This is a genomic window from Pantoea sp. R102, from assembly GCF_004916815.1.
Classification (GTDB): Bacteria; Pseudomonadota; Gammaproteobacteria; order Enterobacterales; family Enterobacteriaceae; genus Pantoea; species Pantoea dispersa.
The window spans coordinates 1-54,696 of the sequence record NZ_SDFT01000049.1; the positions used below are offsets into that span (position 1 = coordinate 1).

A 54,696-nucleotide genomic window follows, 5' to 3' on the forward strand; every position below is an offset into this window, starting at 1 on the left:
CTGCCGCTGCTGATGCTGCTGGCACCGGCTGCCCATGCGCAGCTGCCGGGTTTGATCAGCCAGCCGCTGGCCAATGGCGGCCAGAGCTGGTCGCTGCCGGTGCAAACGCTGGTCTTCATTACCTCGCTGACCTTTATTCCGGCGGTGTTGCTGATGATGACCAGTTTCACCCGCATCATTATTGTGTTTGGTCTGCTGCGTAACGCCCTGGGCACGCCATCCGCGCCGCCGAATCAGGTGATGCTGGGTCTCGCGCTGTTCCTGACCTTCTTTATCATGGCGCCGACCTTCGACAAGATTTACACCGATGCCTATCTGCCGTTCAGCCAGGACAAAATCAGCATGGACGTGGCGATCGACAAAGGTGCCCAGCCGCTGCGTGAGTTCATGCTGCGCCAGACGCGCGAAGCCGACCTGGCCCTGTTCGCCCGTCTCGCCAACAGCGCGCCGATTCAGGGTCCGGAAGCGGTGCCGATGCGCATTCTGCTGCCCGCCTATGTCACCAGTGAGCTGAAAACCGCTTTCCAGATTGGTTTCACCGTCTTTATTCCGTTTCTGATCATCGACCTGGTGGTCGCCAGCGTACTGATGGCGCTGGGAATGATGATGGTGCCGCCGGCCACAATTTCGCTGCCGTTTAAGCTGATGCTGTTCGTGCTGGTGGATGGCTGGCAGCTGCTGGTGGGATCGCTGGCGCAAAGTTTTTACTCCTGAGTGGCTTGCCGCCCTCACCTTTCTCTCGACAGGAGCGCAACATGACACCGGAATCGGTAATGGTAATGGGCCAGGAAGCGATGCGTATCGCCCTGATGATGGCCGCTCCGCTGCTGCTGGTGGCGATGGTGAGCGGTTTGCTGATCAGTATTCTGCAGGCGGCAACGCAGATTAACGAACAGACACTGTCGTTTATCCCGAAAATTCTTGCCGTTGCGGCCACCGCCGTGGTGGCCGGACCGTGGATGCTCAACCTGATGCTGGACTACATCCGTACCCTGTTCAGCAACCTGCCTTATATCATCGGCTAATGGTCACCCTCGACAGCAGCCAGCTGGTGCACTGGGTGGCGCAATTCTTCTGGCCGATGGTGCGTTTGCTGGCGCTGTTTGCCAGCGCGCCGCTGCTGAATGAACGTTCGATTCCAAAACGGGTCAAAATTGGACTGGCGGTAGTCACCACCTGGATTCTGATGCCGCTGCTGCCGCCGGTCGAAGTGACGCTGTTTACTCCGGCGGGCTTCTGGATGCTGGTGCAGCAGTTGCTGATTGGCGTGGGGATTGGTCTGACCATGCAGCTGGCTTTTTCTGCCGTGCGGCTGGCCGGTGAGATGATTGGTCTGCAGATGGGTCTCTCTTTTGCCACCCTGCTCGACCCGAACAGCCGGATCAACATGCCGCTGCTGGCCCGTTTTCTCGACATGCTGGCGATGCTGCTGTTCCTGACCTTCAACGGTCACCTGTGGTTGATCTCGTTACTGGTGGACAGTTTTCACACGTTGCCGATTAACGATCAGCCACTCAACGCCAACGCCTTCATGGCGCTGACCAAAGCCGCCAGCTTAATTTTCCTTAATGGCATGATGTTAGCGCTACCCTTAATAATTCTGCTCCTCACGCTAAACCTGGCACTAGGTTTGTTAAACCGCGTTTCACCTCAGCTGTCGGTTTTCGCCATCGGCTTCCCAATCACCTTAACGGTAGGGATCCTGAGTCTGGGTATGATGATGCCGTTGCTTGCACCTTTCTGTGAACATCTGTTCGGTGAAGTCTTTGATTTACTCGCGCAGTTTGTATCAGAACTTTCCCCTGCCCGTTGATTAACGATACTGTTAACCTTCTTATACGATAGTTAAGTAATCAAAAACATTCTGTGCATTTTTCGAACCATATTTTTCAGAAATCAACTGAGGATATTCTGATAAATGCGCATTTATGGTGAAAATTATTCTTATTAAACGGCGCTTCGCGTATTTTAGTCAGACGATTCCTAAGCCGGTTAAGCCGGTGAATCGGTTGATAAAATGCTCAAAGGGCTGTTTTTAAACAAAAAAAATATTACAGCGATTTTTCTTGTCTAAATCCCTTTTTTCCGGCATTGTCAACACTCGCTGAAACGTCACACTTTCGCGATTCAAATGTTTTTAAGAATTGTCCTATCAGATTTGTCTGTGACTTGCGCGATAGTGACAGGGCTCTCAAAACAGAGCGAAAGAAACACATAAACCAAATTCCCGGCGATTCCCACTATCGCGGGGACAAGAGTGACGTGGAAGTAACACAATAAACTTCGCAGAACGGGTCAGGGACGAGTCAAGATGGCGCAGGAATGCATTACGCCAGTCTGCCGAGCAGAATAAAAAAGTGTCTTTGGAAATCTCTCTCGTACCGCAAACGCGTATTCATCGTTGATTTAAACGGATAACAAATTGGTGAGGGTCGCTATAATGCCAACGATTATTATGGATTCATGTAACTACACACGCCTGGGTTTGTCAGACTATATGTCGGCAAAAGGAGTCAAAAAGAAAAATATTACTTCCGTGTCTGACATCGAACAATTGCAACAACGGTGTGAGCAATTAAAACCGGGCGTAGTATTTATTAACGAAGAATGCTTTATTCACGAATCCGATTCCAGCGATCGCATTCGTTCTATTATCATGCAGCATCCGGATACGCTATTCTTTATTTTTATGGCGATCTCGAATATCCATTTTGAGGAATACCTCTACGTTCGTAAGAACCTGATTATTACGTCAAAATCGATAAAAACATCGACACTGGACTCCCTGCTGGGCACCTACCTGCAAAAGAAACTCAATGCCTCACCGCGCATTTCTGCCGGGCTGGATATTCATCCACTGACATTGAGCCAGACTGAATCGAATATGCTGAAAATGTGGATGTCAGGTCATGACACCATTCAGATTTCGGATAAGATGCAAATCAAAGCGAAAACTGTTTCGTCACATAAAGGCAATATTAAACGCAAAATTAAAACGCACAATAAACAGGTTATTTATCATGTGGTGCGCCTGACAGATAATGTTACCTCGGGCATTTATGTCAACGTGCGATAATTTCACCCACCGATAATACGCTTTGTGGTCAAGGCCAGTCCCCGCGACTGGCCTTGATTATTTTTGAGCGTTTTGCGAGCGCGATCCCACTTCCCCGCTAAGCCTTTATCCCCTGCTGCCGATGCTTGTTTTCAGAACCCCTTACCACTATGAGAGCAAGGAAATGAAAACAGCATCGATAGATGAGCAACATAAGCTCAGCATCTGGCAAAACCTACGCCTGATGCCTCTGTTCAGCATGATCTTTGGTGGCATTCTGCTGCTTTTTGCCCTGTGCATTGGACTCGCCAGCTACTTTCTGATTCAGAGCAATAATTCCCTCAATGACGCCACCGATGAGATTCAGGTGCGCATGGGCATTTCTAACAGCTCAAACCATCTGCGAACCGCACGCCTTAATGTGCTGCAGTCGGGCGCTGCGGCGCGCATCGGTGAAATGGATGGCTATCGTGCCGATCTGGCGCGCACCGAAACGCGCATTAAGCAGGCGCGCGAGGGCTTCAAAATTTATATGGATCGCAAAATGAAGACGCCGGCTGACCTGGCGCTCGACGGTCCGCTCACCACCAGCTTCAATGCCTATATTGATAAAGGCCTGAAGCCGATGATCGAGTCGGCGAAACAGGGCAGCTTTGAAGGGATTGTCGCGCAGGAGACCGATGTCACGCGCAAGCTGGATGATGCCTATAATGCCGTGCTGCTGAAGGCGATTAAGATCCGCACCGAGCGCGCCGAAGCGATTAACGCCGAAGCGGCGCATCAGTCGCGCGTCGGTTTTATCGCGATGGCTGCGGCTTTTGCCGCCGCGCTGCTGCTGGTGCTGCTCACCTTCGTGTTCCTGCGCCGCGTGGTGATCAATCCGCTGCGCCTGTCGGTGGGTCGCATTGAGCGCATCGCGCAGGGCGATCTCACCGCCCCCGAGCAGGCCTATGGTCGCAACGAAATTGGCAGCCTGCTGCACAACCTGCAGCTGATGCAGGCGTCGCTGGTGCGCACCGTTGGCACTGTCCGTGAAGGCGCGGTGGCGATTTATCAGCGCTCCAGTGAGATCTCCGCAGGTAACACCGATCTGTCATCACGCACCGAGCAGCAGGCTTCCGCGCTGGAGCAGACTGCCGCCAGCATGGAGCAGCTCACCGCCACGGTGAAGCAGAACGCCGAAAACGCCCATCACGCCAGCCAGCTGGCCGCCGATGCTTCTGGCAAAGCGCGCAGCGGTGGTGAACTGGTGAGCGGTGTGGTGAAAACCATGAATAACATCTCCGGCAGCTCGAAGAAAATTGCCGAGATTACCAATGTTATTAACAGTATCGCCTTCCAGACCAATATCCTGGCGCTGAACGCCGCGGTAGAAGCCGCGCGCGCCGGGGAACAGGGCCGTGGCTTCGCCGTGGTCGCCAGTGAAGTGCGCAATCTGGCGCAGCGCAGTGCGCAGGCAGCGAAAGAGATTGAGTCGCTGATTGCCGAGTCGGTGGATTTGATCAGTAACGGCTCGCATCAGGTCGGCGAAGCCGGCAGCACCATGGGCGAGATTGTCGAAGCGGTGCGCCGCGTTACCGACATTATGGCCGAGATTGCGGCAGCGTCTGATGAGCAGAGCCGTGGCATTCAGCAGGTCAGCCTGGCGGTGACCGAGATGGATAACGTGACGCAGCAGAACGCCTCGCTGGTGGAGGAAGCCTCTTCAGCCGCGGCTTCGCTGGAAGATCAGGCCGGTAAACTGACGCAGGCGGTGGCGGTGTTCCGCCTGAATGATACGCCGGCTTCGCTGGTGGCTGCTGCGCCGCAGTCGGCGCTGAAAGCGCCAGCGCTCGCTCCACGTCCGACGCTGGCTGCAGCGGGCAATGATAACTGGGAGACGTTTTAAGAGGATTGAGGTGGGGTGCGGTATTTTTCCCTCACCCCAGCCCTCTCCCGCTTGCGGGAGAGGGGGCTGTCCGCGCGGCTGTTGAGTAGGTTTTCACACAACGCTTCAGGAACAACTTATTACTAAGCATCGGCGCTGAACGGTTCCCTCTCCCGCGAGCAGGAGCACTGAACGGTTCCCTCTCCCGCGTGCGGGAGAGGGTTAGGGTGAGGGTAATCTAATCGCAAAACCACACTACCCTTCCCCCGCATAAGGCTCGACAAACACGCCTTCGGCGTGATCGCTCTCATTAAAGAACCAGATCCCCAGCGGGTAATCCTCCAGCGCCACCAGATACATGGTGCCCTCATTAAAGCCTTCCACAGCCAGCACAGTACCGACGCGACGTGGGCCGCCGTCGGTTTTTACCGTTACCCGGTCATTGACCTTCATTGATTTCTCTCCAGAAACAGTCCTGCGCATAGTGTAACGGAAGATAGTCAGCGCTGCCTGATCGCGATCAGCGTCGGGCGATTACCCACACCGCATGCACGATGCCGGGGATGTAACCACACAGCGTCAGCAGAATGTTGAGCCAGAAGGCGCCGCCAAAGCCGACCTGTAAAAACACGCCCAGCGGTGGCAACAGAATGGCAATAATGATCCGAATTAAATCCATACTAACTCCCTGATAACCATAATAATCAACCAGCTGTAAGCATAGCTGTTTTACGCCAGAATGGGGAATAGAGCGGGTAAAGAAGTGTCAAAGCCGGGCTTTTCACTTTCTTAACGTTTCCCGGAAAGACTTTTGACGCGGCACCCTCGTACACTTGTCAGCACTGCACCAACCCCAAAGGGGCAGTCAACCTAAAAGTAACAAGGATTTTTGCCCGCGCAGCGCGGGCTTTTTTTTGCCCGTTTCCCGTCCACGTCCCTCGCCCGCTGTCACCGACTATACTTGTCAGGAATCCGTTTGCCTCCAGGAGGCTGTCATGGCTACAGCAAAAGAGTACAGCGATAACGTGCAGCGCGAAGTGAACATCGACGTGGACGCGCTGCTGGAAGCGATTCAGAAAAAAACGTCAGGCGAAGTGCAGGAGTTTATGCAGGCTGAAGATGCGCACCGTGTGAAGGTGAATGGCGAAGCGTTTGACTCCTACACCGAACTGGCCGAGGCGTTTGAACTCGATATTCGTGATTTCACCATTACCGAAGTGAACCGCTGAAATCGATTTCAAAAAAAGACCCGGCACGCTGGCCGGGTTGAAAAAAGAATAAATTCGTTACACCAGGAAAATCTTAACACCGCTTCAGAGTACGCCTTAGCTGAAGTAAGACAAGTCTCAATTCTGCACGCAATTCGAACAAATCTGCATAATCATGCACTGCTGTTACCGAAAACATCGCGCTACGGCTGACATTCTGCATGCACAAAACGTGCAGCCGCTTCGGTATCTGGCTTATGTTTTAAGAATTATCCTGGATAGTGGCCGCGCCGGCGGCAAGGAAAAGTGTGATTGTGATTACGCTATTATACTGATTACACGTCGCTTTACGGATGCCTTTGGGCGTAAGGAGTGTATTGATGATCCCGTTAGATTCCTCCCTGCTGATCGTGACCGATCTCGATGGTTCGCTGCTCGATCATCATGACTATAACTGGCAGGCCGCCAGCGAGTGGCTGGCGCGGCTTAAGCAGCAACAGATTCCGCTGGTGATTTGTTCGAGTAAAACCGCGGCCGAAATTATTCCGCTGCAGAAGCGGCTGGGCATCGCCGGTGCGCCCTTTATTGCGGAAAACGGCGCCCGCCTCGCCTTTGGCGGGGAAGCGCAGATCGCCGAAGAGCCCGGTGCCGATTATCTTGCGCTCTGCGCCACGCTCAGCACCCTGCAGGCGGATTTTCGCTTCACCGGCTTTCATGACTTTAGCGACGCAGAAGTGGCCCGTTTCACCGGCCTGACGTTGACGGAAGCCAGCCAGAGCCGACTGCGCGATGCGTCTGAAGTCATCGTATGGCGCGATGATGAAACGCGGCTCGACGCCTTCCGCGCGGCGCTGGCGCAGCATCAGCTGGCCCTGACGCAGGGCGGACGTTTCTGGCACGTGATGCCGGCGGGCAGCGGTAAAGGCGTGGCGCTGGAACAGTTATTGCAGCAGTTGCAGCAGCAGGAAGGCACGAAGCGCACCACGATTGGTCTGGGCGATGGCCCTAACGATGCGCCGATGCTGGAGCGCGTCGATTATGCCGTGGTGATTAAAGGTTTCAGTAAAAACCCGGTGGTGCTGCAACGCAGCGATCATCATAACGTTTACCACACCGCACACGTTGGCCCTGAGGGCTGGCGCGAAGGTCTGGATTACTTTCTTGCCCAACCTGAATAACGGCAGCTGACCAGAAGGATGAGACGATGAGTGATTTTTACCAGAACGGCGTAATTACCAACTTTCATAATCTCACCCACCGCAGCGTGGAGTCGCTGGAAAAAGAGATGGTGCGCTTTGCGCGCAAGCGCAAAATGGGGCTGATTCTGCCCTCGCTGTTTTCCGAGCTGGAAGGCCCGGCGCTGGATAATATCGTCAATGAACTGGCGAAAGTGCCCTATCTGGAGGAGATTGTGATTGGCCTCGATCGTGCCGATCGCGATCAGTTTCTCTTCGCGCGCGAATTTTTCTCGCGCCTGCCGCAGCGCCACCGCATTTTGTGGAACGATGGCCCGCGGCTGAAAGCGCTGGACGCCGAGCTGGATAAAGAGGGTCTGTCGCCCAGCCAGCCCGGCAAGGGTCGCAACGTGTGGTTCTGCACCGGCTACACGCTGGCCTCCGACCGCTCGCAGTGCGTGGCACTGCATGACTGCGACATCGTGACCTATGAGCGCGGCATGCTGGCACGTCTGCTCTACCCGCTGGCCAACCCGGCGTTTCAGTATGAATTCTGCAAAGGTTTCTATGCGCGCGTTGCGGACGGCAAGCTTAATGGCCGCGTCGGACGTCTGCTGGTGGGCCCGCTGCTGCGCTCGCTGCAGAAAGTCTACGGCCATTCGGAGTATCTCGACTATCTCACCAGTTTCCGCTATCCGCTGTCCGGCGAGTTTGCCATGCGCACCCACGTGCTGAACGGCATCAAAATCCCTGGCGACTGGGGGCTGGAGATTGGCGTGCTGTCAGAGATTTATCGCAATTACACCACGCGGCAGACCTGCCAGGTGGAAATCGCGGACAACTACGACCATAAGCATCAGCCGCTGGCAGAAGAGGACGGCACCGGTGGCCTGAAACGCATGAGTAACGATATCGTGCAGTCGCTACTGCGTAAGCTGGCGACAATGGGCGTGCCGCTCACCAGCGACTCGTTCCGCGTGCTGAAGGCCACCTATTATCGCAACGCGCTCGACATGATGGAGATCTACAACCACGAAGCCACCATGAACGGACTGAAGTTTGATCAGCACATTGAAGAAGCGGCGGTCGAGATGTTCACTCAGGCGATTCTCGACGCCGGCCAGTCGTTCATCGAGCGGCCAAACGAGAAACCGTTTATCCCCAGCTGGAGCCGCGTGCAGTCGGCGTTCCCCGATATCCTGCAGCGCATCTACCAGGCGGTAGAAGAGGATAACGAGGGCAAAGTCTAACCGGCCGCGCACACCCGATTGCGACCGCCGCTTTTCGCCAGATACAGGCGGCGGTCCGCTACCGCCTGCAGGCTCTCTGCATGGTAACTGCCCTGCTCAGTACTGCAGCTGACACCTGCTGACAACGTAACGCTAAAGGTGGTGCTGGCGTTGACCAGAATGGTTTTGGCCGCCAGCCGGCTGCGGATACGCTCCGCCACGCCCTGCGCCTCAGCCAGCGTGGTGTGCGGCAGCACGATACAAAACTCTTCGCCGCCGATGCGTCCGGCTACGTCGTAAGGGCGCAGCGTATGTTTGATGACGCCGGCCACGCGCATCAGCGCCTGATCGCCCGCGTGATGGCCCCAGCTATCATTGACCTTTTTGAAATGATCGATATCGAGCTGGATCACCGCCAGCGGCTGTTGATGCTGTTCGCAGCGCCGCGCCAGCGCGATAAACTGGTCGAAAAAGGCGCTGCGATTAAGCAGGCGCGTCAGGCCGTCATAATTAGCGCGCCAGGCCAGTCGCGCCGAGAGGTCTTCCAGTCGCCTCACCAGGCGGAAAATCACCTGATGCGCTAGCGCCAGTAACAGCACGAACAGCAGCCACATGCCCAACAGAAACAGCGCTACCCGCCCCAGCTCCTGCGCCAGCCCCTGGCGCAGGCTCTGCACGTTGATTAGCCAGGCATCGACGTTTTTCAGCTTCACCCAGCTGGCCAGCTGACTGCCCAGCCACAGTGTTCCGGCCGGCTGCTGGTGCATCGCCTGCATCAGCTGGCCGCGCTGCGCAGGGGTTAATGCCACATCGTGCGGCGCCGGCAGCCGGGTGATCTCGTTGAGTGCACGATCTTCGAGCACCAGCTTGCCCTGCAGCACGCTGTGACGCGACTGGTGCAGCAATGCATTAATTCGCTGCTGGGTGAAGTCCATCGATAACACGCCGTACCAGTGCTGATGGGCGATCACCGGCGCGCTCACCGTCAGCATCAACCCTTCGTTGAACTCCCCCTGATAGGCTTCAGTCCAGTGCCATCGCGTCTGCGGCGCCCGGCCCGGCTGCTGGTCGCGAAAATAGGGTCGCTGCGTCATGGTGGCGTAACTTTGCGCCAGCTCCTGCGCGTCGCGCGGCGGACGTGAGCTGATGTAATAGCCCGCGCGTGAGGTGTACCAGAAGCGTGAATGAAAGTCCTGCGCCTCATCGCTGAACTGCATGATAAAGCTGAACTCCAGCGCGGCGCGCAGTTCAGGCAGCAGATAAGCGTCATCGCGCTGCAGCAGCGCATCACGCTGCAGCCATTCATCGCTGACGCCGTTAATCGGCATACTGCGCAGGTTAGCGATCTGCAACTGCCACACCGGCTGATGGCGCAACTGCTGAAAACGCTGCAGGGCGTGCTGACCATAATCGGCGTTTAGCGGGTGCGTCAGCGCGTAGCTGAGCATCCGCTGATAGTAATTAAGCTCGTCCAGACTCTCCTGAAAGCGGCTATCGAGGCTGCGCTGGATCTCCGACAGCTGGGCGCGCTGCCGCTGCTGATAGTTATTTTTTAATTCCAGCGCTTCATGGACGGTGAGAAAAAGTGAAAAGAGAAAGACCGCCAGAAAACAGAGATGCACGCGCAGCGCAGGCGTCATGCGGCGTGATGACAGTGGCGAGATTGGCATCAGTAGCCAGGCTCCGGATAACAACGAATTGAAGAAGTGTAGTCAGGCGGGAAAACGGCGTACAGGCAGAGATCAGGAAAAACGTGAAAAGTGACAATGACATCGGGACGGCGCGCTGACCGTCCCGAGGGGCTCAGCTGGCCAGCTGGCGCGCGGCCGACAGATGCGTCAGCTCATCACTGCGGAACGCTTCGCGGCGTACACTGTAGCCATCATACCAACGACACTCTACCATTCCGCTGGCATAGCCGGTCACCACCATGGTGGGTCCGCCCTGTTTGTGCTGAACTTCGTCACTGATTGCAAAGGTCATACCGCGCCCTCCCTTCTCACCGTTGAATGAACGGATTAAGGTATAGCAGCTGTGCGCGTTTTTTGCCTATAGGATATTGCTATTACTGTGACAAATTCGGAATAAGCAGTGAAAAATGCCGTAAATAAACAAAGCCGATAAAAGTTATTATCGGCTTTGAACGATTTTCCCGGGTGGAAAATCAGATTTTGCAGCCTTCGCAGTCGGCTTCGTCGCTGATATCCGCCGGCACTTCACTGGCTTTTTCTGCCGCTTTGGCTTCCGCCTGCTCCAGCTGTGCATCGATATCAAATTCAAACATATCGTCGTTCATCATCGTTCTCCTGACCCGTGATTAGAAATTTCCTGCGCTTTATACCGATTTACCGCGCAGCTTCGCAACCAGATTTACCACTAACAGCACAATCGACCCAACGATAAAGCCCAGCACCAGATTCGCGCCGTTGCTCAGCAGCATGGAAACCACGCCCGGGAAGCCGCTGCTGTACTCTTCAATGGCATGATGCAGCGGCGCGATACCGTGCACGATAATACCGCCGCCCACCAGGAACATCGCGACGGTGCCAACCACCGACAGGATTTTCATCAGCCACGGTGCCAGCGCCAGCAGCGCGCCGCCGGTGGCCTGCGCCAGCGTGGAAGACTTCTCACGCAGCCAGTAGCCGAGATCGTCAATCTTAACGATCATCGCCACAATACCGTACACGCCGATGGTCACCAGAATGGCAATACCGGCGAGGATTAACACCTGATTGAGCAGCGGCGCATCCGAAACAATGCCCAGGGTAATCGCCACAATTTCGGCCGAAAGAATGAAGTCGGTGCGCACTGCGCCTTTCACCTTATCTTTTTCGAACTGGCGCGGGTCCTGCTGCGCCAGATTATCCAGCCGCTTTTGCCGCGCTTCCGGACTCTTCTCCGCTTTGTCGTGGTGCAGGCTGTGCAGCACTTTTTCCACTCCTTCAAAGCACAGATAAGCGCCGCCAATCATCAGCAGCGGCGTAATCAGCCAGGGCGCAAACGCGGAGATCAGCAGCGCCAGCGGCACCAGGATCAGTTTGTTGATAAACGAGCCCTTCGCCACGCCCCACACCACCGGAAGCTCACGATTGGCCTTCACGCCCGTCACCTGCTGTGCATTGAGCGACAGGTCATCGCCCAGCACGCCGGCGGTCTTTTTTGCCGCCACTTTGCCCATGACGGAGATGTCGTCGAGCAGCGTGGCAATATCATCCAGAAGAGTCAGTAAGCTGGTTCCTGCCAAAATGTCATTCCTTATTCCGGTTCGTGATCCTGACAACAGGGGCACTGCTCAATCGCCGTCACCGTCATATCGGCGATGCCCGCACAGTCCCATTCGACGCGTAACGTTTTCCCGTGCAGATCGTCGGCGTGCAGATACTTGCTCACCGGACTTTCTGTCATGCCGCTTATCTCCTCGGTGGCCACCAGCGTATCGTCCAGGTAAATGCGCGCCGTGGCATGGGCATTGACCATGCGCTCATCGCGCAGTTGATACAGGCGTCTGACCGTCAGTTTGATGCTGCTCATGGTGGTGTTCCGCGTCCCAGAGAAAACGCTGATCTAAACTGTTATGGCAGGTAAAAGCAATCACCCTGCCTTAATCCGCCCGATAGTGATGCAATCCCTGATGATCGATCTCGCTGCTGTGCGTGGCAGCCAGCAGCCACTCTTCCAGCCGCTCCACCAGCGCCTCATCTTCCAGCCGCAGTTTGCCGCGCAGCGCGCATTCCCAGACGATCAGCACCTTCCAGCCGCTTTCCTGCAGCTGCTGCACATAGCGCCGGTCACGCTCCACGTTACTGTTGATTTTGCCGCTCCAGAATTCGGTACGCGTGGCCGGCATTTTGAACAAATAACAGTGATGACGATGCCAGAAACAGCCGTGCACAAAGATAATGGCTTTGTGCTGCGGCAGCACAAAATCCGGCCGGCCCGGCAGCGCTTTGTCCTGTACACGAAAGCTAAAGCCGCGATCTTTCAGCAGCAGCGCAATACGCTGCTCAATCGCCGTATCCTGATTGCGAATGGCGCGCATATTTTTGCTGCGAATATCATGCGAGTGGACGTCTGCCATGGCGTCTCCTTTTTTGCGGGCTTCTTCAACTTTAGCGCGTTGAGGCAAAAGCGAAAGTTTGTGCGGAGCAGATTGCGAGACGCCGCGCAGCCATCGTTAATTTCCACGCCGCGCCAGGAGTGGTAGCATAGCCGCTTCACTGTTAAGGAAAAACGCATGCTTGCACTCGATCCCGCCGCGACGGCTTCGCCCTCCCCGCTCTCCGCTGATGATGACGCCACCGCGTTACTGCTGCAGGTACTGGATATCTACGCGGCCCGCGATCTGGTGGTCATCCTGAGCGAGGCCGGCGGCCGCGACTGGAGCATTACGCAGCTTAACCGTATTCGCGCGGGAAAAAGTGCCGCGCCCGCGCTGTCAGCGGCGGAGGTCGCCCGTCTGCAGGCGCTGCTGCCGTCGCGACCGGCGCATTATGACAATCCCCGCTTTCAGTTTATCGATCTGTTTGCCGGCATCGGGGGTATTCGCCGCGGCTTTGAGCAGATTGGTGGCCAGTGCGTATTCACCAGCGAGTGGAATAAAGAAGCGGTGCGCACCTATAAAGCCAATCACTACAGCGATCCCGCCCGGCATCAGTTCAACAGTGATATCCGGCTGATTACCCAGCCGGCCGGTTTGCCGGATGAGCAGGCGATTTATCAGCATATTGATAAGACGATTCCCGACCATCAGGTGCTGCTGGCCGGCTTTCCCTGTCAGCCCTTTTCGCTGGCCGGCGTCAGTAAGAAGAATGCGCTGGGTCGCGCGCACGGTTTTGAATGTGAAGCCCAGGGCACGCTGTTTTTTGATGTGGCGCGCATCCTCGCCGCCAAAAAACCGCCGTTTTTCGTGCTGGAGAATGTGAAGAACCTCAAGAGCCATGATAAAGGCCGCACCTTTGCCATTATTATGGCCACGCTGGATGAGCTGGGTTACGACGTCGCTGACGCGGCTGACGACTCATCGCCGGATGCCAAAGTTGTCGATGCGCGTCACTTCCTGCCACAGCACCGCGAGCGCATCGTGCTGGTGGGGATCCGGCGCGATACCGGCCTGAGCGAGGGTTTTTCGCTGCGCGCGCTGGCGGCGCTCTATCCGCCTGAAGTTCCGCCGCTGCACAGCCTGCTGGAGCCGCAGCCGGCGGCAAAATATACTCTGTCGCCCACGCTGTGGCACTATCTCTACCAGTATGCGAAGAAGCATAAAGCCAAAGGCAACGGTTTTGGCTTTGGCCTCAACGATCCGCGCAATCCGCACTGCTGCGTACGCACGCTGTCAGCGCGCTACTATAAAGACGGGTCGGAAATCCTGATCGATCGCGGCTGGGATCACGCGCTGGGTGAGAAGGATTTTCAGCAGGCCGCGAACATGGCGCGCCGCCCGCGCCGCCTGACGCCGCGTGAATGTGCCCGCCTGATGGGCTTTGAAGCGCCAGGCGAAGCGCGCTTCCGCATTCCGGTCTCCGACACGCAAGCCTACAAACAGTTTGGTAACTCGGTGGTGGTACCGGTGTTCGCCGCCGTAGCGAAACTGCTGCTGCCGCTGATTGAGCAGCATACGCGTCAGCGCCGCTGAAAACGCAGCCGCGCTTCACGCCCCGGTTTTCCGCCCCGCAATTTGCTTTAGTAACGCGCGATGTGCTGTTTTGCCGCACATCGCGCACACTGTCACCGGACTGTCACGCATCAAACCAATACTGCGTTTTATTTTTTGCGGAGCTGTTTGATGTCTCTAGTGTCTGTAATCTCCCTGCCGCTGCGGCTGCGACCTCATTTTACCCTGCGTCTGCCCGTCTGGCTCTCCAGCCTGCGCAGCCAGTTCATGCTGTTTATTGTGCTGTTTTGTCTGCTGCAGTTTGCCGGGGTGCTGTTGCTCAACCAGCACGTGAATCAGACGCAACACTCATTGCAGCAGGCCAGCCAGCTGCGCGAACGGCTGGCCCTGCTGGATAAAGCACGCATTGAGTTACTCACCGCCAGCGACAACAGCCATCGTGCCGGTATTTATCTGATGCAGGACCAGCAGAGCGGTTCGGTCGACAGCTGGAAAAGCCTGGCGGCGGCAGCCACTACCTCATTGCAGCAGGCGCAGCAGCTGTTTGCTGCCTATCAGGCGAAAAGCGATAGCCCGCTGGCACAGGGCTTCGTGCTGCTGGCTGGCGGGCTGCAGGAGCAGCTGAAAGGGCTGGCAGCCAATGATATCAACGCATTTTTTATGGTGCCGATGCAGGCTTTCCAGCAGCAGTTCAACGATGCCTGGTTTAGCGAAATCGAACAGGCCAATCAGCAGCTCGGCAGCGTCAACCAGCATTCGCTCAGTACGCTCAAGCAGAGCCGCAATCTGGCGCTGGCGATCGCCGCGTTATTAATGGCGCTGCTGCTGCTGGCCGCCGCGCTGCTGATGCGCGGCGTGTTGCTGCCGCTGCGTCACGCCAACGCCCAGCTGGCACAAATCGCGACGGGCGATCTGGTCGCCAGACCGGCGCCGACGCGCCGTCAGTCGCTGGAAACGCGCCAGCTGCTCCTGTCCATCGATACCATGCGTCAGGGTTTGCAGCAGATCGTCAGCGACATTACGACGGTAGCAACCCGGGTGGCGGCCGGCGCTGACGAGATGCAGCAGCATAATCAGCAGGTGATGCAGCAGCATCAGGCGCAAAATGCCAGCTTCCATCATCTGTCGCAGCGGCTGCATCGCGTGTCAGAAGAGGTGGAAAAAGGTGCACACTTCTCGCAACAGGCAACGCACGACGCGCAGTCCGCGGATGCGCTGATGCGTCACTGCGCCCACGAAGTCGACAATATGGAACACCAGATGCAGCAGATCGTCGCGGCCGCCGGCGATATCGCTGGCATCGTCGGCATGCTGGACAGCCTGTCGATGCAGACGCGTCTGCTGTCGCTTAATGCGGCGATTGAATCTGCGCATGCTGGCGCTTACGGGCGCAGTTTTTCGGTCGTCGCCAAAGAGATGGGATTGCTGTCGCAGCAGAGCGGCGCATCCACGCGGCAGATCGACGGTTTAATCCAGCACACGCAGCAGCACGTGCAGGATGGCTTTGCGAAGGTGCAGGCGCTGGAAGTGCTGTTTGCGCGGATTGGCCAGGCGGTATCCGGCGTGGTCAGCCAGCTGAATGAGCTGCAGGATAACAGTACGGCGCAGAGCCATCGCGTGAGCAAAATTGCCCGGGAAGTGGTGGAAATGAGTCTTCAGCTCCAGCAAAACGAAGCCCTGACTGATCAGCAAGTGCAGGCAGCGGCGCAGCTGAGTGAACTTTCAGCGCGACTGACGCAGCGCGCGCAGCAGTTCCGCGTTAGCTAAGGCGCAGAAAGAAAAAACCCGTCAGCGACGGGTTTTGGTGTTATTTCTTTTTCTTACTTTTCTTCAGCAGTGCACGCACCTGCTTCAGCTCGGCGGCGCTCAGTTGATCGCCCGCCTCTTCAGTATGCAGGCTGTCGACGGCCGGTGGCTCAACGGCATCTAAACTGGCCTGCAGGCGGTTAACGATCTCCTGGCTCATGGAGATTTGGTTATCAGCGGCTAACTGTTTAATGTGCTCTTTCAGCGCCGGGTCAATTTTAATGGTTAAGTTAACGGTCTCGGTCATCTTCACACTCCCTCTTGATTTACAACAACGTAGCGGAAGCAGATGAAAGTTAACAGACTGTCATAAAAATTTAATATTGTGCCGGTATGGGACTGAAATCGCGTAACACGGACTCATCAATATCGGTCAGATTCCCCTGCAGTTCGGCGCACAGCTTCGCCATATAGCGGACGAGAAAATCGGCGTTGTGTTCCGCCAGCAGACGGCCGGTTTCCGTCTGCATGGTCTGCGGCAGGCTCAGCAGTTTCTTCTGGAAATGATCCAGCGTCCACTTTACGTCATCCAGTTCACGGTCTTTACCCAGCGGATCGTCGCTGTCGAACAACGGCCGTCCCAGCGCACCTGCGGTATAGAAAACGCGCGCAAGGCCAATCGCGCCTAATGATTCGAGACGATCGGCGTCCTGAACGATCTTCGCTTCTAACGTTTTTGGCGTAATGCGGGCGCTGAAACTGTGGGCCTGCACCGCATGCGCCACGCTGTCCAGCAGCGCTGAGGGGAAGTCCGGAAAATCCTGTTGCAGAATGCGGCGCGTCTCTTCCGCCGCGTAAGTCGAAGCCAGATGGCGTTCCGGATGGTTTTTCGGCAGGTTCACCACATCGTGAAAATAGCAGGCGGTCAGCACCACCAGCGGATCGGCATTGGTGTTTTGCATAATGCGGGCCGCGCTCATCCAGACGCGGCGCAGGTGCGCGATATCATGGGCTTTATCATCGTGCAGCCAGTTCAGCTGCAGCCAGCTTTCGTAACGGTGTTGCCAATGGGTCAGTGACATCGTGCTTCTCCTGTTATTGCTATTATTTCGCACCGGGTACGGCTTGCGCCCATCATAGCGGCCCGGTGATGACACTTTCTTTACACCCTTCCCGGATGTCCCGCGCAAAAAAATGCGATCCCGATCATGTTATAGCGCTGTTAAAGCCGCTTGCCCAGTCGCGATGCGGTTTTCAGTATTTCCTTAACCTGTTTTAGTTAAGCCACTCTGTTTAATTTCGGTGATGCATTTTCCGCTGGGTGAATTTTCAGCATTGCCAAAGGTCCAGTTTAGCCTGTCGCAACCCCAGCATTAAAACGCCCCTTTGCATAGCGACATAATCTGAAAAGATTCCCATTGCGACCGTTATAACGTACTGTATAGGGGAAATTTACGGCTCTCACCTGTACCCGGAGCCTTCGTCAGCACACTGTTTGCTTATGAGCCATTTTTAATACCGGAAGCGGCAGTTATTGCCCGATAATAAGGCGACAAATTATTAAGCAAATTGATTCAAACCCATTATGCTAATGCTCTCATCCGAGGATACGGATGTTTCGTCGAAGTTCTCCGGGTACGTGATACAACATGAGGTACATAATGAAAGAACGGCCGATTCTTTTTTCCGAACAGCGGGTGCGCGCCCTGCTGGTTGGCCAGCAAACTCAGACCCGGCGCATTATGAAAACTCAGGCGTTTGGCCCGGGCCAGGATCATCATGAAGGTGTGCACGCGTTTGATGTCAGCGCTAATCATCTGCATGGCTATAAGCTGATGTCGATGGCGGACATTGGCGCCCAGTGCCCGTTTGGCCAGGTCGGCGATCGCCTGTGGGTGCGTGAAACCTGGCGGGGTCCGATTGTGCCTGAGGCGCAGCTGGCGGAATACGAGCGCGATCCGCTGCCGTTCCGCAATCCGGCATTTTGCCAGTATCGCGCCGACAGCCATGAACTTGGACAACAGGAAGAAAATCAGCAGGTCGCCGAGCAGTTTGGCTGGCAGACCGCCATCCATATGCCGCGCTGGGCCAGCCGCATCGATCTGGAAATCACGGCGGTACGCGCGGAGAAAATTCAGGACATCAGCGAAGACGACATCATGGCGGAAGGCGTGCAGACCGATTCGCACTTCCTCAATAATTTCTTCACGATGAACATGAATTCCGAATCGCCGAAAGAAGCTTACCGCAAGGCGTGGCAGAAGCAGTACGGCGCCACCAGCTGGGAGGTGAATCCCTGGGTCTGGGTCATCGCATTCCAGCGTGTGGAGCGTGAAGGCTAACCGTTTGCCCTCTTCCGCACAGAAGAGGGCGTCATCTTTTGCGCGATTCAGTGAATCATCAGCCCTTGCCCCCTCGCCGGCGGCACAGCGCGCCCCTTTCCCACCTTGCCAGTTTGCAATCCCTGTCACAGACAAATCCGCCGCTAACAGGTTGAATAAGCGGCTTTGATTCCACGCTGGCAATTTTTCGTCTGCCGCGTCAGGATATGATTTCCGCCCTGCAGAGTGAGTGACGCAATGATCAAATGGCCGTGGCGTGCACAAAAAGATGCTGCCGTGACTGCCCTGCCCTGGCAACAGGCGCTGGGGCAGCCGATCTTTTCTCTGCTGAGCAGCGACGAACAGCAGGCGCTGGTGGCGCTGGCGCAACGCTTCCTGCTGCAGAAAAAAATCACCCCGCTGCAGGGTCTGGAACTCAGCGAACTGCGCCTGACTCGCCTGTCGTTGCTGTTTTGCCTGCCGGTATTGAAGCTGGGTCTGGAATGGCTCGACGGCTTCCACGAAGTGCTGATCTACCCGGAGCCGTTCAGCGTTGACGATCGCTGGGAGGACGACAGCGGCCTGGTGCACCACGCGCCGGCCGTGCATGCCGGCCAGAGCTGGACGCAGGGACCGGTGGTGCTGAACGCGCTGGACATCCAGGACTCATACGATCTCTCTGGTTACAACCTGGTGATCCACGAAGTGGCGCACAAGCTCGACGCGCGCGGCAGCGGTTACACCAGCGGCATCCCGGCCATCGCGCTGCGCGATGTGGCCAGCTGGGAAAAAGATTTACTGCAGGCGATGGCCGAGATTGAAGCGGAAGTAGAGCTGGTGGGTGAACAGGCCGCGACCCTCGATCCCTATGCCGCCAGCGATCCGGCGGAATGTTTTGCCGTGCTGTCGGAGTACTTTTTCAGCGCTCCCGACCTGCTCGCCAGCCGTTTTCCGGCCATGTATCGCCACCTGCAGCAGTTTTACCATCAGGATCCGCTGGCGCGTCTGGCGCAGCAGGCACCGGAATCTGCTTAAATCACGATCGCTTTGCCGCTTTGCTAGCCAGTTGAATACAAATGTGTTTTTAGCGGTTGACACCCACAGGGGCTGCCATTAATATTCGCCTCGTTCCAACGATTCCTCTGTAGTTCAGTCGGTAGAACGGCGGACTGTTAATCCGTATGTCACTGGTTCGAGTCCAGTCAGAGGAGCCAGATTTAAAGAAGCCCGCTCAGGGAAACCTGAGCGGGCTTTTTGTTGTTGCGTGACGGCTAAACTTCCGTCCAGCCGCGCAGCAGGTTGTGGTACATATTCAGCAGCGACAGCAGTTCTTCGCTGTCACCGTGGCGCGCTTTCAGGCTTTGAATGTTGCGGTCCAGTTCAAACAGCATCGCGCGTTGCTTATCATCGCGCACCATCGACTGAATCCATAAAAACGAGGCGACCCGCGCGCCGCGCGTGACCGGCGTGACGCAGTGCAGGCTGCTGGAGGGATAAAGCACCAGGTCGCCCGCCGGCAGTTTTACGCGGTGCTGACCGTAAGTATCCTCGATCACCAATTCCCCGCCCTCGTAACTGTCGGGTTCACACAGAAATAGCGTGGCGGAGAGATCGGTACGCATCCAGCCGGCCGCGCCATTGTGGCGCACCGCACCGTCAACGTGAAAACCGTAGGTTTCCCCCTGCTGATACCGGTTGAACAGCGGCGCAGAAAGCGTGCGCGGCAGCGCGGCGGCAAAGAATAGCGGATGGCTATTCAGTGCCTGAAGCACTGCAGCCTGCAGCCGATCGTAAAGTGGCGTGCCGGTGTCAATCTGCTGGTTATTTTTTACGGTCGCGCCCTGGCTGCCGACCGTCGCCCGTCCGTCAACCCAGTCAGCCTGCTGCAGCTGTGCGGTAAAGTGCGCCAGCTGTTCAGCGTTAAGCACGGCAGGAATGTGATACATCATCGCGTAGTTCTCGCCATTAAGCGTGGAGCGCGAACGCCCCACGGTTGACCATCAGAAATGCACGTTAGCCGTCAACAGGAAGGTACGCGGCTCGCCCGGATGATAGCGGTAGCCACTCTTGTTGATCGATGCCACATAGTTGGTATCAAACAGGTTATACACGTTGAGCTGCAGGTCGAGGTTATTGTTGACCTTATACCCGAGCTTCGCGTCAGCCACCCAGTAGCCCTCGGTGTGATCCGGCGTGCCCACAGCCCCATCGCTGCCGCGACGCAGGCTGCCAACGTAACGTGCGCCCGCGCCCACCGACAACGCATCAGTAGCCTGATAGTTGGTCCACAACGTGAAGGCGTGCTTCGGCGTATAGGCCAGCGCGGATGAGCCATCCTGTGCCACGCTGGCGCCCTCACGCACCGACGCGTGTTGCATGGTGTAACCGGCAATGATTTCCCAGTCTGGCGTTATGTTGCCGGTTGCTGAGAGTTCATAGCCTTCCACGCGCTTCTTGCCGGTTTGCGAGTAAGTGCCGTCATCATTGGCATCGACCTCATTTTCGATGTCGGTGCGGAACAGTGCGGCGTTCAGCAGCAGCCGCTTGTCCAGCACCTGCCACTTGGTGCCCACTTCGCTGGATTTGGCCTTCTGCGGTTTAAAATCAGTACGGTTGGCGCTGTTGCCGCTGCCACCCGCCGCCAGCGCGAAGCTGCTGCCACCCGGTGGCTGCTGGGAGATGGCGTAATTCACATACAGGTTGCCCTGTTCGGTCAGACGATAGAGCGCCCCCGCTTTCCAGTTCACCAGATTGCCGGATTTCGCCGTGTCCACCGTGGTCACCGGCGTATTACGCGCCACGCCCGCCGGACAAGCCAGCGCGCCGCGTCCGGTGCCGCCACAGGCCGTCGCGCTGTCGTACTCGGTGTGATAGTTGTCGAGACGAATGCCGCCGTTCAGCTCAAAGTCAGAGGTAATCGCCAGCGTATCAAATGCATAGATGCCAAACGTGTCAGTCTGCCCGTTAGCGTTCGCACCGTTGCGGTCCAGACCGCCAATCGAAATGCTGCTGATGGGTTGGTAGATATTCACCGCAGGCGGGGTCAGCGCGTTGACGCCATAGGTGGTCTGGTTTTCACGCGTGAACTCTACCCCGGCACTCACATCATGCCCGACGGAACCGGTGGCAAATTTCGAGGTGATATTGGTCTGGTTGGTGAGAATACGGTTGCTGATATCTTTGATGTTTGCCAGGCGCGACCAGCGCCAGCTGCCAACATCGTTCGGGTTGGGTGCAGTAATGTTACTGGCTCCGCCCATCACCGCCGTCAGCAGATACTCCTGCTTCACCCGCGACCAGCGCGTGGTGTTGCGCAGCGTGGTGTTATCGCTCAAATCGTGTTCAAAGCGCAGCGTAGCACTGTCGGTGGTCGATTTATCGAAATCAGAATCGGTGCCGTAGTAGTTGCTGGTGGCGACCTTGCCGGAATTGTTCAGCGCAGCATACGCGGCAGACGGTGCCGAATAGCCTGGCAGGCCAACGGTCGGAATACCGCCGTCCGGTGTGTTGTTCTGGTGGACGTGCAAATAGTTGACGTACAGCCGCGTTGCGGTGTCCAGCCCCAGCGCCAGCGAAGGCGCGACGCCATAACGCTCGTTCTGGATGTTGTCACGCGCCGCATCATGGGTTTTCTCACCCATCAGGTTAAGGCGAAACGCCGCATTGTCGTTGATTGCCTGGTTGTAATCGAGCGTGCCGCGGCGCATCCACGCGCTGCCGGCGCTGACTGACGCGTCAAGCCCGGTATCCAGCCGCGGTTGTTTGCTGATCATATTGATCGAGCCGGATGGCGCGCTGCGACCATAGTCGGTGCCGGAAGGCCCTTTGATCACCTCCACCTGCTGCGTGTTGAAGGTGTCGCGCGTGACGCTGGCGATGTCGCGAATGCCATCCACGTAAATACTGTTGGAGGTATCGACACCGCGCATGTACACCGCATCGCCGGTAGTTGAGCTGCCGTTTTCCCCGGCATAAAACGCCCCGACGCCCGGCACGTTTTTCAGCGCGTCGGTCAGATTTGTGACGCCCTGATCTTTAATAACCTGATCCGGAATCACCGTCATGGTGCGGGTGGTATCCACCAGCGGACGGGTAAATTTGGGATCGGCCGAGGCATTTGGCGCATACAGCGAAGGCGTGCGCGCTTCAACCACCAGCGTATCATCAGATTTTTTGCCGGAGTTATCGGCACCCAGCGCCGCAACCGGCGAAATACCAATACAAAGCCCGGTGAACAGGGTCAGCGAATTGAAGCTACCAAACGGCAGCTGGCGATTTTTATCCATGTTAAAAGGTGAGTTTCTTATCGTTATTAACGCACTCATTGTCTTAACCGCACCTGCCATTCAGACATAGCACTGAATCAACACGGTTTTCCCAGACAATACTTAAATGATAACGCCAATGGTTATCATTTACCTTTATATTCTTACACGCACGCTGCCGCTTGGGAATACTTTTCTTTACGTTAAAATTACGAAATCAATACAATTGAACAAAACGGCGGGAGGTTACGGCAATTTTTTCATCAGGCGGGCAAACAGCATAAAAAAACCCGCTCGGCGTGAGCGGGTTTTAGTCTGGCGTGCACAGTTCATTCCAGTAGCAATAGCGCATGCGCTGGTGGCGGCGGTTATCGTTCATAGTAGCGATACACGGAAGGATGAAACTCCACGCCGTACAGCTGGCTGATCGGGATCAGCAGATCGATATGCTCACCGGGGTCGAATTCGCGCCCGTCAGGGGTGGCGGCTTTGCTGGCTGCCAGACGCGCCAGCCACTGCTGCAGGATCTTCTTCATTGTCAGCTTCTCCATAAAAGGTTAACGCTGACAGTAAACCCCAGCCCGAACGCGGAACCAAACGACAAGTTATGCGTTGGATTACTGCATTTTGCATATCGGGGTGGTAAGGGGGCTGCGCCATGACGGTCACCCTGAAGAGTGACCCTACGGGCTGGGAGGTCCCCGGCAATGCCGCACGCTGTTTGCCTGATAGTCCTTGAGTCACCCCAGCTTTCAAGGCATCCCCCGCGAATCACAACCTAAATGAGAAGCAGTGGCGGCCCGGGCGGGCCGCCAGACCTGTCATGCACGCGCCTCTTTCAGCAACTGCTGAATTACCCTCTCCTGCTCTTCATAGTTGCCTTCACCAAACGCGGTGTAGCGCAGCTGGCCATGTGCATCAAAGATGTAGTGCGCGGGCCAGTACTGATTACCAAAACGGTTCCAGATGCTGTAATTGTTATCCGCCACTACGGTGTAGGGCAGCTGCCAGCGCGTAATCGCGCGCTTCAGCGCCTTTTCATCGCGCTCCCACGGGTACTCCGGCGTGTGCACACCCACAACGACCAGCCCGTCACGTTGATACTTACTGGCCCAGTCGCGCACGTATGGCAGCGTATGCTGGCAGTTAATACAATCCCAGGTCCAGAAATCGACCAGTACCACTTTGCCCTTTAACGTGGCAGGCGTCACCGGCGCCCCGTTCAGCCACGCTGTGCCCCCCTCCAGCGACGGCAACGCGCTGCTGGTTTGCGGCAGGCTAACCGGCTCCAGGCGTACTTTGGGTGCCGGCGTGGTCAGCCACTGGCTCAGTTGCTGCTCCAGCTTCAGGGCAAAAGCGGGCGCTGCCTGCAGCTGGCTCTGTGAGCCGGTAACAATCACGCCCACCGAGGCGAGCATCAGCACGCCCGCCGCCTGACGCAGCCGCGCACTCATCGCCAGCCCCGGACGCAGTCGCGCCACCAGCGATCGTCCGGCGAAATAGAGCAGCGCCAGCGTCAGCGCGGCACCGCTGCCATACGCCAGCAGCAACACGCCAACCGACAGTGGATGATCGCCCACGACGGCCAGGCTGAGGATCGCGCCCAGCACCGGTCCGGCACAGGGCGACCACAGCAGACCGGTTGCCAGGCCCGCCAGCAGCGCGGCGAGCACCCCGCTACGTCGCTGGCTGGCATCGTTGAGGCGGTTACCCAGCGCGACAAACGGCCGGGTAACGCGTTGGGCGATGCGCGTGGAGATTAACGTCAGTGCGACTATCGCCAGGAACAACAGCGCCAGGTCGCGACCAATGCTGGTGACCTGACTGACCCAGTGGCTGGTAAGCGATACCAGCAGCGCCACCAGCGTGAACATCAGGACCATGCCGCTCAGCAGCGCCAGTAGCTGTCCGCGACGGCCGCGGACGCTGGCAAATACAAAAGGAATAATCGGTAAGGTACAGGGGCTGAGCAGCGTCAGCATCCCGGCGAGAAAAGCGATAAGCAGTGTCATAGAGAACCTCATACGGTGGATAAACGTCTGCGCGTCCGGCAGTACGTCTATTACATCCACCGCATGTGTTCAGGCTGTGTCGGGGAAACGCCGTTTTGTCGGGTTATGTGTGTAGCGGGCAGGCAGATACATCAGGTTACACATCCTGCTGCTGCAGGATGATGCACGCTTCCAGCCCGCCAGCTGCCCGGTTACGCAACTGCAGGCTACCCGCCATCTGGCTCACCAGCTGGGTGGCGATCGCCAGGCCGAGCCCGGTCCCGCCGGTGTGGCGATTGCGTGAACTCTCCACGCGGTAGAAGGGCTCCAGCACCGCCTGTAACGCTTCCTCCGGAATGCCGGGCCCGTTATCACGCACCCGAATCTCTACGCTGTCACCCTGGGGTGAACAGAGTTCAACCTCCGCTTCGCCGCCAAACTTAAGCGCATTGTCGATCAGGTTGGTCATGATGCGCCGGAGTGCCTGCGGCCGCACGGCGAAGGTGTCATGGCCGGTGCACGGCACAAAGTTCACCGCTTTACCGACATCCTGATAGTCACAGACGACGCTATCCAGCAGCGCGTTGAGGCTGACGCTCTGGCGCTTCTCCTCCAGCACTTCCGATGAGCGTGCATAGGCGATGCCCTCGCGCACCAGGCGGCTCATGTTATCGAGATCGCTCAGCAGTTTGTCGCGCAGCTCAGGCTGCTCCGCCATCTCCACCCGCAGCTTCATGCGCGTGATCGGGGTTTGCAGATCGTGGGAGATGGCCGCGAGGATTTGCGCACGCGCTTTGAGGTGATCCTGAATCCGCAGCTGCATAGCGTTAAACGCACGCGCCGCCTGCTGCACTTCATCCGGGCCGTGCTCTGCCATCAGCTGTGCGTGGCTGGCGGCCGGTTTGAGCGCATCAACCGCCTGGGTAAAGCGCACAAACGGTCGCACCACCTGCCGCACCGCCAGCCATGCGCAGCACAGCAGCAGCAGGAGCTGACCCATCAGCACCAGCGGCAGCCAGCGCGCAATCGCCGGCATGCGCGGCCAGAGATCGAGCGTGAGCGGCGCGCCGTCATGCAGCGTCAGATGCACCTGAATATGCTCCCGCGGCCCCGGAATCGCATGAATGCTCATCTGATAGCGCCCGCCAAGCGTCTCCTGCAGTGAGCGTACCGCGTCGCGCGTGCGCCAGCTGGAGGGATACGGCCCCGCTTCGCCCGGCGACAGACTGTAGCGATAGTTGCCGCGCGCCAGCTTCGCCAGCCAGCCCGGACGCTCGTCCGCCGGCAGACGATCGAGGATTGCCACGCTGGTCGCCACATCGTACTCCAGGTTGCCCAGCATCACGCTTTTAGCGCTGTTCATGCGTTCAATCAGCAGGCTTGCCAGCGTGAGAGTATTCGCCAGCAGCAGCCCGCCCAACACGATAATCAGCAGGCGTGACAGCAGCGATCGCGGCCATAGCCTCATTGATGCGCCTCTTTAATCACCACCGTGCTCGCCAGTACGTAACCTTCGCTGCGTACCGTTTTGATGTAGGCCGGTTCACGGGCATCTTCGCGTAACCGCTGGCGCAGCCGGCTAACCAGCAGATCGATCGAGCGCTCAAACAGCTCCGCGTCGCGGCCCTGCGTCAGGTTGAGCAGCTGATCGCGATTCAGCACGCGCTGCGGATGGTCGAGAAACACGCGAAGCAGGCGGTACTCTGCGCCACTCAGCGCCACAATCACGCCGTCGCTGTCCAGCAGATGGCGCGCGGAGGTATCCAGCTGCCACTCACCAAAGGCAATGATGCGGCCGGCCCCGGTAATATGTAAATTTGGCGGCAGCGCCCGGGTACGGCGCAGGATCGCTTTGATGCGCGCCAGCAGCTCACGCGCCACAAAGGGTTTGATCAGGTAATCATCCGCCCCCATCTCCAGCCCGAGAATGCGATCGGTCTCTTCGCTGCGGGCAGTAAGCATCAGTACCGGCAGGTTCTGCCGGGGATCGCTGCGCAGCTGACGGCACAGCGTCAGGCCATCGTCACCCGGCATCATGATATCCAGCACCACCAGATCCACCAGGCTGCTGCTCAGCACGGCGCGCATCTCGCGGCCATTGGCCGCACCGGTGGCGCGGTAACCGGACTTAATCAGATAGTCGGTTATCAGTTCGCGGATATCCCGGTCATCATCCACCACCAGAATGTGATCAACGTGCTCCAAAACAGCCTCCTGTCAGCCGCTTATGCAAAAAAGACCGGCACGCGATGGCCGGTCAGGGTCGTGAATTACTCCGCTACAGTGCGGCCGCATCCTCAACGGCTTGCACAAACGCCTGCGGTGCTTCCGCTGGCGGATTGTGTCCGATATTGCCCGTGAAGGTGCGATGCTGGTACCTGGCGCTGAACCTGGTGCGGTACGTCTCCGGTGCCGGGTGCGGCGCCCCGTTATTATCCCCTTCGATGGTGATGGTGGGGACGCGAATTGTCGGTAACGTGGCTAATGTTTTCTCATAAGCGGCATATTTTTGCTCACCTTTTTCCAGGCCCAGGCGCCAGCGGTAGTTGCTGATAGTGATCGCCACCTGATCCGGATTATCCAGCGCTTTGGCGCTCTGGTTAAAGGTGGCATCGCTGAATTTCCAGCCGGGCGATGCCTGCTGCCAGATCAGTTTCGCAAAGTCGTGTGTATGGGCGGCATACCCCTGCTGACCGCGCTCAGTGGCGAAATAGAACTGATACCACCACTGCTGTTCGGCCTGTGGCGGCAGCGGTTTTTTACCCAACTGCTGGCTACTGATCAGATAGCCGCTGACCGACACCAGCGATTTTACCCGTTCCGGCCATAGGGCCGCGACGATGTCCGCCGTGCGTGCGCCCCAGTCAAAGCCGCCCAGCACGGCCTGTTTGATATTGAGCGCATCCATCAGCGCCACGACGTCCGCTGCGATTGCCGAAGGCTGGCCGTTACGCGGCGTTTTATCCGACAGGAAACGCGTGCTGCCGAAGCCGCGCAGATACGGCACGATCACCCGATACCCTTTAGCCGCCAGCGCCGGTGCCACCTGAGCATAGCTCTGGATATCGTACGGCCAGCCGTGCAGCAAAATCACCGCCTGACCATCACGCGGACCGATGTCCACATAGCCTGTGTTCAGCACGCCCGCGTTGATCTGCTGCACGTGGCTGAAGTCAGCAGCGTAATCGTGTGAGGCCGGGGTGGCGGCAAACGCGGTGCCTGCCGCCGTGAGAACCAGCGTTGCCAACAGAGTCTGACGTAACAGTGTTTTCATAATTTATCTCCGGGTCATCAGTGCGGTGCAATCTGTACGGGCACGTTAAAGGTGATGGTTTTGCTGTCGATCGGTTTATGCGTAGGATCGGCAAGAATAAGGGTGACCTTGTGCGGCCCGACAGGCAGACCGACCAGAATCACCGGCTCACCGCTGGTGTCCGCCCAGTGCCACGAGTTGTCATCCACGATGACGTGAATGTGGCCGATGCGCGGCGTGATTTTCAGCGCTTCCTGGCCAAACACTGGCTCGATGCGCAGGTTTTCTGCCCGGTACTGGATAAACACCGCGCCCTTGCGCAGCGGTCCGGCCAGCGGCGCATCGACAATTAATCGCGCAGGCGGCTGGGGATGATCCAGTGGCGCCACGGCTGCCGGGCCCAGCACGTCAGCAGCGCTCAGTCGCTCCGCCCAGGCACAGGTCGCAGAGGCGCCCATCAGTAACGTTGAAATAAACAGTCGGGTTAACATCGTGGTATCTCCATGCATTCGGTTGATGCGTACAGAAGACCACGGCGATGTATAGCGGATATGTACAGACTGGCGGGTTATGCAACGGCGTGTGTGCTGTGTGGCGGGAGATACAGTGTGATACAAATTGATGTTTACCCCGCCCGGGGGCGGGAAAATTAATGAGTTAAGCGGCCCTTCGACGTTGAAATAATTCGTCCGCCTTAATTACGCAGGCGGCGAAATGATATGGCGCGCAAAGCGGCACGCGCGAGAGCTTCGCTCGAATCAATTAACGTCATTTCCTGCCAGATCGCGCTGTGTTTTAGCAAACTCAACTCTGTGCAAGCCAGAATAATGTGCGTAGCACCCTGTTGCTTCCAGCTATTTACGGCGTCCGCTAACTGGCGCATTGATAGTTCAGACACGCTTTTTGTGGCTTTTATCTCGTTAATGCAGCGTGTCACTAGCTGTTGGGTGGATGCAGCTACATTGACGATCTCGGCGTGCTGTTGCGTAAGCGCATCCTGATACAGCCTGCTCTGGTACAACATTTGCGAACCGAGCACAACGACCCGCTTGCCCTGAGGCGCAATATGCTCAAGTGTGGCATCAATAATATTAATAACCGGAATAGCTGCGTCCTTGCTCCAGCGCGACCAAAGGAGGTGAGCGGTATTACAAGGCACAACGGCAACCGTCGCACCCGCAGCAGCGAGTTCTGTAATAGTTGCGTGAATCCACGGAGAAGGATCACGTTCACCCAGTTGCAAATGACGCCCGCGGCTGGGAATTTTACTATTATTATCAATAATAAGTCGCGGATATTGCCACTCTTTATCTGCCTGAACCAGGCCATACAGCTGCTGGCAAAAATCCAGTGTTGCCCAGGGGGCTACGCCTACGACGCCTAAAACACCTTCATCTGCCGGCCAGCTAACATCGTCATAGAGAGGTGAGATATTAACCATTTTTTTGCTCAAAGTGATAAAGGCGTAATCGGGTTTCAGGATACTTATTAAGCATATGACCTTCAGGGAACATATTTTCACTCCTGGTTAAGCTGAAACCATACCGCGCAAATATAGCTTCGTATTGCTCAGCAGTTCGATATGTAGCCGAATACTCTGCTTGCAGATTCGCAGAATAGCGGTTATTGATTTCGAACCTTTCACCGACCCCCGTACCATCACGCAATAATATAGTGCTTTCTGGTTTACTGTAAGTACGCAAATTACTTAACAATTTTTCAGCTTGCTCATCATTAAGGTAGATCATCAGGCCAGATATAAAAATGACATCGTACTGCTCTGAGCTACAATAACTCTCGGCAGATGAAAGAATGAAATCGACATTATCAATATTGCGTTTTCTGGCTTCAAGCTTACCCACTTCAATCATTGCAGCTGAAAACTCTACAGCGGTGATTTTTTTTGCGCCCTCATGCTGAAAACGAAAAGCCCACTGCCCGACCCCGGCGCCGAGATCAAGTACCGTTTTCCCTGTCAGGTCAGGCAACCAGGCAAAAACTTTTTGCATCTCTGTGCGAATTTTAATATCGAGAAATTTTGGATCGTTTTCCAGATTTGCTAAACTTTCAAACGATAACTTATTGTAATTATCCGCTCGGCGATCCCAAAAATCCTTCACTTTTTTTGCATCTAACATTTCATTAAGCCTGATTTTAGCGATACGTCCAGCGTTCATTATCAGCAGAAAAATCGACATCACTTTTCGCGATATTCATAATGCGGCTATTGCAGAGGAAGTCATAATTAAAGCGTGTAAATTCATTTACCTCTCCGCCAGGAATAGGTAATAAACGTACACCGAGCGGTTTCGTTAACCGCACCGCGAGTGCAGCCGTATCAAGAATAATCGCGGCAATATCTTCAGGCAGTGTCGAACCTGGCACCGGGAGCATATCTAATCCACAACCACAAACAGTTGACCATGCATTAAGCGTATCAATGCTTAATGCACGACGATTATTGGTACTCGCCAGGGCATCATCTTCCAGTACTGAGAACATGACGCCATTAAAACCCGTTGCGCGAGCACCACTGATTGCGACTGCGCTTTTAATCGCATTCGTCAGAATACTGGTTATAAAGAGTGATCCCTGAACGCCACCAGGACGCGCACCAAGATTTTCAACTAACCTGCCAACAGAAATACTGCCATCCGGAAAAGGCGCCAGCGAGGCATCCAGACCGGCATACTCAAGCCCTGAATCAGACGCCAGCTCATGACCGAATGCATCAATTTCGCGTAAGCGTGCGCAGAGTCGAAGAATAAACTGGTCAGCAAAGTCCGCCAGCAGCATGTTGCCTTCCCGTACCTGCTCACTCAATTCCAAAGCAATATCGGTAGTTTCGAGGGCAAAACTAAACTTCAGTGTCTCACCTTCATGCCGGGAAAACGGAAAAAACGGGGCATTTGGCGGACAACGCAATGAGGCACCGAGGCGGAAATTATCAAAGCCATTATTACTGCGATGTGCTACCTGCAACATGAAACGGGCAACGTCATGGCTGGCTCGAATATTTATACCCTGCTCATCGGCTACCATCAGATTCAGAAACATACGCGGTTGCCTGAAGAGTAAAGCAAACGCGGCATCTAACCGTCCGCGGTAATTATCGCCATGCGTTAAGTCCAGCGGTAAGCAAAACCAACGAATATCAAGTCTTTCAGCCAACGCATTGATTGAATTTATTCGTGCTGGCAGGGTATAAATCTCATCTTCATCACGATCATTCAATGGTGGCAGAGTTAAACGTAAGGTTCGCAGTGGCCAACGACGAGACTGGAGTTTATCAATCACTAACGTGCGAAAGTGATGTAAACGTGACTCAGAATGCCCGTCGGAAATAGCGGAGTAAGGCAAGCCCAGCGTAATAGCTCGTATCATTAACCGTGATCCTCCTGCATCAGACGCCAGTAATCTGCCAGCGTATTAATTTCATTAAATGCATGCTCCCCCAGGTCGTGAGCGTAGAGTGCTGTCGTTTTCTGACACGGTAACGTTTGGGCGGCATACAAATTACCATACCGCAGGCATTGCTTATGCCACTGACTCAGGAGTGCCATATCACTGACTTTAAACAGACCCATAGCCTCAGGGTGCTCTGCGGCGCGTATCGGTCCCAGATACGTCTCCTCCACGATGCCCCGGCGATTAACGTCACAATGAATGGAGGTCAGCATGCGATTATGCCGCTGGTGAGTCAAAACGAGATTTCCCTCAGCGTGATCCATTTCATGGATAAGCTGAGGAGAAAAAAACATATCTCCCGAGACAACATACGTGGGGCTATTAATCTGATTCAGGGCCAATCCCAGACTCATTGCATTATTAGTCGTTGCCCAGTTGTCATTGATAACGTAATTCAGATCAGGGTAGGACTCCATAATCTGTAACGCACCAAAGCCAATCACTACGGTAATTCTTTTCCCATGAAAGGCATCAATAGCATAGTCGAGAATCGTTTTCCGCGTTTTGGGATGGCGAATTAAAACTTTATTTTTACCATCCAGTTGCAGGCTTCTGCCGGCGGCCAGAATGATGGCATTTTCAACCATGATAGCCTAACTCCTGCAGCGAAAATTGACATACCGGCATGGGTACAACGAAATCATGCTTTACCGTTTTATAAGGGTAGATGTCATTAATTAATGCACGCCTCGCCACTTCCTGCCAGTCAAATTGATGATTTTCGCGCAACGATCTTAATGGCACCGAGGCGTAATCAAATCGTACGACCGGCACTCTTTTTAGTCCCAGACTGAGCGCGACTTCCATACGGTGCTGGCCGTCCAGTACCAGATTATGGTGTAGATCAAGCGCCAGAGGTTTTACCCATACGCCTTCCTGAATAATTTTATTACGCAACCATTCAACGCGACGTGAACTGAATTTTTCAATATGACGCAATTTTTGTGGTTCAAAAAACTCTACATTCATTTTAGTGCCTCAAAATTTTCTAATAATAAATGATAATCCGCAACCGCCTGCCGGTAATCGACTTCTTCGTTGAAAGATCTTGCAAACAAATCCGTAATATCTACAGCACGGCAGGGTAAGCAAGAGCGGTGTACAATCCAGGGTGCCATGTAATATTGCTGGGTACTTGTCTGTAAAAACGTCTGCCGCAGGCGTCGATCGTTTTCCACCTGTTCCGGAGAGACACTTAGCAAGCCGACCATTTTCATCCAGCCATCAAATGCGGAGTCGTAATCGGGCACATAGGCAATTTTCTTTATAGCAGGTTCAGCTTTACTGGCTTCGACAATACCGCCAGTAAGGCAAGCGTTGTAATAACCATGGGTGAGCCAAAAACTGTCACTGCCCATTTCAGCTTGCATTAACCGCGGCCATACACGTGGATCCAGCAAAACATCCGTTTCGATAATTGTATAGCCATATTCAGGATGATTAAGCGCGCTGACACCTTTTTCAACGGATAATATGTTGACATCATTTTTATAATTATCATTGTGCACTAACTTAATATTAGCATCAGCATAATTATCTTTAATCCAGCGTTCTACAACTGATGACTGATGACCGGTAACCAGTACAATTTCACGCTCGCCGCATTTTAACAGCTCAGTCAGCAACGTATCCAGCACGGTGATTTCACCGACCGGCAGCAAGCATTTAGGATAATTCAGGGTCAGATGCCCCATTCTCATTCCCTGACCAGCAACCAGTAATATTGCGGCGCGTTTAGAAGACATTGTGATGAACTCCAGCGGGCATAAGGGTTTTTTCAATGATTTTTACAATCTCACTGCCTGCGCCCTGCTCTGGCATATGAAGTTCATCACGTAAAACCTGCAGTCGCTTATCACGCATGGGATCCTTGCCTGAAACAAGATTATCAACGAAAGTTTTAATATCTGCGGATTCATTCGCAACGTCATAAGCGTCATAAATAAATTCAGCGCTACTGTTAATACCGAGGCAGTTTTTATGAGTCAGGAAAAGGATTGGCTTACGCGAAGGTAAATACTCCAGCAAAAACGATCCTGCATCTGCCATCAGCGCATCTGATTGTGAAAAGGCGTAGCGATAATCTGCAGAAAAATCCCACTCCACATGTGATTTGAGATGAGAGTATTCGCGCAGCATTTGCCAGTTGTGAGCAGTTTCGCTGTGTGTTCCGCGCTCTATACGAATATCCAGAAATTGTTTAAAAAGCGGATGTGGCCGAATAATCAAATTAACGTCATCACGTTTGATGATATCGAGCATTGCCTGTGTATATAAATTAAATGTAGACCACATCTTTTCATCATCAGGCATGACGAAATGCGGTGCCCATAATAGCGTTGGCTTGTCTTTATTAACTTTGCCATCCGCCTGGGCGCCAAAGCGTGATGGATAGTTATCAAGCTTTGGATGTCCGCTAACATAGACGTGTTGATTGCCATTTCCGCAATATTTAGCAAACTCATCTTTATGCCGCTGAGAGCGAACGAATACCCACCTGGCAACATTTTGACAGGGAAGATTGTACTGATAAACACGGTTTCTCTCGCCATCACCCATATCTAACCCATAAGGAATATAGGCGATAGAAATATTGCGTCGATTAAGCGTCAAACTTTGCAGTTCATTGGGACGTGCATCATCATAAGGATTTTGTAAAAAAACCACATGCGGCTTACGCGCCGTAATCTCATACTCGTGATACTCGGTATACCGGATACCCTTATCATTTAATAAATCACGCTGTGCAGTGTAATCCGGTGCTTTTGCGCCCCGACTGAAATAGGGCGCAAGGATAATCTGGCAATCAAAATGCGGTTTGGCCTGCATAGCGCGATATACCGACTCAAAGTTAGTCCAGCCGGGGGCCCACTGGAAAAAGATATCCACTTTTATCTTTTCTTCGCCAGGTTGATAGGCTGGCCACACTATTTCTTCTAATTTTTTAGCGAAATGCGCTCGATAATCAACAGGTTGGTTTTCGATATCACTTTTATCAGCGGCCTGATAGCCCGCATTGGGAAAGATACCCAACCAGCGGTCACGTTTTATCAAACTATTCCAGCGTACATCTAAAGCCCAGCACTGAGGAACGCCACCCGCCAGTAACCCCTGCAAGCTTTCTGCATAATTATCAATGAGAGTGGAGTAATAATCACCGTTCACAATGTAAGCGCAAGCGCACCATGCATATTGCGGCTTAACAATATAATCCACACTTTTTAACGGCACGACGTTATCATAGTTGGCAGCGAGCAGCGCGACATGCCAGTTGATCTGCTGTAAAGAGGAGAGAAATAGATCAATTCGCTGTTTGGTCTGAATATCATCATGGAAAACCATATCGTCTTCCAGAATCAATACATTTTTCCAGCCGTTTTGCTGAGCCATTTGCAGCACGAGAATATGTGATTTAATACAGCCGATATAGCCTGGCGCTTCTTCAATAGCCTCAAAACGGACAATCTTTTCACGTGGTACGCCAATTGCTTTTAATTGACGAGCGATACGTACCCTGCGATCCTTGCGTTTGTTCAGGTTGATGTATACAACCTTATCTATTGTCTGCCAGTTGACTGCCATCATCTCTACACCCATCGCACTAAGAAAGCTCTCATTTTCAGGACGGCGCAATAAAGACAATTCTTAAGGAAATTAAAAAAATTTTTTAGGTTTACTGGCAAGGCGCACAGTTGTCGCATCACGATCGAATTCACGAAAGCGCTGAGTTAGGTTGCCAGCGGAAAGGCAGCGGTCAGCCCGAAAATAGCCGTGCGGCTTGAGGCGGGGCCGGGTATGGCAGGCATAGGGTGCGATCTGTTTTTGCTGGCGCAATAACCCGATCATAAAACCCTGTGCCTGTCTTTTTGTGGGATTCCTCAGCCCTATGGGCCACTGCTCTTCGCGAGCATTTTGCGGTAATTGTTCAGCCATTTGCCGCTGGTTAAACGCCACCAGAAACTGATACCGCGCACCGTCCAGTCGAGGAACATGCCGAGCCAGACGCCAATCACCCCCATGCCCAGCACGATGCCGAGCAGATAACCGGCCACCACGCGCGCGCCCCACATACTGAACATCGATACATACATGGTGTACCGTGCGTCGCGCGCGCCTTTTAGTCCGGCCGGCAGCACCCAGGAGGCGGTCCAGATAGGCATAAAGGCGGCATTCAGCCAGATCAGGTGTTTGGTTACCTCAATCACCTGCGGATCGCGGGTGTAGAATCGCGCCAGCGTGCCCGCCAGCGGCACGGTGATAAACGCCAGCGTACATAGCCCAATCATCGCCAGCCAGAATACGTGCTTGATCTGCCGCTCCGCCTGCATCACCTGATTTTTCCCTAAGCGCCTGCCGGTGATAATGGTCGACGCAGAACCCAGCGCGTTGCCCGGCAGGTTAATCAGCGTGGCGATGGAGAAGGCAATAAAATTACCGGCGATCTCATTGGTGCCCATGCCGGCGACAAAAATCTGCGTCAGCAGTTTGCCGCCGTTAAACAACACCGATTCGATACTGGCCGGTACGCCAATCCCCAGCACTTCCATCAGGATTTTACGATCCCAGCGGCGGAAATAGCTGGCCAGCGTGATTTTCAGCGCCGGACTGATGCCGCGATACAGCACGTAAATGGCCGCCGCCGCGCCGATATAGCGTGAAATGGTTAATCCCAGCCCGGCACCGACAAATCCCATCCCTTCCCAGCCGAGCGCACCGTAGATCAGCACGCTACTGATGATGATATTCAGGATATTCATGCCGCCGTTAATCAGCATCGGAATTTTAGTGTTGCCGGCACCGCGCAACGCGCCGCTGCCTATCAGCGCAATCGCCGCCGCCGGATAGCTCCACGCGGAGGTTTGCAGATAGCTGAGTGCCAGTTCTTTGACCTGCGGCTCGGCGTTGCCGGCAATCACGTCAACAATCAGATGCCCCCAGAACTCGATGGCGATGACCAGCACAAACGCCAGCACCGTCATCAATCCCAGCGACTGCCGCGTCGCCGCACGCGCACGCTTGCCGTTGCGTTTGGCCAGGCTGAACGCCACCACCACCGTGGTACCGAGATCGATGGCGGCAAAAAAGGAGATGATCACCATGTTGAAGCTGTCGGCCAGCCCAACGCCCGCCATCGCCTCTTTGCCCAGCCAGCTCACCAGAAAGGTACTGAGAACCCCCATCAGCATCACGCACAGGTTCTCAATAAAGATGGGCACCGCCAGTGGGGTGATTTCACGCCACAACAGCGTGCGATAAGCACGGCGTTTGGGATACCACGCCGTGTTTCTGATCGCCCGCATTACTGCTACGCCAGGATTTTGCAAGGGAGTACCAAATCACTTTGGTTAAGAAGTAGAGTAATAATGATGATAGGCTGCTAACGATTATGCAAAGTGTTTCCCGTCACCATTTAATCATTATTACAAACTTTTCGCCGACTCCCCGCCCGCGCCGACGCTGCCGCCCAGATAGGCGCTGCGCACCTCTTCGTTATGCAACAGTTCGCTGCCGCTGCCGCTCAGACGAATTTCGCCATTGACCATCACATAACCGCGATCCGCCAGTTGCAGCGCGTGGCGTGCGTTCTGCTCCACCAGAAACAGCGTCATGCCCTGCTGCGTCAGCTCGCGCAGGATGCTGAAAATCTGCTTTACCACCAGCGGGGCCAGCCCGAGGCTGGGTTCATCCAGTAGCAGCAGACGCGGCCGGCTCATCAGCGCGCGGGCGATCGCCAGCATTTGCTGTTCGCCGCCGGAGAGCGTCATTGCCCGCTGTTTTCGCCGCTCCAGCAGGCGTGGAAACAGCGTGTACATGCGTTCTTTATCCTGCTTCATGTAGCGCTCGCCGATGGCGATGGTGCCCATCAGCAGGTTCTCTTCCACCGTCATATCCGGAAAGATGCGCCGTCCTTCCGGCGCCTGAGCAATGCCGCTGGCGGCGATAAAATGGGTCGACCGCTGGCTGATGGCTTCTCCGCGCAGGCGAATTTCACCGCTGGCAATGCGCGGCTGACCAAAAATCGACATCAGCAGCGTGGATTTTCCCGCACCGTTGGCCCCAATCAGCGCGACGGTTTCCCCTTCCGCCACGGTCAGCGACACCTGCTTCAGCGCCTGCACCGGGCCGTAAAACACATCTACCTGTTCAAACGCCAGCATTGCTTCAGCCATGCTCGCTCTCCTCTTCCGCGCCGAGATAAGCGGCGATCACCTTCGCATCGTGTCGAATCTGCTGCGGCGTGCCCTGGGCGATCACGTCACCGTGATCCAGCACCACGATGTGATCGGAAATGCGCATCACCATCGGCATATCGTGTTCAATCAACAGCACGCTGATGCGATGATCGGCGCGCAGCTGATGCAGAATCTGGCTCAGCGCCTCGGTTTCGACCGGATTAAGCCCCGCTGCGGGCTCATCCAGGCAGATCAGCTCCGGCCGGGTGCACATGGCGCGCGCAATCTCCAGCCGGCGCTGCTGGCCGTAAGAGAGCGTACCGGCCAGCCGGTTGGCACTGCTGACCAGATCAACGCGCTCCAGCCAGTAAAAAGCGCGATCGAGCGCGCGACTCTCCGCCGCCCGATAGCCGCGGGTATTGAGGATGCCGGCCAGCAGCTGACGGTTGACCTGCATATGCTGCGCCACCAGCAGGTTCTCCACCACCGACATCTCGCGAAACAGGCGGATGTTCTGAAAGGTACGCGCCAGACCGGCGCGGTTGACCAGATGTGCGCCGCCAAACATCTTGTACCAGATACGCGAGCCCAGCCGCGCCGGCCGCAGCCAGTCACCCGGCTGAATCTTCTGGCCCAGCACCTGGATCACATCGGTGCTGCGCTGATGGGCATTGAGCACAATGCGCCCGCCGCTGGCGCGATAAAATCCCGTCAGGCAGTTAAATACCGTGGTTTTGCCCGCGCCGTTGGGGCCAATCAGCGCGGTGACCGAGCCGCGCTCCACGCGCAGACTGACATCATTCAGCGCTTTGATGCCGCCAAAGCGCATCATCAGGTTATCAACCTGCAGGATGGCATCACTCATGGCGTACTCCTTTTCTCAGCGGCACACCGACGCGTGCGGTGCGCACCAGGCCGCGCGGACGCCAGATCATCATCAGCACCATCAACATGCCAAACAGCAGCACGCGGTACTCGGCAAAGCTGCGCAGCAGCTCGGGCGCCACCGTCAGCACAAACGCGGCCAGCACCACGCCGAGCGTCGAGCCCATCCCGCCCAGCACCACGATGGCCAGAATCAGCGCGGACTCAAAAAAGGTAAACGAGGTGGGATTAACGAACCCCTGATAGCTGGCGAAAAATACCCCGGCAATACCGGCGGTTGAGGCTCCGAGCATAAAGGCCGACAGCTTCACCAGCACGTGATTCAGCCCCATGGCGCGACAGGCGATTTCATCTTCACGCAACGCTTCCCACGCCCGGCCAATCGGCATGCGCGTCAGCCGGTGCTTGATAAACAGCACCAGCAGCACTACCAGCACCAGCACCACGTAAATAAAGATGAACTTCATGTTGGGGTTGTAATCGAGATGCAAAAACTGGTGGTACGGTATGCCGCCCTCTTTTGCCCGGCGGGCGAATTCAAGGCCGAGAAAGGTCGGTGACGGCACCGAGACGCCGTTCGGGCCCCCGGTGAACGACAGCCAGTTATTCAGCACCAGCCGGATAATTTCACCGAAGCCGAGCGTGACGATAGCCAGATAGTCACCGTGCATGCGCAGCACCGGAAAGCCGAGCAGCGCACCGGCCAATGCCGCCAGCAGCGCAGCGATGGGGATCATGCTCCAGAACCCCAGCCCGAGATACTGATAGCCCAGCGCCAGCCCGTAGGCACCAATGGCGTAAAATGCCACGTAGCCCAGATCGAGCAGCCCGGCGAGGCCGACCACGATATTGAGCCCGAGTCCCAGCAGCACGTAGATTAGCCCGAGAATCGCCACCGTCAGCAGATACTTGCTGGAGAGAAACGGAAACGCCAGAGCCACAACCAGCAGCAGCGGTATTATCCAGCGCAGGCGCGAGCGGTAACCGGGTTCACGCACGTATACGCCGTCATCGTTGCCCTCAAACTTGCGCAGAAAACGGCGCCCCACGGCGGTATGCAGAAACAGCCCCAGCAGCAAACGTCCTGCCATCACCACTGCCACCAGCAGCGCCACGCGCAGCGGCGACAGCGTAAAACTGTAGCCGCTGAGCACCACGCCCACTACCGGGCCGAACACCACCAGCGCGACAGCACCGGCCAGCAGCGTGTCGAGCAGCACCTGACGGATGCCGCTGGTTTGCGTCATTGCATTCATTCTGGCTTCCTCACACTTTGGCGACCAGCGGCCGGCCCAGCAGTCCCTGCGGACGGAAGATTAAAATCACCACCAGCAGCGAAAACGAGAACACATCTTTGTAATCAGAGTTCACCAGCCCGGCGAACTGCGCCTCGGCCACGCCCAGTAGCAAACCGCCCAGCATCGCACCGGGCAGCGAACCGATGCCCCCCAGCACCGCCGCGGTGAAGGCTTTGATGCCGATAATGAAGCCGGCGTAGAAATCAAACGTGCCGTAGTTCATGGTAACCAGCACCCCGGCCAGCCCGGCCATCGCCGCGCCGATGACAAACACCAGCGAAATCACCCGGTCGGTATTGATACCGAGAATCGACGCCATGCGCCGATCCTGCTGGACCGCACGGCAGATACGGCCCAGTTTGGTGTACTGGATAATCCAGGTCAGCAGCGCCATCCCGCACAGCGCCGCCACCAGGATAAACACTTTGGTCCAGGTGATTTGCACCACGCCGCCGTCAATCTCCATACGCAGCACACCGCTGAGCAGAGTAGGAATGCCCTGCTGATTCGGTCCCTGACTGAGCTGCACATAGTTTTGCAGAATCAGCGACATACCAATGGCAGAGATCAGCGGTGCCAGCCGGGTGGAATTGCGCAGCGGACGATAGGCAATGCGCTCAATGGCCCAGCCGTAAGCGGCGGTGACCACGATGGTGAACAACAGCGTGCCAAAGATCAGCAGTGGAAAGGAGTGAATGCCAAAGTAGCTGAGCAGCGCCAGCCCGATCGCACACAGATAAGCAGAGATCATGTACACCTCGCCGTGGGCGAAGTTGATCATGCCGATAATGCCGTAAACCATGGTGTAGCCGATGGCGATCAGCCCGTAGACCGCGCCCAGCGTCAGGCCGTTAATCAGCTGCTGTATAAAGAAGGCGTCCATATTGTCTCTCGCAGGTGGAAGGCGTGCACAGGTCACGCTCAGATGCGAACGGCCCCGCTGCGCGCGGGGCCGCAGAGCGAATTACAGCTGGTGATATTTGCCTTTGTCATCCCACTGATAGACCACGTAATCCGAGACTTTCAGGTCGCCTTTTTCGTCCCATGCCTTCTTGCCCATCACGGTGTCAACGCTGTTGGCCTTCAGCCAGTCGCTGGCTTTTTCATTGTCTTTGCCTGCCGCTTTGTAGGCGGCGGCCAGAGCCTGAATGGAGGCGTAGGCGTAGAGCGTATACCCTTCTGGCTCAAAACCGCTGGCGCGGAATTTTTCAATCACCGCTTTGCCATCCGCGATGGTGCGCGGGTCATTGCCGAAGGTCATGTACACGCCTTTAGTGAACTGCGGACCGCCGGCGGCAGTCACCAGTTCTTCCGTCACGATGCAGTCGCCGGAGAAGAAAGCCGCATTGACGCCCTGCTCGCGCATCTGACGCACCAGCGGACCCGCCTCCGGATGGCAGCCACCGAAATAGACCACATCCGGTTTCACCGCGCCGATTTTGGTGACCAGCGCATTAAAGTCTTTTTCACCGCGCGACAGCCCCTCATACAGCACCTCTTTGACGCCGCGTTTCTCCAGCGCCGCTTTGGTGGCATCCGCCAGCCCCTGACCGTAAGTATCTTTATCGTGAATCACCGCCACTTTCTTCGCTTTCAGCGTATCGAGGATATAGTTCGCGGCGATACTTCCCTGCTGGTCATCCCGCCCGCACATGCGGAACAGGGTTTTCATGCCGCGCTCGGTGATTTGTGGATTGGTTGAACCGGGCGTAATCGCCAGTACGCCCGCCTCGTCATACACCTCTGAGGCTGGCATGGTCGAGGATGAGCAGAAATGGCCCACCACCGCCATCACTTTGTCCTGATCCACCAGCCGGTTGGCAACGGCCACCGCCTGCTTGGGTTCGCAGGCGTCATCGCCCTGCACCAGCACAATTTTTTCACCGTTTATGCCGCCCGCCGCGTTAATGTCCGCCGCGGCCTGGCTGGCGCCCTTCCAGTATTGTGTACCGTACGTAGCATTCGGTCCGGTAAACGGACCGGCCACGCCAATCTTTATGTCAGCCTGCGCGTAGAACGCCATGCTTAAACAACCTGCCATCACCACCTTCAATGGGTGTTTTATGAATTTCAAAGACATGCTTTCAATCCTCAACGGGTCAGGAACGGAGCCATACCACGGCCTGGGAGAAATCAATCTGAAACACTTCGAGAGCAGTGTGGTCAGCGCGACCACGGTTGAAATTTAAGCAAAAAGCTCGCCAGAGAAGACAATCGGTGACAATTTTTTTGCAGCGGCATCGCAGCCGGGCGGAAAACGTGCGATGTGGCCTCCCTGCACCTGATAAACATAGCCAGCCTTTTGCCGCCTACCAGCACCGTGATGGTGCAGAATGCGGTCGATCACAGATTCTTCATCGTGATGAGAGGTTTATCCGCTATGCTCTGGTCAAATCGGTCCAAATTGCTGAAGGAGAATCTATGAATACGCAACGGAACGGATTGACCACCGAACAGGCGCTGGATCAACTGGAGCGTCTTTATGACGACGCGGTTGAAGCGCTGCGCAACGCCATTCGCACATTCACTGCCAGCGGCACACTGCCGGACGCCGGGCTGCGCCAGCAGGGGCTTTTTGTCTATCCGGAGCTGCGCATCACCTGGCAGGGTGAAGGCCCGCAGCAAAATCGCACCCGCGCCTGGGGACGTTTTACCCACACCGGTCGCTACAGCACCACCATCACGCGCCCGGCGTTGCTGCGTCACTATCTCAGCGAACAGCTGCAGATGATCGAAAAAGAGTACGACGTGCTGATTGAGGTGGGCCCGTCACAGCAGGAAATCCCTTATCCCTATGTGATTGATGGCTCCGACCTGTCGCTGGACCGCTCCATGAGCGCCAGTATTGCGCGCCATTTTCCGACGACCGAACTGTCGCAGATCGGCGATGAAACCGCTGATGGCCTGTTCAACGCCGACGCGCTATTCCCGCTGTCGCATTTCGACGCGCTGCGCACCGATTTCTCCCTGGCGCGCCTGCGTCACTACACCGGCACCGCGGTAGAACACTTCCAGCCGTTTGTGCTGTTCACCAACTACACGCGCTACGTCGATGAGTTCGTGCGCTGGGCGATTGAGCAGGTGCAGGACCCCAGCACGCCTTACGACAGTCTCGCCTGCGCCGGCGATGTGGTGATCACGGCGGAAACGCAGGACCCAACGGCGATGATGTCGGATCTGGCGTGGAAGAAGCATCAGATGCCCGCCTGGCATTTAACCTCGCCCAATCGTCGCGGCATCACGCTGGTCAATATTGGCGTCGGTCCGTCGAACGCCAAAACCATCTGCGACCACCTCGCGGTGGTGCGCCCACATGCGTGGCTGATGATTGGTCACTGCGGTGGCCTGCGTGAAAGCCAGAGCATCGGCGATTACGTACTGGCACACGCCTATCTGCGTGACGACCACGTGCTGGACAGCGTATTACCACCGGATATCCCGATCCCGAGCATTGCGGAGGTGCAGCGTGCCCTGTACGACGCCACCAAAGCAGTCAGCGGTATGCCCGGCGAAGAGGTGAAGCAGCGCCTGCGCACCGGTACGGTTGTCACCACGGACGACCGCAACTGGGAGCTGCGCTACTCCGCATCTGCGTTACGCTTCAACCTGAGCCGCGCGGTGGCGGTGGATATGGAGAGCGCCACCATTGCCGCACAGGGCTATCGTTTCCGCGTGCCGTACGGCACCCTGCTGTGCGTCTCGGATAAACCGCTGCACGGTGAAATCAAGCTGCCCGGCCAGGCCAACCGTTTCTATGAGGGCGCGATCTCGGAACATCTGCAGATTGGCATCTGCGCCGTTGAGCTGCTGCGCGCCGAGGGTGACAAACTGCACTCCAGGAAACTACGCACCTTCAACGAACCGCCCTTCCGCTAAATCCGCTGTTCCGGCCCATGGACGGGCCGGATTTCTGCTGGCAACCTTAAATTTTCAGCACCGCCACTTTTACAAACCATGCCAGTACGGCGATGAGAGCCGGCAACATGAGGGTCCAGATCAGTCTGTCATTTAACCGTTCGAAATTTTTATCGATGCGTTTCTCCACCTGCCCGATCTCATTCATCAGTTGATTGCACATCAGTCCCTGTTCGGTACGCACGCGTTCCACGTCCGCTCTGGTTGCAAGGTTTTCAAAACGCGCGGTCAGGACCGCGACATCCTGCTGTAACAGCTGAGTGGTGTTCGCCAGCTGTTCTACGTGTTGGGTTAATCGTACCATTAGCGGTGCTCCCTGATTTCTTAACGCCAGAAGGCGAGGCGGCAACCGATGCGACAGCGTGCAAACGGGATAATCCATTATCTTGTCCTTCTTCAGCAACCTTGTGTCATCGCCTCACTACACCGCTATTTAAGCAGAGCGGCAGCGATTAAACATTCCACGATCCCGCCACTGCAGGCAAAAAATTTGCGCATGGCAGAATTTACGGTGAGACAGTAAACAACAGGCCTGAAAGTGAAAAGTGGCGACGGGCAGGCATTGCGAGACATCACGCAAACAATCATTGCGCGCATGTAACAACTTACACGGAAGCCCGGGCGGGCTTCCGTTACACAGCATCAGGCACTCAGCCAGCCGAGTTTAATCACAAACAGAATCGACAGAATCACCAGCGCCGCATTGACCTCTTTGGTGCGGCCACTCAGCAGTTTCACCACCGTCCAGGTAATAAAACCAAAGGCGATACCATTAGCGATTGAGTAAGTCAGCGGCATGGTCAGCGCGGTCACGGTGACCGGTGCCGCCGTGGTGACATCTTTCCAGTCAATTTCTGCCAGACCGGAAGCCATCAGCACCGCGACGAACAGCAGCGCTGGTGCCGTGGCGTAGACCGGCACGCTACCCGCCAGTGGCGAGAAGAACAGGCTGAGCAGGAACAGAATGGCGACCACAATCGCCGTCAGACCGGTACGGCCGCCGGCGCTGACGCCCGCAGCGGACTCCACATAGCTGGTGGTGGTTGAGGTACCCAGCAGTGAACCGAACAGTGCAGCGGCGCTATCGGCGATCAGCGCACGGCCCATTTTCGGCACGTTGCCCTGCTCATCGGCCAGACCGGCGCGTTTCGTCACGCCCAGCAGCGTGCCGGTGTTATCAAACACGTCGACAAACAGGAACGCAAAGATCACGCTCACCAGGCCAACGTTGAACGCGCCGGCGATATCCAGCTGCATAAAGGTCGGCGCAATCGACGGCGGCGCAGAGAACACGCCCGCGAACGGCGTCAGGCCAATGCCCATCGAGATAAAGGTAACAACCAGAATGCCGATCAGTACGGCTCCGGTGACGCGACGCGCTTCCAGCACCACAATGATAAAGAAGCCAAGCAGCGCCAGCAGCGGACCCGGTTTGGTCAGGTCGCCCAGACCGACCAGCGTAGCCGGGTTATCCACCACGATGCCCGCTCCTTCCAGCGCAATCAGTGCGAGGAACAGGCCAATGCCTGCTGCAATCCCGGCACGCAGCGGCAGCGGAATGCTGGCGATAATCCATTCGCGAATTTTAAAAATCGACAGCGCAAAGAAGATCACCGCCGAAAGGAACACCGCACCCAGCGCGATCTGCCAGGTGTAGCCCATATGCAGCACCACGGTGTAGGTGAAGAAGGCGTTCAGGCCCATGCCCGGTGCCAGCGCGATCGGATAGTTGGCGATCAGGCCCATCAGAATCGAACCGATGGCTGCAGCCAGACAAGTGGCAACAAACACCGAGCCTTTATCCATACCGGTCGCCCCGAGGATGCTGGGGTTCACAAACAGGATGTAGGCCATTGCCAGAAAGGTCGTGATACCGGCAATGATTTCGGTGCGCACCGTGGTGTGGTGAGCTTTTAACTTAAAAAGTTTTTCTAACATCATCATCTCTCATCAGCGGAGACGGCCCGCAGGCCTGCTCTCTCTTGCCAAGGCGTTTTCCCGCTATTCCGCGCGTGGTGGCTAAGCTGACGCGGAAAAAGTGAGGAAAATTATTTTTTTATGCCGGCGTTTTGCCACCGCTGGCAGCAGAACGTCGTGTGCTATCCCCTGTCCACATAGCAATTGCTATGCCACTCCCTGACGCAATCGTTTCCGTTTCAGCGTGCCGTTGCGGCTAAGAAAATTCTGAACCAGAACGAGGCGCGATTATGGTGCATTGCACCACCTGCGCGCAAACGTTTTCCCGCCGTGCGCAGCCGGGGGTGAAATATTGCGGTAACGCACGCTTTCACACTCTGCCAGGCGATGGCGCTCACGTTTCTGCTGCGCGTTTCAGCAGCTTAAAAACGCCGGGTTACACTGCGTTTAACCCTTTCGCAACAAAAGAGGCAGTGCAATGAAGCCCGCGATTCTGGTCGTTGATGATGATCGTGCCATCTGCGAATTGCTGCACGATGTGCTGAGCGAACATGTGTTTACCGTTTATAGCTGTCATCAGGGGCGCGACGCCCTGGCGCTGCTGGCGCAGCATCCGGAAATCTCCCTGGTGATGCTGGATATGATGCTGCCCGATACCAACGGCCTGCTGGTATTACAGCAGATGCAGCGTCAGCGCCCTGAGCTGCTGGTGATCATGCTGACCGGCATGGGATCGGAAGCCGATATGGTGGTTGGGCTGGAGATGGGCGCCGACGACTATATCGCCAAACCCTTTAATCCCCGCGTGGTGGTGGCGCGGGCCCGTGCGGCGCTGCGCCGCTGCGGGCGACTGGCGCAGCCGGAAACGGTGATTGATGACGGCTGGCAGTTTAATGGCTGGCGGCTGGATGATGTGCGTTGTCAGCTGTTCAATCCGCAGCGTGAAAGCGTGCCGCTCACTCAGGGCGAATACAGTCTGCTGCGCGCGCTGGTCGGCCACGCGCGTAAGGTCCTGACGCGCGACCAGCTGCTGGAGCTGACCCACAGCGAGAGCCTCGACGTGTTCGATCGCACCATTGATGTGCTGATCATGCGCCTCAGACGCAAAATCGAGGCTAATCCGCATCAGCCGATCCTGATCCGCACCATTCGCGGACTGGGCTATGTTTTTTCCGCCGATGTGATGCGCCCGTCCGCCGCGGCGCGCGAGACGCAAATCGCCTGATCCATCCAGCGCTGCATCTCGCTCAGTGGCCGGATGCCGTCCAGCGCGTTGGCCGCATGCAGATTAAAGCTGGCGCAGGTATGGGCCAGCTTTAACGTCTGCTGCAGGCTGTAGTTCTGATGGCTGGCGTACAGCACGCCGGCGCAGAAGGCATCGCCCGCCCCGACGCTGCCGACAATCTCCTCTGCCGCTAAGCACCAGGCGGGCTGCCACAGACCGTCGCCCTCTGGCTGCTGGCCCCAGGCGCCTTCCGGTGCATGAATCACCACGCGCTGGCGCACACCCTGCGCCAGCAGCCAGCGTGCCGCCGCAGCAAACGCCGCCGGTGACGCCAGCGTGCCACTGCTGCGCAGCTCGATGCCGGTGAGCGCCTGCGCTTCCAGTTCGTTAATCACCAGATAATCGAGCCAGCGTAGCGCCGGCTTCACCAGCGTCTGATACTCGCCGGCGCGTGAGACCAGATCGAGCGAAGTGAGATAGCCGCGCTGCTGCATCTCCGCCAGCAGCCGGGCACTGCGGGTACCGTACTGCGCATCGGGCTGGTCGAGCTTATCCAGTAACAACAGATAGCCGAGGTGGAAGATGCGGTGCGCGGTGGCAAGGTGAGCGAAGTGCGCCACATCGAGCTGCGCATTGGCCCCGCGCGCATGAAAAAAGGTGCGCTGACCGTCCGGCGCGGTCATCACCTGCGTCATCGCCGTGGCTGACGCACCGGTGCGCTGCACGTGCTGACGATCCACATGATGTTCATCCAGCAGCTGCAGCAGATAATCGCCGTCGCTGTCCTCGCCCAGCATCCCCACGGCGGCCAGCGGCAGACCGACCTGCATGCGCGCCAGGGTAAACAGCACATTCAGCGCTGCACCGCCGCTGCATTTCTCGCTATGGTTAATCTCCGCCAGCCAGCCCTGTTCTGGCCAGTGGCTGATGCGCTGCACGTGATCCACCAGCATGTTACCCGCCGCCAGAATGCCGTTGCGTGCTGCCATGTCAGGCCCTCCCGGCGCTGCCAAACACCTGCATCTGCTGGGCAACAACGCTGGCGATGTCGCGTTCAACCGCCATTAACAGTTCGGCGAACGAGTCGTAGCGCGCGTCGCGCTGGGTGATTTGCGTTTCAATCGCCCCGAGCGCCGCCTGCGACATACCGGTGTAGAAGTTGATTTTGTGAATGCCGAGGCTGATGGCGCGACGGAAATCGGCGTCGCTGATGCCGGAACCACCGTGCAGCACCAGCGGAATGCCGGCCGCTGCGCGAATCGCCGCCAGACGGTCAAAATCAAGCTTTGGCTCGCCTTTGTATTTGCCGTGCGCGTTGCCGATGGCCACTGCGAGGCAGTCGATGCCGGTTGCCTGGACAAATTCCGCCGCCAGCGCCGGGTCGGTGAATTTATTGCTGTCCGCTTCGCCAAACAGCGCGCCCCCCTCATCGCCGCCCACGGCGCCCAGCTCAGCCTCAACCGAAATGCCCAGCGCGTGGCACATCTTCACTACTTCCCGCGTCTGGCGAATGTTCTCGTCATAGCTCAGGGTTGAACCATCGAACATTACCGAGGTGAAGCCGAGGCGAATTGCCCGCATCACCGCATCAAAATGCAGGCCGTGATCGAGGTTGAGCACCACCGGGATGGCGTGCAGCGCCGCTTCGGCACGGATAGCGGCGATCAGCGGTTCCAGGCTGACGTATTTAAAATGCACCTCGGCAATGTTGATGATAAACGGCGAACGCTGCTGCTCCGCCGCATGGAACAGCACGCGCAGAAAGTGGGTGTCGAGAACGTTGAACGCGCCGAGCGCGTAACCGTGCTGCTGCGCATGGGCGAGGCCCTGCGCCAGAGAGATCAGTGCCATGGAACACTCCTGTTATGCCAGCCAGCGGTGATATTCGTTACACAGCAGCCAGCGCGGCGCTTCATCCTCATCAATCGGATTAAAGCGCGCCAGCGGGGTAAGAAAGACGTTGTCGTGCTCATCGTCATTGGGCATGGAGACTTCGCCCACCAGCACATCGCCGTAGCCGGTTTCGCCCCAGAAGCTGTGCCAGACACCGGGCAGTAACGTGACGCTCTCGCCGGGTGACAGCCGCAGTTGGGAACCGGCGGCATGGGTCTGGCAGATGCCATCGAGCGTGACCTGTACCGGCGAATCCGCCAGCCGATCGCCGTCGCGATTGTGTAGCGTGACAATCAGGTTGCCACCGCCGCGGTTGATAATGTCTTCCATTTTTTGCGGATGATAATGCATCGGCGTCACCTGCCCTTCGCGCACGTGCATGATCTTCTCCGCATACGGTTTGCCCCACGGCTGTCCGCCGCGTGAACCGTTGCGCAGGGTAAACAGCGTCAGGCCGGTCTGGCTGAAATCATCGGCACCAAAACTGGTGACATCCCAGCCGAGGTGCAGCGCCAGCAGTTCGGCAGCGGCTGGGGTGTCCAGCGCGCGCCACTGGCTGAGACCGTAATCGGCCCACGGCGGCAGATGCACATCCTGCCGCAGAAAGAATTCGCGGGTCAGTTGCAAAATCGCGTTAACTTCGGAACGTTGCATAGCTGCGTCTCCGGCGGGCGTCGCGGCGGGCAGTGTGCACCGCGACGCCCGTGTGGCTTATTTCACCGTCCAGCCTTTGTAGCTGCTGACATTGTTACGATCGATCAGCGTTACCGGAATCAGCACCGGCTTATCCGGCGCTGGCTTGCCCTGCAGGATGTCATAGCCAATCTCAACCGCTTTGGCCGCCATCACCTGCGGATCCTGGGCAGGTGTCGCGACAAACAGCGAGCCTTTGCGCTTCAGCGCCTCTTCGCCGTCTGGCGATCCATCGACGCCGACGATAAAGAATTCGCTACGCTGCGCCTGCTTCGCCGCCAGATCGGCACCGATAGCGGTAGGATCGTTGATGGCGAACACGGCATCAATCTTCGGATTGGCCGACAGCAGACCGGTCATCACTTCCAGTCCGCCTTCGCGACTGCCTTTGGCGTTCTGGTTGTAAGAGAGCAGTTTGATATCCGGGTGGGTTTTCAGCTCATTCATGCAGCCTTCCACGCGGTTCTGCACCGCTGACACCGGTGGTCCGTTGATGATGACCACGTTGCCTTTGGCTTTCAGGCGGTCGGAGATGTATTTACAGGCCATGGCCCCGGCCTGGGTGTTGTCAGAGGTGATGGTGGCATTGGCACCGTCCGCGGCCACGTCCACCGCTACTACCACGATGCCGGCATCACGCGCCCGCTTCACCGCCGGCGCGATGCCTTTGGAGTCGGCGGCGTTGAGGATGATCATGTCCACTTTAGCGGCAATGAAGTTGTCAATCTGCGCTACCTGCTGGCCAAGATCATAGCCGCTGGAGACCAGCGTCACGTTGACCTTATCGCCCGCCAGCTGACGCGCCTTGAGCTCCGCCCCTTTGGTGATCTGGACGAAGAACGGGTTAGCCAAATCGCCCACCGTCACGCCGATGGATTTCAGTTCTTTGGCCTGCACAAATGGCGCACTGAACAGTGTCGCGGCCAGCAGTCCGGTGATAATCGGATTAAAACGCATAGTCGATGTTCTCCTGCTTTTTTGGTTTTATGCCCTGATTGCCTTTGCCTTTGCCCTCACCCTAACCCTCTCCCGCGTGCGGGAGAGGGAACCGTTCTGCATAGTTTTCAGGTGAAGCTCTCGTTTTCCAGATCTTCGCTCCGGGCTGCCCCCTCTCCCGCGAGCGAGAGAGGGAACCGTTCTGCGTGGTGTTCAGGTGAAGCACTTGTTTTCTAAATCTTCTCTCCGGACAGCCCCCTCTCCCGCAAGCGGGAGAGGGTTGGGGTGAGGGCCAGGGCCAGCGGCCGCCCCTCACCCCACGTGATGCCGCGTACGGTACTTATCGATCAGCACCGCAATGATGATCACCCCGCCCTTAATCACCAGTTGCCAGAAGTACGACACGCCCATCAGCGTCATGCCGTTGTTCAGCGTGGCGATAATCAGCGCGCCAATCAGCGTGCCGGTAATCGTGCCAATGCCGCCGACAAAGCTGGTCCCGCCAAGAATCACCGCGGCGATCGCGTCCAGCTCATAGCCCACGCCAAGGTTGCCGTTAGCGCTGTACAAGCGCGATGCGCTCATCAGGCCACCCAGCCCGGACAGCAGGCCGCTCATGGCGTAGACAAACACCAGCACCGCGCCGACTTTAATACCGGTGAGGCGCGCTGCCTGCATGTTGCCGCCCACCGCATAGATGTGCACGCCAAGCGTGGTGCGGCGCAAAATAAACCAGCACAGCGCAATCACCGCAAAGGCAATGATGATCAGCCACGGGATCGGGCCGAGATAACCGTTGCCTATCCACTCAAAGTTGATATCCGAATTGATCACCGTGGTGCCGTTAGCCAGCAGATAGGCCGCCCCGCGCAGCGCGGTATAGGTGCCCAGCGTGACGATAAACGGCGGCAGGCCCGCCCAGGCGACCAGAATGCCGTTGAACAGCCCCATGATCAGCCCGGCTCCGAGCGCGGCCGGGATGGTCAGCCCGGCAAACGCCGGATCGAGCGACACCACCATCGCCACCACCGCCGTGGTACCCAGCATTGAGCCAACCGACAGGTCAATGCCGCCGGTGAGAATGACAAACGTCATGCCCGCCGCCAGCACAATGTTGATGGAGGCCTGACGCGTGATATTCAGCAGGTTAGCTTCGGTAAAAAAGTTCGGGGCGACAAAGCCAAATACCGCCACGATCAGGATCAGAATCGGCAAGATACCCACGGTTTGCAGCAGGTCACTCATCAACGCACGTTTTAGCGTTGGACTTTTTACGCGTGCGGTTTCACTGGTCATTCCCGTCTCCTCAGGCCTGGACCGGCTGCGCGCCGGTGGCCAGTGTCATTATGTTTTCCTGGCTAATCTGCTCGCCGCTCAGCTCGCCGGCGATTGTGCCTTCGCGCATCACGTACACACGGTCACTCATGCCTACCACTTCCGGCAGCTCGCTGGAGATCATCAAAATTGCCACGCCCTGCTGCGCCATCTGGTTCATCATGCGGTAGATTTCACTCTTGGCGCCGACATCCACGCCGCGCGTCGGCTCATCCAGAATCAGGATGCGCGGCGCTATCGATACCCAGCGCGAAATCAGCAGCTTCTGCTGGTTGCCGCCGGATAAGCCGCCAGCGCGCACCTGGGCGTGCGGCACGCGGATATTCAGTGATTGAATCGCCTCGCTGGCGATCTTATGCCCTTTGCGCCGGTTAAGCAGGCCGTAGCTGGCATCGCGCTCAAGCGTGGCCATCACGATGTTTTCCTGCGCCGCCAGTTCAAGAAACAGCCCCTGCTCTTTGCGGTTTTCGGTCAGGAAACCGATGCCGCGCGCAATGGCGTCTCGCGGCGAGTGAATCTGCACTTTTTCCCCGTCGATCCAGATTTCACCGCCGGCTGGCTGATGCACGCCAAAAATCAGCTGCGCCAGCTCGCTGCGGCCGGCACCGACCAGCCCGGCCAGTCCGACGATCTCCCCGGCGCGCACCGCCAGGCTGCTGGGATGCACCTTCCGGTTGTCGGTCAGATGATTTACTGCCAGGCGAATTTCGCCGAAGCTAATGGCGCGATCTTTGTTGAACAGATCGCTGAGCGGACGACCAACCATCATGCGCACCAGTTCGCTGGCGTTCAGCTGTTCGCGCGTCAGGCTGCCGACGTACTGGCCGTCGCGCAGCACGCTGACGCGATCGGAGAGTTCATACACCTCCGCCATGCGGTGGCTGATGTAGATGATCGCCATGCCTTCGCTGCGCAGGCGTTTGATCAGCGCAAACAGCTGTTCGGTTTCGCGATTCGAGAGCGCAGCGGTGGGTTCGTCCATCACCAGGATGCGGCTGTTGCGATGCAGCGCGCGGGCAATTTCCACCTGCTGCTGTTCGGCGATGCTCAGGCGACTCACCAGATCGGTGGCGCTGAACTGCGCGCCAAGGCGGTTAATCACCTGCTGCGCTTCTTCCGCCATCTGGCGACGCTTCACCAGCCCGCCACGGGAAATTTCACTGCCGAGAAAGATGTTTTCCGCCACCGTCAGATTCGGTGCCAGGTTGATTTCCTGATAAATCAGGGTGATCCCTGCCGCCAGCGCCTCTTTCGGGCCCCTGATGGCGTAGGGTTGACCATCGATAAGAATTTCCCCGCTGCTGGCGGTATACGCGCCGGCCAGAATCTTCATTAAGGTACTTTTACCGGCACCGTTTTCGCCCATCAGCGCGTGCACTTCACCCGGCCAGACGGTCAGGTCGACGCCTTTCAGCGCATAGAAGCTGCCGAAGCGCCGGGTAATTGCCCGCATTTCTAATATCGGTGTCGCCGCCATCTTCAGGCTCCTGCTGCCAGTGGATAGCCGCGAGTTAAGCAACGCCAGATAAATGGAAAATGTCAGACGCCGTTCATATTTGTCATATTGCGCTCCGGCCGCGCTTCTATACTCGCCGGAGTTGAGCGGTAAGGAGCGGCAGCAATGAGTCACAGTCTGCACTGGCACGCCGGCGCGCGCGGGCGCCTGCTGATGTTTAACCTGCTGGTGGTGAGCGTTACGCTGGCGGTGAGCCTGGTGGCTATTTTCGGTTTTCGCCACGCCGGTCACATTCAGGAGCAGGCACAGGCACAAACGCTGGCCGACATGAACGGCAGCCTGGCGCTGGCGCGTGATACGGCCAATGTCGCCATCGCCGCGGTGCGGCTGGCGCAGGTGGTGGGCGCGCTCGAATACCAGAGCGAGTCGGCGCGCCTGCAGCAGACTCAGCAGGCGCTGCAGCAATCGCTGAGTCAGCTGGCCAGCGCGCCGCTGGCCGCACAGCAGCCGGCGCTGCTGGCACGCATCCGCGAGCGCAGCCAGATGCTGGAGCAAAGCATCAGCCAGCTGCTGCTGGAGGGGCATCAGCGCCATTTACAGCGTAACGTGATGCTCAGCGGCCTGTGGCAGGCGCAGCTGCTGCTCAACCGTATCGACCTGCTGGCCAGTGACGGCGCGTTTCTGCCGCTGCGCCAGCAGACGGCCGCGCTGTTAACCGTGGCGATTCAGTCCGCCACGCCGCAGGCCGCAGTGCAACAGCTCAACAGCGTGCTGCCGATCTGGTCTGCGCTGCCGCTGCAGGGCGTACTGGCGATGCAGCGCGCTCGGCTGGTCAGCACCAGCCAGCAGCTGCTGCCGGTGGCCGGTCAGCTGGAGCAGAGTGACATCGCCATCGCCTACGCCACGTATCGCATCAAGGCGCTGGTGGCGATGCTCAACGAAGACATCACCCACTACGTTCAGCTGGTAGCGCAGCAGAGCGATGCGCGCAGCGCCACCGCCCATCAGGAACTGGATTCAATCATCGGTTTCATCGGTCTGTTTATGTTACTGGCGCTGCTGATTACCGGTTACGCCGGTTACTACATCTACCGCAATCTCGGTTCCAGCCTTACCGCCATCGCGCACGCCATGACGCGGCTGGCGCAGGGGGAGAAAAGCGTCAGCGTGCCCGGCCTGGCACGGCGCGATGAGCTGGGCGATCTGGCGCGCGCCTTTAACGTGTTCGCGCGCAACACCGCTTCGCTGGCCCACACCTCGCAGCTACTGAAAGAGAAAAGCAACCAGCTGGAATCGACCTTCCTCGCCATGCGCGACGGCTTCGCGCTGTTTGATAACAGCGGTCAGCTGGTGGTGTGGAACGCGCAGTACGCCGAACTGCTGGGCTTCGCGCCGCGCGAGCTGCATCGCGGCATGCACTATCAGCGTTTGCTTGATCGCGTCGATGTGCAGCTCAGCAGCCTGCACGACGCGCAGGAAGTCAGGTTACCGGATGGCCGCACGCTGGAACTGCGCTTCAGCCCGGTGCCGCGGCGCGGCATGGTCAACACGGTGCTGGAGCGCACCTCACGTAAGGCGCTGGAAGCGGCACTGCTGCACAGCCAGAAGATGAAAGCGGTCGGTCAGCTGACCGGCGGCCTGGCGCACGATTTCAATAATTTGCTGGCGGTGATCATCGGCAGCCTGGCGCTGACCGTCGATCAGCTGCCGCCCGGCACGCTGGCCAGCCGCATTGAGCGCGCGCGGCTGGCCGCCGATCGTGCCGCACAGCTGACGCA

56 protein-coding genes and 1 tRNA gene are annotated in these 54,696 nt (G+C 56.9%); 16 read left to right on the forward strand and 41 right to left on the reverse strand.

Going from position 1 to position 54,696, the window contains the following annotated elements:
• Window positions 1-12 precede the first annotated feature (12 nt).
• The 5 genes from fliP (at window position 13) to ERD80_RS06745 (ending at window position 4,943) form a co-directional block, all read left to right on the forward strand.
• On the forward strand, window positions 13-714 hold the full coding sequence (gene fliP / locus ERD80_RS06725; RefSeq protein WP_211145573.1) for a flagellar type III secretion system pore protein FliP: 702 nt from the start codon (window positions 13-15) through the stop codon (window positions 712-714).
• 41 nt (window positions 715-755) lie between these two features.
• On the forward strand, window positions 756-1,025 hold the full coding sequence (gene fliQ, locus ERD80_RS06730; protein ID WP_010618647.1) for a flagellar biosynthesis protein FliQ: 270 nt from the start codon (window positions 756-758) through the stop codon (window positions 1,023-1,025).
• Complete coding sequence (gene fliR, locus ERD80_RS06735; RefSeq protein WP_021509859.1) at window positions 1,025-1,813, forward strand: flagellar biosynthetic protein FliR; 789 nt, start codon at window positions 1,025-1,027, stop codon at window positions 1,811-1,813. The genes fliQ and fliR overlap by 1 nt, the downstream gene beginning before the upstream one ends.
• Before the next feature lie 627 nt (window positions 1,814-2,440).
• The gene (gene rcsA, locus ERD80_RS06740) at window positions 2,441-3,076 is read left to right on the forward strand and encodes a transcriptional regulator RcsA (protein ID WP_021509858.1); all 636 of its coding nucleotides are present in this window, start codon (window positions 2,441-2,443) and stop codon (window positions 3,074-3,076) included.
• Between the two features lie 163 nt (window positions 3,077-3,239).
• Window positions 3,240-4,943, forward strand: coding sequence for a methyl-accepting chemotaxis protein (locus tag ERD80_RS06745; RefSeq protein ID WP_136546289.1), 1,704 nt, complete (start codon window positions 3,240-3,242; stop codon window positions 4,941-4,943).
• A gap of 234 nt (window positions 4,944-5,177) precedes the next feature.
• Here ERD80_RS06745 and dsrB read toward each other — a convergent pair whose 3' ends face one another.
• Window positions 5,178-5,375 (reverse strand): protein DsrB, encoded by a 198-nt coding sequence (gene dsrB / locus ERD80_RS06750; protein ID WP_010618650.1) that lies wholly within the window; start codon window positions 5,373-5,375, stop codon window positions 5,178-5,180.
• A gap of 67 nt (window positions 5,376-5,442) precedes the next feature.
• The gene (locus ERD80_RS06755) at window positions 5,443-5,601 is read right to left on the reverse strand and encodes a YqaE/Pmp3 family membrane protein (protein WP_021509855.1); all 159 of its coding nucleotides are present in this window, start codon (window positions 5,599-5,601) and stop codon (window positions 5,443-5,445) included.
• Window positions 5,602-5,917: 316 nt separating this feature from the next.
• On the opposite strand from ERD80_RS06755, the gene ERD80_RS06760 reads away from it, so the two are divergent.
• From ERD80_RS06760 to ERD80_RS06770, 3 genes are all read left to right on the forward strand, one after another.
• Window positions 5,918-6,151 carry a YodD family protein gene (locus ERD80_RS06760; protein WP_058757390.1) on the forward strand — a complete coding sequence of 78 codons (234 nt, stop codon included), beginning with the start codon at window positions 5,918-5,920 and terminating at the stop codon, window positions 6,149-6,151.
• 359 nt (window positions 6,152-6,510) lie between these two features.
• Window positions 6,511-7,308: a mannosyl-3-phosphoglycerate phosphatase-related protein gene (locus ERD80_RS06765; protein ID WP_136546291.1), complete on the forward strand. Its 798-nt coding sequence runs from the start codon at window positions 6,511-6,513 to the stop codon at window positions 7,306-7,308.
• A 26-nt stretch (window positions 7,309-7,334) separates the two neighbouring features.
• Complete coding sequence (locus ERD80_RS06770) at window positions 7,335-8,555, forward strand: hypothetical protein (RefSeq protein ID WP_058757388.1); 1,221 nt, start codon at window positions 7,335-7,337, stop codon at window positions 8,553-8,555.
• On the opposite strand, the gene dgcQ is transcribed toward ERD80_RS06770, so the two are convergent.
• The 6 genes from dgcQ to vsr form a co-directional block, all read right to left on the reverse strand.
• A complete protein-coding gene (gene dgcQ / locus ERD80_RS06775) occupies window positions 8,552-10,204 on the reverse strand; it encodes a cellulose biosynthesis regulator diguanylate cyclase DgcQ (RefSeq protein ID WP_136546293.1) in 1,653 nt (550 codons plus the stop codon). The two genes, ERD80_RS06770 and dgcQ, sit on opposite strands and share 4 nt — an antisense overlap.
• Window positions 10,205-10,337: 133 nt before the next feature.
• On the reverse strand, window positions 10,338-10,517 hold the full coding sequence (locus ERD80_RS06780; protein ID WP_010618657.1) for a DUF2158 domain-containing protein: 180 nt from the start codon (window positions 10,515-10,517) through the stop codon (window positions 10,338-10,340).
• Window positions 10,518-10,698: 181 nt separating this feature from the next.
• The gene (locus ERD80_RS22990; RefSeq protein ID WP_254919505.1) at window positions 10,699-10,833 is read right to left on the reverse strand and encodes a hypothetical protein; all 135 of its coding nucleotides are present in this window, start codon (window positions 10,831-10,833) and stop codon (window positions 10,699-10,701) included.
• Window positions 10,834-10,869: 36 nt separating this feature from the next.
• Window positions 10,870-11,781 (reverse strand): DUF808 domain-containing protein, encoded by a 912-nt coding sequence (locus tag ERD80_RS06785; RefSeq protein ID WP_058757386.1) that lies wholly within the window; start codon window positions 11,779-11,781, stop codon window positions 10,870-10,872.
• Window positions 11,782-11,792: 11 nt separating this feature from the next.
• Window positions 11,793-12,068 carry a hypothetical protein gene (locus ERD80_RS06790; RefSeq protein ID WP_136546295.1) on the reverse strand — a complete coding sequence of 92 codons (276 nt, stop codon included), beginning with the start codon at window positions 12,066-12,068 and terminating at the stop codon, window positions 11,793-11,795.
• Window positions 12,069-12,138: 70 nt separating this feature from the next.
• Window positions 12,139-12,615 carry a DNA mismatch endonuclease Vsr gene (gene vsr / locus ERD80_RS06795; RefSeq protein ID WP_058757385.1) on the reverse strand — a complete coding sequence of 159 codons (477 nt, stop codon included), beginning with the start codon at window positions 12,613-12,615 and terminating at the stop codon, window positions 12,139-12,141.
• Window positions 12,616-12,771: 156 nt separating this feature from the next.
• Between vsr and dcm the strand changes: the two genes are divergently transcribed.
• Together dcm and ERD80_RS06805 are read left to right on the forward strand one after the other, a co-directional pair.
• The gene (dcm, locus tag ERD80_RS06800) at window positions 12,772-14,169 is read left to right on the forward strand and encodes a DNA (cytosine-5-)-methyltransferase (protein WP_136546297.1); all 1,398 of its coding nucleotides are present in this window, start codon (window positions 12,772-12,774) and stop codon (window positions 14,167-14,169) included.
• 150 nt (window positions 14,170-14,319) lie between these two features.
• Entirely contained in the window at window positions 14,320-15,915 is a 1,596-nt protein-coding gene (locus tag ERD80_RS06805; protein ID WP_136546299.1) for a methyl-accepting chemotaxis protein, read from the forward strand.
• A gap of 40 nt (window positions 15,916-15,955) precedes the next feature.
• Here the strand turns inward: ERD80_RS06805 and ERD80_RS06810 are convergent, their stop codons facing one another.
• Window positions 15,956-16,201, reverse strand: coding sequence for a hypothetical protein (locus ERD80_RS06810; protein WP_021509844.1), 246 nt, complete (start codon window positions 16,199-16,201; stop codon window positions 15,956-15,958).
• A gap of 70 nt (window positions 16,202-16,271) precedes the next feature.
• On the reverse strand, window positions 16,272-16,976 hold the full coding sequence (locus ERD80_RS06815) for a phosphohydrolase (RefSeq protein WP_058757381.1): 705 nt from the start codon (window positions 16,974-16,976) through the stop codon (window positions 16,272-16,274).
• Between the two features lie 579 nt (window positions 16,977-17,555).
• On the opposite strand from ERD80_RS06815, the gene ERD80_RS06820 reads away from it, so the two are divergent.
• The 3 genes from ERD80_RS06820 (at window position 17,556) to ERD80_RS06830 (ending at window position 19,429) form a co-directional block, all read left to right on the forward strand.
• Window positions 17,556-18,236 (forward strand): hypothetical protein, encoded by a 681-nt coding sequence (locus tag ERD80_RS06820; RefSeq protein ID WP_058771148.1) that lies wholly within the window; start codon window positions 17,556-17,558, stop codon window positions 18,234-18,236.
• Between the two features lie 237 nt (window positions 18,237-18,473).
• Entirely contained in the window at window positions 18,474-19,250 is a 777-nt protein-coding gene (gene mtfA / locus ERD80_RS06825; RefSeq protein ID WP_058780721.1) for a DgsA anti-repressor MtfA, read from the forward strand.
• A gap of 103 nt (window positions 19,251-19,353) precedes the next feature.
• Window positions 19,354-19,429: transfer RNA gene (locus ERD80_RS06830), tRNA-Asn, on the forward strand.
• A gap of 57 nt (window positions 19,430-19,486) precedes the next feature.
• On the opposite strand, the gene ybiX is transcribed toward ERD80_RS06830, so the two are convergent.
• From ybiX to ERD80_RS22445, 23 genes are all read right to left on the reverse strand, one after another.
• A complete protein-coding gene (ybiX, locus tag ERD80_RS06835; protein ID WP_058771146.1) occupies window positions 19,487-20,164 on the reverse strand; it encodes a PKHD-type hydroxylase YbiX in 678 nt (225 codons plus the stop codon).
• Between the two features lie 51 nt (window positions 20,165-20,215).
• The gene (locus tag ERD80_RS06840; protein ID WP_136546300.1) at window positions 20,216-22,501 is read right to left on the reverse strand and encodes a catecholate siderophore receptor Fiu; all 2,286 of its coding nucleotides are present in this window, start codon (window positions 22,499-22,501) and stop codon (window positions 20,216-20,218) included.
• Window positions 22,502-22,848: 347 nt separating this feature from the next.
• Window positions 22,849-23,016 carry a hypothetical protein gene (locus ERD80_RS22435; protein WP_021313248.1) on the reverse strand — a complete coding sequence of 56 codons (168 nt, stop codon included), beginning with the start codon at window positions 23,014-23,016 and terminating at the stop codon, window positions 22,849-22,851.
• A 285-nt stretch (window positions 23,017-23,301) separates the two neighbouring features.
• Window positions 23,302-24,492 (reverse strand): cytochrome c biogenesis protein/redoxin, encoded by a 1,191-nt coding sequence (locus ERD80_RS06845; RefSeq protein ID WP_136546302.1) that lies wholly within the window; start codon window positions 24,490-24,492, stop codon window positions 23,302-23,304.
• A 136-nt stretch (window positions 24,493-24,628) separates the two neighbouring features.
• Window positions 24,629-25,939 carry an ATP-binding protein gene (locus ERD80_RS06850; protein WP_136546303.1) on the reverse strand — a complete coding sequence of 437 codons (1,311 nt, stop codon included), beginning with the start codon at window positions 25,937-25,939 and terminating at the stop codon, window positions 24,629-24,631.
• Window positions 25,936-26,676 carry a response regulator gene (locus tag ERD80_RS06855; protein WP_021509836.1) on the reverse strand — a complete coding sequence of 247 codons (741 nt, stop codon included), beginning with the start codon at window positions 26,674-26,676 and terminating at the stop codon, window positions 25,936-25,938. Before ERD80_RS06855 ends, ERD80_RS06850 begins: the two co-directional genes overlap by 4 nt.
• A 73-nt stretch (window positions 26,677-26,749) precedes the next feature.
• Complete coding sequence (locus ERD80_RS06860; RefSeq protein ID WP_136546305.1) at window positions 26,750-27,745, reverse strand: alpha/beta hydrolase; 996 nt, start codon at window positions 27,743-27,745, stop codon at window positions 26,750-26,752.
• Window positions 27,746-27,762: 17 nt separating this feature from the next.
• On the reverse strand, window positions 27,763-28,182 hold the full coding sequence (locus ERD80_RS06865; RefSeq protein WP_248295838.1) for a DUF6130 family protein: 420 nt from the start codon (window positions 28,180-28,182) through the stop codon (window positions 27,763-27,765).
• A 236-nt stretch (window positions 28,183-28,418) separates the two neighbouring features.
• A complete protein-coding gene (locus ERD80_RS06870; RefSeq protein ID WP_059012206.1) occupies window positions 28,419-29,165 on the reverse strand; it encodes an amino acid racemase in 747 nt (248 codons plus the stop codon).
• Window positions 29,158-29,922, reverse strand: coding sequence for a class I SAM-dependent methyltransferase (locus ERD80_RS06875; RefSeq protein ID WP_136546309.1), 765 nt, complete (start codon window positions 29,920-29,922; stop codon window positions 29,158-29,160). Before ERD80_RS06875 ends, ERD80_RS06870 begins: the two co-directional genes overlap by 8 nt.
• On the reverse strand, window positions 29,879-31,108 hold the full coding sequence (locus ERD80_RS06880; protein WP_136546311.1) for a DUF711 family protein: 1,230 nt from the start codon (window positions 31,106-31,108) through the stop codon (window positions 29,879-29,881). Before ERD80_RS06880 ends, ERD80_RS06875 begins: the two co-directional genes overlap by 44 nt.
• A complete protein-coding gene (locus ERD80_RS06885; RefSeq protein ID WP_021509830.1) occupies window positions 31,108-31,779 on the reverse strand; it encodes an NTP transferase domain-containing protein in 672 nt (223 codons plus the stop codon). Before ERD80_RS06885 ends, ERD80_RS06880 begins: the two co-directional genes overlap by 1 nt.
• Complete coding sequence (locus ERD80_RS06890; protein ID WP_058757367.1) at window positions 31,772-32,161, reverse strand: hypothetical protein; 390 nt, start codon at window positions 32,159-32,161, stop codon at window positions 31,772-31,774. The genes ERD80_RS06885 and ERD80_RS06890 overlap by 8 nt, the downstream gene beginning before the upstream one ends.
• Window positions 32,158-32,937, reverse strand: coding sequence for an NTP transferase domain-containing protein (locus tag ERD80_RS06895; RefSeq protein WP_136546313.1), 780 nt, complete (start codon window positions 32,935-32,937; stop codon window positions 32,158-32,160). Before ERD80_RS06895 ends, ERD80_RS06890 begins: the two co-directional genes overlap by 4 nt.
• Window positions 32,927-34,777 carry a glycosyltransferase family 25 protein gene (locus ERD80_RS06900; RefSeq protein WP_136546315.1) on the reverse strand — a complete coding sequence of 617 codons (1,851 nt, stop codon included), beginning with the start codon at window positions 34,775-34,777 and terminating at the stop codon, window positions 32,927-32,929. The genes ERD80_RS06895 and ERD80_RS06900 overlap by 11 nt, the downstream gene beginning before the upstream one ends.
• Window positions 34,778-34,846: 69 nt before the next feature.
• Window positions 34,847-35,125 (reverse strand): hypothetical protein, encoded by a 279-nt coding sequence (locus ERD80_RS22440; RefSeq protein WP_168926257.1) that lies wholly within the window; start codon window positions 35,123-35,125, stop codon window positions 34,847-34,849.
• Window positions 35,077-36,492 carry an EmmdR/YeeO family multidrug/toxin efflux MATE transporter gene (locus tag ERD80_RS06910; protein ID WP_136546317.1) on the reverse strand — a complete coding sequence of 472 codons (1,416 nt, stop codon included), beginning with the start codon at window positions 36,490-36,492 and terminating at the stop codon, window positions 35,077-35,079. Before ERD80_RS06910 ends, ERD80_RS22440 begins: the two co-directional genes overlap by 49 nt.
• A 120-nt stretch (window positions 36,493-36,612) precedes the next feature.
• Complete coding sequence (locus ERD80_RS06915) at window positions 36,613-37,362, reverse strand: ABC transporter ATP-binding protein (protein WP_058771132.1); 750 nt, start codon at window positions 37,360-37,362, stop codon at window positions 36,613-36,615.
• On the reverse strand, window positions 37,355-38,230 hold the full coding sequence (locus tag ERD80_RS06920; RefSeq protein ID WP_021509824.1) for an ATP-binding cassette domain-containing protein: 876 nt from the start codon (window positions 38,228-38,230) through the stop codon (window positions 37,355-37,357). The genes ERD80_RS06915 and ERD80_RS06920 overlap by 8 nt, the downstream gene beginning before the upstream one ends.
• Complete coding sequence (livM, locus tag ERD80_RS06925) at window positions 38,223-39,506, reverse strand: high-affinity branched-chain amino acid ABC transporter permease LivM (protein ID WP_088516815.1); 1,284 nt, start codon at window positions 39,504-39,506, stop codon at window positions 38,223-38,225. Before livM ends, ERD80_RS06920 begins: the two co-directional genes overlap by 8 nt.
• 10 nt (window positions 39,507-39,516) lie before the next feature.
• A complete protein-coding gene (locus tag ERD80_RS06930) occupies window positions 39,517-40,431 on the reverse strand; it encodes a branched-chain amino acid ABC transporter permease (RefSeq protein WP_021509822.1) in 915 nt (304 codons plus the stop codon).
• An 81-nt stretch (window positions 40,432-40,512) separates the two neighbouring features.
• Window positions 40,513-41,571 carry a branched-chain amino acid ABC transporter substrate-binding protein gene (locus tag ERD80_RS06935; RefSeq protein WP_168926258.1) on the reverse strand — a complete coding sequence of 353 codons (1,059 nt, stop codon included), beginning with the start codon at window positions 41,569-41,571 and terminating at the stop codon, window positions 40,513-40,515.
• Between the two features lie 162 nt (window positions 41,572-41,733).
• Window positions 41,734-41,895: a hypothetical protein gene (locus ERD80_RS22445; RefSeq protein WP_155519940.1), complete on the reverse strand. Its 162-nt coding sequence runs from the start codon at window positions 41,893-41,895 to the stop codon at window positions 41,734-41,736.
• A 74-nt stretch (window positions 41,896-41,969) separates the two neighbouring features.
• Between ERD80_RS22445 and ERD80_RS06940 the strand changes: the two genes are divergently transcribed.
• Window positions 41,970-43,424, forward strand: a complete 1,455-nt coding sequence (locus ERD80_RS06940) for an AMP nucleosidase (protein WP_021509819.1) — start codon at window positions 41,970-41,972, stop codon at window positions 43,422-43,424.
• 46 nt (window positions 43,425-43,470) lie between these two features.
• Here the strand turns inward: ERD80_RS06940 and ERD80_RS06945 are convergent, their stop codons facing one another.
• Window positions 43,471-43,845, reverse strand: a complete 375-nt coding sequence (locus ERD80_RS06945; RefSeq protein WP_248295837.1) for a hypothetical protein — start codon at window positions 43,843-43,845, stop codon at window positions 43,471-43,473.
• Between the two features lie 260 nt (window positions 43,846-44,105).
• Entirely contained in the window at window positions 44,106-45,404 is a 1,299-nt protein-coding gene (locus tag ERD80_RS06950) for an NCS2 family permease (RefSeq protein WP_021509817.1), read from the reverse strand.
• 454 nt (window positions 45,405-45,858) lie between these two features.
• On the opposite strand from ERD80_RS06950, the gene ERD80_RS06955 reads away from it, so the two are divergent.
• A complete protein-coding gene (locus ERD80_RS06955) occupies window positions 45,859-46,605 on the forward strand; it encodes a response regulator transcription factor (RefSeq protein WP_104188831.1) in 747 nt (248 codons plus the stop codon).
• On the opposite strand, the gene ERD80_RS06960 is transcribed toward ERD80_RS06955, so the two are convergent.
• The 6 genes from ERD80_RS06960 to ERD80_RS06985 all read right to left on the reverse strand — a co-directional run bounded on the left by ERD80_RS06960 (window position 46,542) and on the right by ERD80_RS06985 (window position 52,939).
• Window positions 46,542-47,594, reverse strand: a complete 1,053-nt coding sequence (locus ERD80_RS06960) for a carbohydrate kinase family protein (RefSeq protein WP_136546321.1) — start codon at window positions 47,592-47,594, stop codon at window positions 46,542-46,544. The genes ERD80_RS06955 and ERD80_RS06960 overlap by 64 nt on opposite strands.
• A 1-nt stretch (window position 47,595) precedes the next feature.
• Window positions 47,596-48,456: a ketose 1,6-bisphosphate aldolase gene (locus tag ERD80_RS06965; protein WP_136546323.1), complete on the reverse strand. Its 861-nt coding sequence runs from the start codon at window positions 48,454-48,456 to the stop codon at window positions 47,596-47,598.
• A gap of 12 nt (window positions 48,457-48,468) precedes the next feature.
• Window positions 48,469-49,152 (reverse strand): D-lyxose/D-mannose family sugar isomerase, encoded by a 684-nt coding sequence (locus ERD80_RS06970; protein ID WP_136546325.1) that lies wholly within the window; start codon window positions 49,150-49,152, stop codon window positions 48,469-48,471.
• A gap of 57 nt (window positions 49,153-49,209) precedes the next feature.
• Window positions 49,210-50,148 (reverse strand): ABC transporter substrate-binding protein, encoded by a 939-nt coding sequence (locus tag ERD80_RS06975; protein WP_058757358.1) that lies wholly within the window; start codon window positions 50,146-50,148, stop codon window positions 49,210-49,212.
• Between the two features lie 291 nt (window positions 50,149-50,439).
• Entirely contained in the window at window positions 50,440-51,423 is a 984-nt protein-coding gene (locus ERD80_RS06980) for a COG4158 family protein (protein WP_021509811.1), read from the reverse strand.
• A 10-nt stretch (window positions 51,424-51,433) separates the two neighbouring features.
• Window positions 51,434-52,939 carry a sugar ABC transporter ATP-binding protein gene (locus tag ERD80_RS06985; protein ID WP_136546327.1) on the reverse strand — a complete coding sequence of 502 codons (1,506 nt, stop codon included), beginning with the start codon at window positions 52,937-52,939 and terminating at the stop codon, window positions 51,434-51,436.
• 144 nt (window positions 52,940-53,083) lie between these two features.
• On the opposite strand from ERD80_RS06985, the gene ERD80_RS06990 reads away from it, so the two are divergent.
• A partial coding sequence (locus ERD80_RS06990; RefSeq protein WP_136546329.1) for a PAS-domain containing protein occupies window positions 53,084-54,696 on the forward strand: 1,613 nt, incomplete at its 3' end.

Coding starts and splice junctions, on each gene's coding strand:
- ERD80_RS06915 (WP_058771132.1), bottom strand. CDS start 37,362: ATGGCTGAAGCAATGCTGGCGTTTGAACAGGTAGATGTGTTTTACGGC.
- ERD80_RS06840 (WP_136546300.1), bottom strand. CDS start 22,501: ATGGATAAAAATCGCCAGCTGCCGTTTGGTAGCTTCAATTCGCTGACC.
- ERD80_RS06755 (WP_021509855.1), bottom strand. CDS start 5,601: ATGGATTTAATTCGGATCATTATTGCCATTCTGTTGCCACCGCTGGGC.
- dcm (WP_136546297.1), top strand. CDS start 12,772: ATGCTTGCACTCGATCCCGCCGCGACGGCTTCGCCCTCCCCGCTCTCC.
- ERD80_RS06945 (WP_248295837.1), bottom strand. CDS start 43,845: ATGGATTATCCCGTTTGCACGCTGTCGCATCGGTTGCCGCCTCGCCTT.
- ERD80_RS06790 (WP_136546295.1), bottom strand. CDS start 12,068: ATGAGCAGCATCAAACTGACGGTCAGACGCCTGTATCAACTGCGCGAT.
- ERD80_RS22440 (WP_168926257.1), bottom strand. CDS start 35,125: ATGGCTGAACAATTACCGCAAAATGCTCGCGAAGAGCAGTGGCCCATA.
- ERD80_RS06850 (WP_136546303.1), bottom strand. CDS start 25,939: ATGAGGCTATGGCCGCGATCGCTGCTGTCACGCCTGCTGATTATCGTG.
- ERD80_RS06765 (WP_136546291.1), top strand. CDS start 6,511: ATGATCCCGTTAGATTCCTCCCTGCTGATCGTGACCGATCTCGATGGT.
- fliQ (WP_010618647.1), top strand. CDS start 756: ATGACACCGGAATCGGTAATGGTAATGGGCCAGGAAGCGATGCGTATC.
- ERD80_RS06940 (WP_021509819.1), top strand. CDS start 41,970: ATGAATACGCAACGGAACGGATTGACCACCGAACAGGCGCTGGATCAA.
- ERD80_RS06935 (WP_168926258.1), bottom strand. CDS start 41,571: ATGGCGTTCTACGCGCAGGCTGACATAAAGATTGGCGTGGCCGGTCCG.
- fliP (WP_211145573.1), top strand. CDS start 13: ATGCTGCTGGCACCGGCTGCCCATGCGCAGCTGCCGGGTTTGATCAGC.
- vsr (WP_058757385.1), bottom strand. CDS start 12,615: ATGGCAGACGTCCACTCGCATGATATTCGCAGCAAAAATATGCGCGCC.
- ybiX (WP_058771146.1), bottom strand. CDS start 20,164: ATGATGTATCACATTCCTGCCGTGCTTAACGCTGAACAGCTGGCGCAC.
- ERD80_RS06815 (WP_058757381.1), bottom strand. CDS start 16,976: ATGTCACTGACCCATTGGCAACACCGTTACGAAAGCTGGCTGCAGCTG.
- ERD80_RS06980 (WP_021509811.1), bottom strand. CDS start 51,423: ATGACCAGTGAAACCGCACGCGTAAAAAGTCCAACGCTAAAACGTGCG.
- ERD80_RS06890 (WP_058757367.1), bottom strand. CDS start 32,161: ATGAATGTAGAGTTTTTTGAACCACAAAAATTGCGTCATATTGAAAAA.
- ERD80_RS06950 (WP_021509817.1), bottom strand. CDS start 45,404: ATGATGTTAGAAAAACTTTTTAAGTTAAAAGCTCACCACACCACGGTG.
- dgcQ (WP_136546293.1), bottom strand. CDS start 10,204: ATGCCAATCTCGCCACTGTCATCACGCCGCATGACGCCTGCGCTGCGC.
- ERD80_RS06960 (WP_136546321.1), bottom strand. CDS start 47,594: ATGGCAGCACGCAACGGCATTCTGGCGGCGGGTAACATGCTGGTGGAT.
- ERD80_RS06810 (WP_021509844.1), bottom strand. CDS start 16,201: ATGACCGAGACCGTTAACTTAACCATTAAAATTGACCCGGCGCTGAAA.
- ERD80_RS06885 (WP_021509830.1), bottom strand. CDS start 31,779: ATGGTTGAAAATGCCATCATTCTGGCCGCCGGCAGAAGCCTGCAACTG.
- ERD80_RS06870 (WP_059012206.1), bottom strand. CDS start 29,165: ATGGTTAATATCTCACCTCTCTATGACGATGTTAGCTGGCCGGCAGAT.
- ERD80_RS06745 (WP_136546289.1), top strand. CDS start 3,240: ATGAAAACAGCATCGATAGATGAGCAACATAAGCTCAGCATCTGGCAA.
- ERD80_RS06975 (WP_058757358.1), bottom strand. CDS start 50,148: ATGCGTTTTAATCCGATTATCACCGGACTGCTGGCCGCGACACTGTTC.
- ERD80_RS06845 (WP_136546302.1), bottom strand. CDS start 24,492: ATGACACTGCTTATCGCTTTTCTCGCCGGGATGCTGACGCTGCTCAGC.
- ERD80_RS06895 (WP_136546313.1), bottom strand. CDS start 32,937: ATGTCTTCTAAACGCGCCGCAATATTACTGGTTGCTGGTCAGGGAATG.
- ERD80_RS06955 (WP_104188831.1), top strand. CDS start 45,859: ATGAAGCCCGCGATTCTGGTCGTTGATGATGATCGTGCCATCTGCGAA.
- ERD80_RS06985 (WP_136546327.1), bottom strand. CDS start 52,939: ATGGCGGCGACACCGATATTAGAAATGCGGGCAATTACCCGGCGCTTC.
- dsrB (WP_010618650.1), bottom strand. CDS start 5,375: ATGAAGGTCAATGACCGGGTAACGGTAAAAACCGACGGCGGCCCACGT.
- rcsA (WP_021509858.1), top strand. CDS start 2,441: ATGCCAACGATTATTATGGATTCATGTAACTACACACGCCTGGGTTTG.
- ERD80_RS06910 (WP_136546317.1), bottom strand. CDS start 36,492: ATGCGGGCGATCAGAAACACGGCGTGGTATCCCAAACGCCGTGCTTAT.
- ERD80_RS22990 (WP_254919505.1), bottom strand. CDS start 10,833: ATGATGAACGACGATATGTTTGAATTTGATATCGATGCACAGCTGGAG.
- ERD80_RS06965 (WP_136546323.1), bottom strand. CDS start 48,456: ATGGCACTGATCTCTCTGGCGCAGGGCCTCGCCCATGCGCAGCAGCAC.
- ERD80_RS22435 (WP_021313248.1), bottom strand. CDS start 23,016: ATGAAGAAGATCCTGCAGCAGTGGCTGGCGCGTCTGGCAGCCAGCAAA.
- livM (WP_088516815.1), bottom strand. CDS start 39,506: ATGAATGCAATGACGCAAACCAGCGGCATCCGTCAGGTGCTGCTCGAC.
- ERD80_RS06920 (WP_021509824.1), bottom strand. CDS start 38,230: ATGAGTGATGCCATCCTGCAGGTTGATAACCTGATGATGCGCTTTGGC.
- ERD80_RS06970 (WP_136546325.1), bottom strand. CDS start 49,152: ATGCAACGTTCCGAAGTTAACGCGATTTTGCAACTGACCCGCGAATTC.
- ERD80_RS06930 (WP_021509822.1), bottom strand. CDS start 40,431: ATGGACGCCTTCTTTATACAGCAGCTGATTAACGGCCTGACGCTGGGC.
- ERD80_RS06820 (WP_058771148.1), top strand. CDS start 17,556: ATGAAAGAACGGCCGATTCTTTTTTCCGAACAGCGGGTGCGCGCCCTG.
- ERD80_RS06780 (WP_010618657.1), bottom strand. CDS start 10,517: ATGACCTTTGCAATCAGTGACGAAGTTCAGCACAAACAGGGCGGACCC.
- ERD80_RS06900 (WP_136546315.1), bottom strand. CDS start 34,777: ATGATGGCAGTCAACTGGCAGACAATAGATAAGGTTGTATACATCAAC.
- ERD80_RS06860 (WP_136546305.1), bottom strand. CDS start 27,745: ATGAAAACACTGTTACGTCAGACTCTGTTGGCAACGCTGGTTCTCACG.
- ERD80_RS06875 (WP_136546309.1), bottom strand. CDS start 29,922: ATGTCGATTTTTCTGCTGATAATGAACGCTGGACGTATCGCTAAAATC.
- fliR (WP_021509859.1), top strand. CDS start 1,025: ATGGTCACCCTCGACAGCAGCCAGCTGGTGCACTGGGTGGCGCAATTC.
- ERD80_RS06770 (WP_058757388.1), top strand. CDS start 7,335: ATGAGTGATTTTTACCAGAACGGCGTAATTACCAACTTTCATAATCTC.
- ERD80_RS06880 (WP_136546311.1), bottom strand. CDS start 31,108: ATGATACGAGCTATTACGCTGGGCTTGCCTTACTCCGCTATTTCCGAC.
- ERD80_RS06865 (WP_248295838.1), bottom strand. CDS start 28,182: ATGGGCGCCTCTGCGACCTGTGCCTGGGCGGAGCGACTGAGCGCTGCT.
- mtfA (WP_058780721.1), top strand. CDS start 18,474: ATGATCAAATGGCCGTGGCGTGCACAAAAAGATGCTGCCGTGACTGCC.
- ERD80_RS06760 (WP_058757390.1), top strand. CDS start 5,918: ATGGCTACAGCAAAAGAGTACAGCGATAACGTGCAGCGCGAAGTGAAC.
- ERD80_RS06805 (WP_136546299.1), top strand. CDS start 14,320: ATGTCTCTAGTGTCTGTAATCTCCCTGCCGCTGCGGCTGCGACCTCAT.